Origin of the sequence: Rubritalea spongiae (assembly GCF_042652385.1) — a bacterium.
Classification (GTDB): Bacteria; Verrucomicrobiota; Verrucomicrobiia; order Verrucomicrobiales; family Akkermansiaceae; genus Rubritalea; species Rubritalea spongiae.
In genome coordinates this window covers 3,162,999-3,220,669 of sequence record NZ_JBHSJM010000001.1, presented here as the reverse complement: position 1 = coordinate 3,220,669, position 57,671 = coordinate 3,162,999, and the positions used below count along the sequence as shown (strand labels likewise).

Below are 57,671 nucleotides of genomic sequence, written 5' to 3'. Positions count from 1 at the left end.
GCATCCCAATCCCATTCAACTGAAGAGAGAGGTCGATGCCAAATTCAGGAACCCATTCTACCGACCAAACAGAGCCGCTACCCGTCGTCAAAACTTCCCAAGAAGTGGATGCTATAAGACAAAAACTAAGAAACGCAGGTAGCACAATGGCCACTCTCACCAATATAGGGCTCTTCTCACGACTCATCAACGGTATTAGAGTCCCAAGTAAAAGAAGGCAGAGTGAAATCGGTAAATTCATAGGCGATGTGCCCACACCCATACTCATAAGATTTTCTTCTGTCAAACCGCTAGCCTAATTTTAACAAATCATCACCCAAAGCCTGTAATTTTAGGCCATCTGGACAAATTAATTTGCTGTAAGATGAGAATTCACTCCCCACTAACTCCTTCTAACAAACTACTAGGTCTTGCAACTCGGTACACAGCTATAAACTCCTCCGCCTGCGATGGATCATTTAAGACATAAGTGCCGGCTGTTAGCCCAGTCTGTAGTCCACCTTCTTCAATCGGACCAAACTCTGGCATTTGTTCGAACTGGGATTTACGTAGAATTTTATACACGCCTCCCAAGCCTGGCGCCGTCTTTTTCAGCAATTCTACAGCAACACGCCCCATCGTGTGCCGCACATTTACCTCGACCACTGGTCTAAACACGAAAGCTCCGTTCGCATTTCTAGACACCATCGAGTCCACCCCAATCGCACCTACATAACCACTCCTCGCTATCAGTTCCTGTAGCGCTTTCGGCAGCTCATACTTATAAAAAGCATTCGCCTGACAGTCTCTGAAAAGAAAAGCACTCAGCTCAGCATCCAGCCCTTGCGCCCATTTCGGCAACACTAGCGACCCCTTAAAACGACCAAGTTCATCATTCAGTACACGCGTCATCCCCACCTGCTTGATCTCACCATCATCCCCCACTTCGTATTGCGCGGAAAAATCAACTACTCTATCCAGCCACGGCTCCGCGAGCACAGCTCCATGTTCCTTAAGTGCCCGCTTCAGCCAGCCCTCAGAACTCTGCGTCCACTTGCCATTTAACAATCTACAATGTCCTCGACCCGCATTCGAGAACGCCGCCTTGAGCAACACATCGCCACTAGCCTCCTTCACGTATTTTTCCACCGCACTCACCGAGCTACACCATTCCCCAACAGCTCCACCTAACTGTAGCTCCAGCTCATAGCCCATCCGTTTGGACATCCACTTCGACTCACAATGCGCCCGCCACTTTTGACTCACATTTTCACTCATTGTGCTAGAATACGGCTTGAGAACATCAGAAGCTGTTTGCTGCCAAGCCCACGGCCGCATACCACCGATCCGACGCTCTTTTAAATCCTTCGGATCTTCGATCGAAATGCATTCCGGCATTGGGAAGCCCCACGCTCGAATATTGCGCAAATGCTCACGACTCGGCTCTTTCCGCAGAAGCAGAACATCATCGCGCCGCGCCCATGCCAGAGGAATCATATCTAAATCTTCTTCTAACAAGGCAACATTACGTTTCGGCGAAAATGACTTTTTATTTAAGAGCGCAAGCTCTTCACTCTCAGCATTTGGATTAAACCAATGTAAAACCGGAGTACGCCCACGTGACTGTTCCTCAACTTCTAGAAAATCAATCCAGTCCTCATCGATCCCAGCCAACTTTCTCCCTTCAGCATTGTAAGGAGCCACCCCTTTCGCACGCACCGGTGAAAGGGGGAAATGTAACTGAGTCTGAAACGCTTCCCAATCCGTCTTCGATTGATCCTTCCACCGACGAAACCATTTCAACCCATGCCCCACATGCTCGATCTCATCTTCATAAATCTTTTCTAACACCGCTGCGGTCCCGCCATCTCCCACTTCACGAAAAAGCTTCGCGTAATGTACTGAATAATCTAGATTCGCTTGCTCAAATACTAAACTCAAGCGACTCACAAAATCCATCGGCTGCTCCATCGGTGCGACCGCTCTCCAAAAATAGTCATTCACCGGCAACTCGCCAAACTCCACACCACATTCCCTCATCCTCCGCATATACATCAGCGTGTGCGCCTGTTCCTCTTTTAAAGTCTCATACACCCCCATCCGAAACTCTTTTGGCGCATTGGGGAACTTTAATAAGACAAGAGCCATCAACTCTGTCGCTAATAGTTCGTGGTTCGCAAGGAAATGAAGCATCTTGCCGCGCTCGCGGTCATCATCCAACCGATTCGTCCCCGGAAAATCGGCCTTCACTCCACGTTCAGAAATCTGCAACTCCTTCGGCCTACCTGGACCATCAGGCATAGTAAACGCAGTCGCTGGCGCATCATCGGTGATCAACTTGGAATTAAGCAAAAGCTTCTCTTCCAAGCTCTTCCCATAGAGCACCTGCTCAGCGAAATCGCGTAATTCCATGCCACGGCTTAGCCTCCATCCCCGGAATTTTCAAATCTCACTTTCAAAAATTAAAAATCGCATTAGCGTAACCGACAACCCATGAAGATCCTTTCTAGCTTAGCAATCCTTACCCTTTGTAGCACCCTAAACGCGGAACAAGCAGTCCAACTCCCGCTCTCACCCACTGAATCAGCCGCCATCGCTCCTGCACTTTCTGACATTTACAAGTCCGTCGTGCGAATCGAGGTCGCCTCTCAAATCCCCGACTACAAAACCCCATGGAACGCTGGTCGATTCTCTGGAGGAACTGGCACCGGCTTCCTCATTGGTAAAAATCAATTCCTCACCAATGCGCACGTCGTATCAAATGCCCGCCGCGTGCTCATCACCATGCACGGATCGTCGCGGAAACACCCAGCCCGCGTTGTCCACATCGCCCACGATTGCGATCTCGCACTCATAGAAGTCGAAGACTTTAGTTCCTTTGAAGATCTTCCGCACCTCAGCATCGGCACCATTCCTAAGCTCGAATCCGAAGTCCGCGTCATCGGTTACCCAATCGGCGGTGAGCGCATTTCCGTCACCCGCGGTGTCGTCTCGCGTATCGACTTCTCAGCCTATTCTCACTCACGTGCCGATTCCCACCTCGTAGTGCAGATCGACGCCGCCATCAACCCCGGAAACTCAGGTGGCCCAGTCCTCCAAAAAGGTAAAGTCGTCGGCGTCGCCTTCCAAGGCCTACGCCAAGCCGACAACACCGGCTACATGATTCCTACTCCTGTCATCAAACGCTTTCTCACCGACATCGAAGACGGAAAATACGACAAATACGTCGATCTCGGTATATCCCCGTTCGCCCTCTTCAACCCCGCCATGCGTAAGGTCCATAACCTAGGGCCCAATGACCCCGGCGTCCTCGTTGCCGATGTCATCGCTGGCAGTTCATCCAGCCCAGCTCTGCAAACTGGAGACATCCTCACTGCCATCGATAACCACCCAGTAGACTCATCTGGTAACATCATGATCGCTGGCGAACGCGTCGATATGAACGAAATTGTCGAACGAAAATTCGCAGGCGACACCGTGAAGTTAGATTTTATCAGAGACGGAAAGGAAATGTCTCAGGAAATCGAGCTCAAGGGTTTTCCCCCAGCACAAATGGTCGCCATCCAGTACGGCAAAAAACCACGCTACATCATCCAAGGTGGCCTTGTACTCCAACCACTCAATATCAACCTCTACTCCGCTCACAAACTTAATAACCCTCGCGTGCGCCGCCTCTTCAATGACTTCGTCTCCGAAGGCCTTTACAAAGAACGCGAAGACATACTCATCCTCACCCGCGTGCTCGACGACCCCATTAACTCGGGAATCTCCGGCTACGTAGGCAACGCCGTCAAATCCATCAACGGCATCGACATCACCGACATCAAACAAGCCTACGAACTACTCAATCCAGATGAAATGCCAGAATTCTTTGAAATCACCTTAGATGGCTCAGATCGACCACTTATTTTACCGACCAAAGAACTTTCATCCGCCAACGGCCGCATCAGCACCAGCTATGGCGTTCACAAATCATACAACCTTGAAAACTAAGCTACGCACCCCACAGACTATGAAACTTTTTCTTACAATCGCTGTAGCCGCCACCACTACTTTCAGCCTCATTGCTGCTGAAGTCTCCGACTCCGTCGTGCGCATTTCCTCCACCATCCAAAGCTATAATCCATCCCAACCCTGGGATAAAAATGCTCCAGGTAAACGGAGAGCACTCGCTGCCGTCCTCTCTAACAAGCAAGTTCTCACTACCGCCGAAATGGTCGCCAATGCGAACTTCATCCAGTTAGAAACCACCAACGGTGAAAGCCAAATCCCCGCCGGCGTTGTCGCCGTCGATTACGAGGCAAACTTAGCTCTGCTCGAAGCTACCACCGAACTCGGCAAAGCCACACTCGCAGAAATCCCAGGTCTAGAACTCGCCCAGCCAGCTCACCTAGGCGACTCCGTAGAAATCATCCAGGTCCAGGAGAATGGCATGCCTCTCATCACCGAAGGTAAAATCCAAGGCGCTAAAGTCATCTCCAGCTTCGTCCCCGGCCATTTCTTTCTCACCTATATTGTAAAAGCATCCATGCAAAGTGCCGCGAATAGCTTCACCATCCCAGTTGCTAAAGACGGCAAACTCATCGGCGTACTCACCAGCTATTCCTCTAAGGATCAGCTCACCGACATCATCGCCCCCGAAATCATCGCAGCCTTTCTGAAAGACGCCGCCGATGGTGACTACGCCGGCTTCCCCACCCTCGGCATCGCCACCACGCGCACGACCGACGTCCATTTCCGCGACTGGCTCAAACTCCCCACCAGCATGGGAGGACTCTACATCACCCGCATTCTCCGTAACTCTGCCGCCGAAGAAGCCGGCCTAAAAAAGGGAGATGTCCTGATCTCTATCGATAACAAACCACTCGACCGCCGTGGCTACTACCAAGCCAATGGCTACGGCCAACTCTACTGGAGCCATCTCATCCGCGGCTCCCACCCCGTCGGCTCCACAATCAAACTCGGCATACTGCGCGACGGCGAAGAACTCGAAATCGAAGCCAAGCTCAAACGCTCACCCGAAGGACTCATTCCCTCACATACTTACGATAAAGAACCGCGCTACCTCGTCAAAGGAGGCCTCGTCTTCCAAGAGCTCACTAAATCCTATCTTGAAGCCTTCGGCGACGACTGGGTCACCCGCGCTCCACTCAACCTCCTCGACGCCCTCAACCACCCAGAAGATTACGAGGAAGGCCGCAAGCGTCTCGTCTTTATCAGCGCCGCAATCCCAACCCCCGCAACCCTCGGCTACGAATCGCTCCGCAGCGTCATCGTCGAAGAAGTCAACGACACCCCAATCGAAGACATCCCCTCCCTCGTCGCCGCCTTCGAAAAAGTCCCAGAAAATGGCATCCATACCCTCAAAATCGATGAAAAACCAGAAACCATCTACATCGATGCCAAAACCTCAGACGATGTCGACCAACAACTCCTCCTCCGCGGTCTCCCCTCACTCTCCAGAGACTCAGAATAACGAAGCTTATACCATTTCAGTGGATAGATTGTCAAAATGGGGGTGTTAATTTGGCCTTCATCTCAAGGTATTACGAAGCAATGTAGCAGGCTACATGACTGAGGATAAATGCAGAAGTGAAACCGAAGTAATGCCGCTCGTTATTGGAATCAGCTCTACTGACTAGCCTTCATATGAAACTCATCAAAATTATCCATTCCGACAATATAGCCAGGAGAGTGGTATTACATCCCCGCATACTCGCCTCATCAAATGATTGATCAATAGTCGGATCTAACCTTCTAGGTCAACCCATCTCCACTGGTCTTTTTCTTCAAGTAGTGCGGTTGGAAACTCTTCTTCTGTGTGACAATACTTATGATCTAGGGCTTTATACGTCTTACCATCTAGGGTTATGCGACCAATTTTCCAGCCCTCATCACAGTCTTCAAGTTCATCTAATCCAGTGATTCTTGGAACAACATCACTCTTACCAACTTCTTCAACACATCCATTTTCAATAGACAATTTCTTTCCAGAAAGAGTGGTGTATGAAAATTCAAAAAGAAAAGTTGCCAGAGTCTTTATGTTTTTTAAATGAGTAAGAACGTCGACAATCTTCCTTAAATACACTAAATTTTTGGGCATATCGTCGAGTGGCGTATCAAAGTTTAGCCCGTCTCTTAAAAGTCTACCTGTGACGTACTTAACAGGCAGCTCTAGCTCACTAAGATAATTTCTGAGAGTATCGGTATCGAAACGATCCAAAGGTCTTCGCTTGTTCAGCTCACCACCACCAAATAATTCTGACATTTCCCGCCTCAATAGTTTGCTTTCATCCCCCCAACTAGATCTAGGCAAGTAGCTATATTTAAGTTCATCCGATCCTGCTTTACGGACTAAAGAAATGTATCTTCTACCACGCAAATCAGGTGAGATAAGGGCAGCACTTAAAACGTCTTCATCAGCCAAAGGAACCTCTGATGGCTCTAAATGATTAATAAATATATCTAGATTTACACAATATGAATAAGAAATTCTGGTTGTCAGCATATAATAGGAATTATCAGCAGAAAAGTAACTTATGACATTATTTATGACCTCTACAGCGTCACCCACCATAATATCAACTGACGTATAGTTAGATCTATATAAGTTAGATGCAGCTATAACATCCTCAAACACTTCAAAAGATTTGCCTTCATCAACTATAATTTCATTATTCAACCACATATTAAAATAAATATAATAAACTGTTATCTTCGATAAAACCTATACCTAAATCCACTAATTCATCGAAATCATCTGCACCAGTAGTATCTATCAACTTACCTACTTTGTGTAAAAGCTTTTTTGGTAGAGCTTCCACCCCACTCACAGAACCTTCAGGCATGCATATCCTACATTTAAGTAGATCATCTTTTGTGATTTTTCCAAATTGACGACCAACAGCTTTACGAACCCAACTAATGTAGGAATGACCATCACCATCTAAGGGGTTTTTCTTCCAGGCTTTATTAGAGTTTTTAACCTGACAAAATATCCTCTTCCCACCTATTTCGATTACTACATCGATATCAGTTTTCCCTAAGACCACAATATTCACAATATTAGACAGACAAATTTCTACAAAACTAGCACCACGTAACTTGGGTACTTGCAGCTTCACTTCTCCAGCTTGAGTGACGAGCTTGCGCTCGTACTTACCGTTACGCTGAGCCTGGCGACTATCATTGCGTTGATAACGGCCAGCTTTGCAGATCATCTCAGACTTGGCACTCGCCGCTGAGTTAGTTACTACTTCTGTTGTCTTCTCGTTCCTCTGGGTTGTATCGGGCATGGTTATTTTATTTGCCCAATTAGTCTGATATGACCGCCAACGAGGAGGCGATTTTCCCTTTTTATCTAGGGTCTCACCTCCTGCTTTTTACAATTTGCGAAACTTTCGGGACGTTACCCGAGGTTTTGCCTTCGGCTCTGCAGAAAGACGACCATCGTCTCAAAAGCATCGTGCTCCACTAGCTCGATATCACGCCTGCTTAAAAAATACTCTACTTATCAGCCGCTTCACATCTTCTAACATTAGGTATACGCTCGGAACCAAGATCAAGGTAATTGCTGTTGCAAAGAGAATCCCAAAGCCAAGAGACACTGCCATCGGAATCAAAAATCGAGCCTGCATGTCGGTCTCTGTGAGCATCGGCATCAGGCCGGCAAAAGTCGTCAAGGATGTCAATAAGATCGGTCGGAAACGTCTAGTTCCTGCGTTCCAAACTGCTTCTATCACAGAATCGCTCTCTTCCCTGTGACGATTAACATATTCTACTAACACTAACGAATCATTCACTACCACACCGGCCAATGCTACTACCCCACACATCGACATAATGCTGAGATCCATTCCTAATAATATATGCCCCCACACTGCTCCCACTATTCCAAATGGAATCACCGACATCACGATCAATGGCTGAACGTATGACTTCAGTGGAATCGCCATCAAAATGTAGATCATCAATAAAGCAAAAACGAACTTCTGACTCATCTCTTTCACTGAAGTGTTCTGGTCCTCTTGCTCCCCTCTATATCCCCATCGAACTCCAGGAAATTTCTTCTCCATCCCAGCTAAAACCGTCTCATTAAAAGTTGCAACCACAGCATTTGAGTTCGCACCAGACGTCTTATCCACATCTGCTGCAATCGTGATTGATCGCCGACCGTCCACCCGGTTGATCGTAGACAAGCCTCGATACGCCTCGCCGGTAATCACCTGCTTGATAGGAACCTCATCGCCACTCGGAGAAACTAAGCGAACCTCTTCCAAGGTCTCTAAAGCTCGGCGCTCGTACTCGGGGTAGCGAACCATCACCTTTACCTCATCGCGGCCTCGCTGAATCCGCTGCACTTCGTCACCATAAAATGAGGCTCGCAATTGTTGAGCAACCGAGGACACAGTAAACCCTAGAGCCCTACCAGCATCACTGAGATCTTCGCGTTTGAATACAATCTCCTGCTTCCCCATGCGCCAGCTCGTACTGATATCAGTGACATTATTCATATCCTGGAGACCGTCTGTTAGGTAATCAGCCGCTGCTTTCAACTCCGTGAGATCTTTTCCGGTGATTTCAATATCTATGGCATTTCCACCGCTATTGGTTTCCTGCTTAAATGTCAGTTCCACGACGCCTGGAATCACCCCTATTTCCTTACGCCAAGCTGAGATCACCTCATCCCCGCTCCATTCGCGATCAACTGCAGGAATGAGCTCTAAGGTCACTTCTCCTAAATGACTATTCACCTGTCCGCTGTTAGGAGTAAATCCAGCCTGAAATGGTTGTGTTCCACTACTCGCCAAATAGTGCTTCACCACACTCTGCCCCTGATTTCCAACTAACTGTTCACCTACTCGCATAGCTGCAGCTTCGATCCGCTCGATCGCTCGATCAGTCGTCTCAAAATTCACACCAGCGGGCATTACCAATTTTGCAGAAATCACATCCCCTTCCACTTTTGGAATAAATGTAAAAGGAACGCGACCACTCCCGACCAGCCCAACTGTGATGAATAAAATAGCGACAAAACACGACCACACCACGTAGCGAGAATGTAATACCGTTTTCAAAACTGGCCGATAAACCTTTTCGATAAACCATTCTAGTCCATCAGCTATCCAGTGCTGAACACGCGTAAGAAGTCCATGACTTTGTTTGTTCTCATCGCGCGATTTCAAGGTCGCCAAATGAGCAGGAAGAACCAACTTTGACTGCATCAATGAAAACATCAAAACGGGAATCACCACCAAGGGAATATTTGGCCAAATTTTTCCACTCACGCCACTCAAGCCTAACATCGGTGTAAAAGCAGCCATCGTCGTCAACACACCGAAGGTCACAACAACTCCAACTTCATGCGTACCTTTCCACGCGGCCTCTTTCGGATCCTCACCTTTTCGAATACGACTATAAACGTTTTCCCCCACAACAATCGCATCATCTACCACGATTCCCAGTACCAGAATAAAGGCAAATAAGGCAATCATATTGATGCTCACTCCTAAGGTCGGCATCAACCACACACCACCAGCAAACGACACCGGAATACCAATCGCGACAAGAGCCGCCAGAGATGGACGTAAAAATAACGCGAGCACAATAAATACCAAGATTAAGCCCACAACCCCGTTACGCCCCAGCAGCGACAAACGTCCTGCTAGCATCTTACTCTGATCATTCCATAGTTCCAGAGTCACCCCTGCTGGCAATTCGCGCGGTGCCACATTTTCTATATAATCACGAACCCCCTTCGCCAAAAGAATCGTATCCTGATCGCCAGTACGAAAAACATTTACCAGTGCCGCATTTCTTCCATCGAAACGCGCACGCAAGTCCACATCTTCAAAACCGTCAATCACCGTCGCGATGTCTCCTAACAAAAGCTGCTCACCTGTCGCATTGCTTACGATGACCACATCGTTAAAATCGCTAGCCTCTTTCACTTTCCCCTTCACCCGCACAACCACCTCACCACTGCGCTCCCTTACGCTGCCTGCTGGCAAATCTAACGAAGCCGCACGGAGCGCCCGAGCTACACCATCCAAACTCAAACCGTGTTGACGCAGCGTCGCATCCGACACTTCAATAGAAATTTCATAAGGTCGCACATTCGCCAGTGACGCCTTCGTGATATTCGGTTTCCCGCGCAATGCTTGATCTAACTTCCCAACAAAACTCGTCGCATCTTCGGCCTGATAGTTCAGTAAGCCGTCACGCACAGTCTCCGCCATATGTCTGAGTGTCTTTTCATCCGCCTCAGCACTCACTGCCACACTCATCACTTGATAAGAAAGTAAGAGTTCTTCCACCACCGGTTTCTCAGATTCTTCCGGAAGTGTACTCACCGCATCTACTCGGCTCTTCACATCATCCATCACCTCCCGCACATCGTAACCAGTCTCAACCTCCACCGTCAAAGCGCCTAAACCCTCAGTCGCTGTTGCAGTATAGCGCTTCACTCCGTCAATATCTGCAATGGCATCCTCGAGCGGAAGCAAGATGCCATCTTCCACTTCTTCAGGCGTCGCATTTGGAAACACGACCGAGACAGTTACCGCATCTAAACTCGTTTCAGGAAACACTTCCTTTTTCAGCTTAAACCATGTGGAAACGCCAGCGATCAAGATCACTAACATCATGAAGTTTCCCGCCACATGATTGCGGGTAAACCATTTGATCATCCCTTCCATTATGGAGCTCTATTCGCTGTTTTTGAAATTTCTACTTTCATCCCATCCACTGGAATTTCGATAGGACTAGTGATCACAGATTCTCCTGAAGAAAGGCCGTCCACCACCATCACTGTGTCTCGGTCACTACGCTCAACAGTAACATCTCTCACTTCTAACAACCCCTTCGAATCCACCAGCCAAACAGTACCATTCGTCCTCAATGCCATACGAGGCAGTCTCACCACATTTTCAAATTGCGTTCCTTTGAAGACACCTTCCACAAATAAACCAAACGGAGGAAGAGGAAATCTGCCATCGTCTTTTTTCTCTGCTACTTCCACCACCGTCATCATTGTATGCGTTGCCCTGTCAATGACTCCCTCCGTCCTCACCACCTTCCCTATCCATTGCTCATTCAGGCGACCGATCTGCGCATTTATTTCCACTGCCACGTTCTCTAATGAAGGTGGCAAATAGCTCACGTCTTCCAAACTTAGAGGTAAACGAACCTGAACTTTATCCGCTTCATAAATGATAGCAACACGCCCAGCTGACGTGAGATACCCACCTTGATCCACCTGCGCTGATTCCACCAAACATGCATAGGGTGCGACAATTTCAGTCTTCGCGAGATCCCGTTCAGCTTGTTTCACTGCAGCTTCCGCCGCTATCAGACGAGCCTTTGCAGACTTCAGTTGCGGTACGCGCTTAATTAACTCTCCAGGCTCGCCTCCTCGTCCTAACTTCTTCCAATCTCTCAAGCCTTGTTCCGCTCTCGCCTCTTCTTGTACAATCTGTAGCTCAGCGTCCGCCACATTGGCCCGCGCTTGTTCTAACTGAGACAGATAATCCGCCTGACTCAACTTAAGCATGAGCTCTCCTTTCTTAAATTTGCCACCCGCTTTGAGCTCTGGAGAAACCCAGTCGATCGCACCCGAGACCTCACTCACAATCTCAGTCGAGCTTACAGGTTCAACCTTCCCTTGAGCTCTCAATACCACTTTATAGTTTTCCTCTACTACCTCTAACACCTCCACATTTGGTACAAAGAGCTCCTTACCTTCGGCAGGAGCCTTCACTGAAGTAGACATCAGCCCCTTCATCACAGCTACACCAATTCCCAGCACTAACAGCACGAGAATAAATTTAATCATTGGCCGGATTTTGCGGCCCGTTTCTATCATGCTCATTTCCCTTTAAATCTAAATTCTCCACCGAGGGCGAGATGCAGATCCACTCGATTGTCTAACTGCATACGCTTTAAGGTGAGCAGGCTCGCGCCTATATCCACGGCACTGCGCTGAGCGGAAAGCAAGGTGAGTACGTCGCCTGTTCCGTCTAAGAAGTCATCATTTGCAGCCTTTGCCGCCTCTTTTGATAAATCATATGCCCGCTGCATATCCTTCACCCGCTTACTTAACCAGTTTTCCACGACCAAAGCATTTTCAACCTCGCTAAATGCCTTCAACACCACGCCTTCAAGCTTGGCCAATTCCTCACGCTCTTTCGAATTTCGTAATTCGATCTCCCCTTTCACTCGGCCACCAGTGAGAATATTCTGCACTAAGGTTCCACCAATCGACCACGTACTAAAATTGTTGTTCACGATTTGCTCAAGCGCATCACTCGCAGTTCCATACGAACCAGTTAAACTGATGATTGGGAAAATTGCACGTTTCGCTTCTTTCACCCGAGAAACAGCAGCAGCGTACCTACGCTCAGCGGCAACGACATCGGGCCGGCGTTGTAATAAAGATGAAGGCACACCACTTGGTGGGCTCTTGGGCATTTTAGTGAGAGCATTGCTCCCCTTGAGTTTACCTTCCGGATATCTGCCACAAAGCAGTTCCAACCTTCTCTTTGCCAAAGCCATATCACTCATCCGCTGAGACACTAGTGATTCCGCAGTAGCTAAATCGGTCTGCGCCAGACGCAGCTGGCTAGCCGAGCCACCCTCACCTCCCAAGTTGCGCTCAAATCGATCCGCAATCGATTCCACCGAAGACTTGCGAATCCTAACAACTTCCTGCGCGAGTTCTAGTTGTTCACCGGCTTCCCCCAATGCAAACCACGCCTTGCAAACTTCCGCCGCGAGTGCTGCCTCAGCCGCTTTTTGATCGAGCTCGGCCGCCTGGGCATCAGAAATGGCGGCCGTCTGTCCCATTCGAATTCTTCCCCACAAATCAATCTCCCAATTCATGCGTAAATCCGCATAACTGCCATTCTGAATACTCGAGCCTCCAAAAGGAAAGCCGACGAACTGACGCTGGCTTCTATCCCCATTAATTTCTGCAGCTAACGTCGGTCGTGCCGCAGCACCTGCTAGATACGCATTCTGCCGAGCTTGCGCCACACGCTCAGCCTGCGCACGCATGTCTGTATTACGCGCCATAGCCTCGTCCACCAAATTACTCAGTTGCTTATCCTTAAACGAAGCCACCCAGTCACGATCCACTCCCGCTTTTCCCTCCTTAGTAGCAGACCAACTATTCGGTGCCATCTGCTCAACTTTTAACATCTGTGACTCCGGCGGTTTAGCGGCACAAGCAATCAACAATACACTGCAGCCAGCCACAGAGCATACCGCGATTCCCCGAATCGCAATTTCCCGAATACTTCTGACAAAGTGAAAATGCATTAATTGATAATCTCTAAGTAATCTCACACACTCTGCAAAACCAATTCCCTAAACGATCAATTAAATCAAAATGGCAAACAGCTCTGACAGCGATCTGAGCCTAAGAAAGTTTAGGTCAATCAAAAGAAAAATCTAAATAACAATTTGTATTTCATTATTCTCCACAATTCCCAACATATTCGAGCTCGCAACTGTGTGCTGAAAACCCAGCTCCAAAGGCACAGATCCAAGCCGATGTTTCTGAGCTTCGACTCTCTATGAAACGCTCAAGCCCTACTAGCACCGAAGGACTACTCAAATTCCCATAATCCCTCATCACAGATCGGGCGTATTCCACATTCGGCAGAACTGAATCTAGCTGCTCTAACACATCGCGCCCACCTCCATGGGTCACCCACGCATCAGGAGTCTCGATCGTCCGCTGTGCATAAAGTCGCGCCACTGCGTTTCCCGCTAGCTCAGGCACTGTCTTATCCAACTGATTTCGCAGCTTTCCAGCTGCATTGGTAAAACGGATTTTTTCTCGATGTTCAGGTAAATGCAGCGACTGAAAATGCCCTAACTGCCAACCATCACTCTCGCCAGTCCACACCGCCGCCGCAGCTCCATCACCAAAAATACAGGTACTAATCAACACCCCAAAATCATCCTCCACATAAAACGCAGCAGAACATACCTCCACAGCTACGGTGACCACCGCCGCATCTGGATTATCAGACAACACACCTTTCGCTGCTCTCAGCAATGGTACTGCGGCCCCACACCCCAGACCTGTCATGTCTTGCAAAAACACGTCCTCACGTAAGCCTAGCTCTGCCGCCACATACGAACTCACTCCCGGACAGAGAAAGCCCGTACACGAACATAAGAAAAGCGCATCGATTTCACCTGGCTTATGACCAGATTTAGCAACAGCCTTTCTCACCGCTTCAGCAGCAAGTTTGGGCGCCTCACGCTCGTAGGCCTCATTAAGTCCTTGAGCATCTCTACTCCAAGCATCCTCAAGCGCATCCACACAGAAATGGCGTTTCTCAATCCCACTATTTCCACTGAGTACTTTCTCTAACACTAGCCGCGAGCGTCCACTAAGCTCAGTCCAAAATGGAGCACCACGCATAGCCTCCAAACTCTCTTCTTGGGTATATGCATATGATGGAAAAGCGCTTGCAACAGAGTGAAGTTTCATGGAGTACGTAATTGTTCGAATAGAAAAGATGTCGGAAAGAGCGAACGCTTACCGAGTTGGCCCAGTAGCAATTGACTGAGTGAATTAAAAAATAATGGATGCAACCCAGCCGCTAGTCCGCAACGCTTTTGGAAATAGTCTTTCTTCGCTTTGTTGTAATCAACGCTGGCCTCATCCCAGCTACTCTTCCCTTCAGAATACCCTTGGAGGAACGGCAAAGCGATCGCGCTAGACTCTAGCGCCATACTCATGCCATTTCCCGTAAACGGAGGAATCATGTACTGCGCATCGCCCACAGCAAAACCATCAGTATTACACTGAGCACCAAAATCAAAACCAGCAATCGCTGAAGCACTTACATCATCGCGATCAGCCAGCTCTAAACGCTCAGCCAAATATCCAAGACCATTCGCCCTCATATACTTTTCTAACAACTGCTCACCCTTAATCTCTTTATTAAGTTCAAAAAGGGCACAGACATTCACCTTGTTAGACTCGATATTCGCTAAACCTGCATAGCCTCCACCAGCACTATGCATTTCCAAGCCTTTCACATCGATATTACTATAATGCAATTTCAAGCCGATCCACTTCTTGGCCCCTCGCTTCCTCTTACCCGAAGCCACTACCACACCTTCAGTAATCTCACCTCGCCAAGATTTACGGGTCTCCAGATCTCCTCCCAATTCGACAAACATTTGGGCTAAGCGACGATCTAACACAAATCGTGACAGACCTCGTGCTGGTGTAGGCAAAACTTCATCTGTGACTTTTTTACCAGCTATCCACCAACTCATTTGCTCTAGCATCTGAGCACCTTCAAGTGCTACCTGAATTCCTAACACCTCTAGAGTTCTCTCTTGCACCCCACTGATAAACTCCCCACACACTTTATGTTGAGGATAGTCTCCTCTCTCAATCAGTCTTACAGGAACCCGACGTCTAAGCAGCCCGATACCAAGTGACAATCCAGCAAGACCTCCCCCTATAATCTGAATCTCTCTCACGCTTTCACCGCCTTGCTACGTAATCCACCCATCCAATGCGTCACTTCTACCCATTGAAAATTTTCTGAAAAATAAGCCTCTAATTCGCCTGCCACAAAACCTGCGCGAATACTCACCATCATGTCGTGCTTAGTCACTCGCCCAACAAATGGATAGGCGAAATACCCTAACACCAGCGCATACGGCCGCCGTGCTGGTTCAGCAAACAACAAAGCCTTCGCGTCCTTCAGCCTATTCACCAGTATAACTAGCTGTTCATGCTTGAGGTGATGTAAAAATAGATTCACAACAACCACAGTTTCATCGTCGATCGGCAACTCGCTCTCTAACACATTAGCTTGCAGCCACTGCGCCCTATCATGCATTCCTGCTGGACGCTCAACTAGATCCACTGCACACACTTCCAGCTCAGAAAATTGCTCACAAATAGCAGTCGCTAAGAGCCCTTCACCAGCTCCTAACTCGACCACGCGTTTCACTCCCTTGAGCTCGTGTAACTCTCGGACAATCCACGCTTCGCCACCAATCAGCCGATTCAACACGCGCAAGTCGGCACGACTACGTATCGCCTCAGGATTATCGGCTGGCAAGTCATCTAAAATCTCTGGTTCGACGGTGCGCTGCATGAAACTAACACATCATTCTCGCAAGCTACTAAAAACGCAATTGAAAGTTTTCGATGTGACAGATCTCTATCCACCCGTTAGTTTTCCTCCATGCGCCTTCTCGCTCTTTTTTCCGCTCTTCTCAGTATCATCTTGCTTTCATCCTGTGCCTCCCCCTCAGGCCACAACGGCTATCTCACCCGTCCCTACACTATACGCGGCCAGCACTACCACCCAATGCCCGTCGAACAAGCTCTCTACCACACCGAAGTCGGCGTCGCGTCTTGGTACGATGAATCCAGCTGGCTCGGCTTCAAACGAGGCAACACATCACTCGGCGAAAAAGTCCAGCCCTGGCATATCTCCGGAGCTCACAAAACCCTCCCTCTCCCCTGCGAAGTCAAAGTTACCAATCTCGAAAACGGGAAAACCCTCAAAATGCGCCTTAACGATCGCGGTCCATTCATTCCCGGACGCATCATTGATGTCACTCCGCGCGCCGCTAAAAAATTAGACTTCCATAAAGATGGCCTCACTAAAGTCAAAATCGAAGTCCTTTCTGTCGGTGACGGAAAATACAAACGTAAGCCCAAGCGCAAAAAGCGCTTCCTTTTCTTTTAATCTTCTAGAGTCGAAGTAAACACTCTAACATATTCTTACTCTTCATGTTACCTGTTAACAATCCACATTGTTTACAAGAAAAAAATATTCACACTCTAAAAACATATATGAAGACTCTCTCCTTTCAGCAACACTCGTCGCTTCGGAGATATGCGTTTCAGCCTCCACACTCCTATTCGATGATTTCGATAATAACGACATTGCAACAAGCGGAATCAACGGCGGTTTCCATTTAGTAAGTAACAGCACCAATGCTACTGAACTTTCTCTGCAAGGCGGCACAAGTAATGGGAATGGTGATGGCTCGGGCTTTCGAACAGCCAGTAATTTCAGATTCGTTATCAATAGTTCAGGTATCTAGTCACTTGCAGGCAACGACGGTACAAACCAAGTAACTCTATTTACAGGTACCGCATTAACAGGCGCCGAGGTCGCTAATGGCTATTCTATCACAATGGACGTAACCGCAGCAGGATGACAAGTGAGCAGCTCTGGCCTTGGAACTGATTTTAATGAATCAGGAGCATGGTCAGGAGGTTTTGATTACTCCGATCTTCAAACCGACCTCTACACATCTGCAATCATTCAAGCGAACAACCAAAATACTTCCAGATCTTTAAATATTGATTCCATCTCCGTCACAGCAATCCCTGAGCCAAGTTCCAGCTCACTTCTCCTTCTCGGAGGCAGCGCACTCTTCCTTCGTCGCAAGCGTCGATAGGCGATTATAAAACAATCAGATCATTTCAACCAAAGACCCTCAGCAGTTCTTCAGCCGAGGGTCTTTTGATTGTCTCTGATTTAAAAAGTACAACCTACCCAATCGGGGCGATATAGTAGCTGCTAGAGACGCCCTCGACATCGTGATAATAATAAAAACCATTGGGGTCAGCCTGTCGTATCGCACTAAGCATCGATGGTAGCTCCTCCTGCGTGATAATGGTCCTGATCAGATGAAATGGTTCACCGCTGTGCCCACCAGCCCCTTCTTGCAGGGTGTAGGTTCTATGAGCTGTGGTTGAGGTAATCGCCTTTCCCACTTTTTCATGCACATTGCTGATCACTACCAACATGGTCACTTTGAATTTTTTATAAAGATTGTTCAGCGTTTCTGCCGACACGAAAATATAAATACAAGTGTACATGAGCGTGTTCACTACGGTCTCAAAATCCCCATTCTTCATAAAATCTAACACCAGTCCAAAGCCTGTCGATACTACCGATGCGATAACAGCAATCACTCCCACAGGTTTGAGGTACTTCACAGCGAAGTACGCCCCCACAATATCTTCATCGCCAGTCGACCCTCGGTTCCGAAATGCTAAAGCCTTTGCGCAGCCAGCTAGAATTCCGCCAAAAATTACAAGAATAATACGTTCATTCTGCGGCTCAGGTTGAGCAAAACGCAATTCAGGAAGAACGATCAAAGCTAGTACAACTATAGTCACCACAACAAAGGAGCGAAAGGCAAACACCTTACTCACCCGAGTGAATGCAAAAACTAACATGCAAGCTTGGAAAACTATATAGAGCCCAATGAAAACAGCATAACTGTCGAAATAGTATGACAACGCCGTCGCGATACCCTCTGTGCCCGTCAAAATGACTTTGGACGGCAACACAAAATACTTGAGCGCAGCCGCGTAAAGCAGCCCAGCAAAAAGAATCACACTATACTCTTTTAATGCTAATTTGAGACGAGGTGAACTATTCAATGCAGTCATTATTTAAATCTGGAGGAAACTTGACAGAGTCGATGCAGCTCACGGCTACCGCAAGCTGAATTTTCAGTTTTCTAACAAGCAGCAAGTCCTACGCCAACCGCGTGCCATTAGGCAACTCCATGTCCACAGCTGATAGCACGACAGAGCCGTCTGGTCCATGCAATCCCGTAACTAAACATTCTGACATAATAGGCCCGATCTGTTTTGGTGGGAAATTTACAACCGCTAGGACCTGCTTACCAAGAAGAGACTCCTTACTATATAGATTAGTAATCTGCGCACTAGACTTCTTCACTCCAAGCTCTTTCCCAAAATCGACCTTCAAGATATATGCTGGTCGCTTCGCTTTTGGAAAATCTTCCGCTCCAACAATAGTACCGACACGGATATCAACTTTCTGAAAGTCCTCCCAATCAATTTGCTCCATAGCTACTTAATCGCGCTTCTGAGCCCACGAGTACACCCTAAAATTATCAATTTTAAAATGATTACGGACTGTTCGAAATCCAAACCTGCCTTCAGTAACCGGCGCTTAATCGATTCCCTAAAAGACGGCCTTACCATCGCGCCAATATTGAATTTTCTCTCCGCCCGCTACGCTCCGAATCATCATCTTGGTAAATCAATACTTGCCCAAAACTAGCTCCACACTCCTCGGCTGCCAGCGACATACTCTTCAGTAATCCTGCCACGTAAAATGTAATCAGGCAATTTTTTAACAAAAGAGCAAACATGAAACCAAGCACTATAAATTCTGGACGTGATCCACAGCGTCGATTCGCCACTCACCGTCATCAAGAACCTTCACTGTAAGCTGAGCTTCGCTATCAGTAGTACCTTCTGCACCCTTCACGTACATCACTAATGAGGTCAACTTTTGATCGGCCTCAAAACTCAAGTCTGGCCAATTATTACGATTCACATCAACTCCAATATAATCACCTTGATCCTTAAAATCTCCATCGCCATTCGCATCGATAGAGATCAGCTCATTAGATTGGGCGTCGTAGATCTCAATCCGCATCGGCACTGATGACTCGATTCTTAGATCAATAGCCTCCGGCTCACCCGCTGAAGAACGTTGAATCATATGATGAATAGGAATCAAGAAGAATGGATTATCCCGCACTCGATGAGCATCAATCACTGCCGTACGCTCATCTTTAGCCGCAGAACTATAACGCCACTGCGCACTAACACCATCACCTGACGCGCCGATCCATTCACAAGTCACCAACGATTCAGTTCCACCAGCTTCTGGTTCGCCCGAAATTTCAATTACTACACTCTCTCCAGCGCCGAGTGACAAAGCTATTTCACTTTGACCTTTCGTCATCCCTACGCCCGATTCAATCACATACCAGCCGTCATCTAACATTTGTATCTCACCCACAGCGCCTCTCACACGCAGCATTCCAGTTTGCTCTTCCGAACTCGAATTCAACACAAAAAATCTCCCGTAAGCTTTTTCGCCCGATACCGAAATAGCTGCACTCTGTATCGGCTGGATATCTACCATTCTAAAAGCGATAGTCCTCTCAGGATTACGTACCTCTGAGGCACCGGACTCAAAGGCACCATGCTCTGCAGCATTTCCCGCTAACTCCTGTGCTCCCTTATCAGACCTATCACTCACTACTTGCTGTGCCAGCTGCAATCTTTCGATTTCCTTGCGGTTCTCTAACACTCGCGTAGGTAAACGCATCGAGCCTGCCAAACGTACTGCCTCTTGTAAGATCTCAATAGCTTCCGCATAACTTCCCTGCTTCTCTAAAAAGATCGCATACTTTTCATACAGTGGCAGTTCACCGAACTTATTTCCTTTCTGCCGTTCATTATCCAGAGCCAGCAAAAGCCAGTCTTCAATCTGAGGATCTGTAGCTCCATCTTCGATTGCCAAATCCACCACCGTCGTCAGTACATAGGTCCACAGATTCGGGTTCACGTCCTTCTTCGCTTCCTCAAACACAGTGTTCACCATCTCCCAAGCCTCAGGTTTACGACCTAGTGCGTAGTAAATACGCGCACGTAATAAAGCACACTCAATCACGTCATCTTTATCATAGTAATGCGTACTCGAAATCACCTCCATCGCTTCATCGGCAATGCTTAGAGACTCTTCATCCAACTGTCCGAACTCCATCTTTGCCAATTCTCTCCTAAGGTAACCCTCACTATAAAAAGGTCGCTGCTTAGTAAAAAATTTCTCAATTTGTTCTACATAATGCTGATAGAACCCCAGCGACTCCTCAGTGTGTCCATGGATTTCACAAATAAGCATTAACGATTTAATTGCTCGGAGAGTGTACTTATAAACCTCCGCCGGCATCGGTCCTCCATCATTTTCAATGTAGACATTACTGTAACCTATGTACCAATAATAAAGCTCCGCAGCTCGTGCCCAATCACCTGTGAACAATGCCTGATCAGCCACAGAGATCACAGCATACATATTCGCATAATATATGAACAGGTCAGAGCCTTGGCCAAGGTCCTTTCGATAATAGGGAAAAGCACGTTTCCTCGCCTCTGGCATGAATGAGAAAATAGCACCACGGTCGGCATAAACCGATGTATCCTCAGTGTTGATTCCTTTGAAATCACGTAAACTGTCCTCCATTTTCAAAACCCATGAACGCACCTCCGCTGCCCGCCCAAGGCTCGACAGCCTCGCTATGATGTTCTGATACAAGACGTAGTCACTACTCGGAATATCCACAGCCCTCCTTGGATTCTTCCGAATACTACGCTCGTAAAGAGAATTAAAAACTTGATATCCCCATTCCGCATCTTCTCTACCAGACTTAACCTGAGCCTCCCACCACACGATAGCAAAAAAGTGATGACTCGGATGCTCCTCATCGACCTTATCATAAACTTCATCGAGCCGTTTAAGCGCCTCAGCAGGTTTTCCCTCATGATACAGCTCTAGCACCGATGCCATTTGTTCTTCATAAAACGCCTTCTGCTCCCCCTTCACGCGCTTCCATGGATCAGCATCAACATACTGAACCATGATAAAAAACTGAAAAAAGATAACTGCAACAAGAGACAATCTCACGCCTCAGTTCTAGCGAGTTCTTACATATCAATGCAAGACCATACATACTTGGAACTCAGCTTAGCTGCTACAGTTCCCCTATTACGTAAATTGAGCAGCCGCTTTGACAGCTTCTAAATCCTTTGGCGAATCAATGGCTACTTCCGCCCTCTTGATAACCGCGTCGCTATACTCGGCTATCAATTTCTGAGCTTCCTCATTACTCACAGCAGCAATTGCACTAAAACCCTTTTGTAATCGCATCATTACCTCCACAGCACCTGCACCATCCCGGCTAATCATTCTAAAAGCATCGTCAAACATATCTTCAAGCGACAATTCAGGCACAGCAACTCGATCAAATTGAACTTCTTCCTCTTCCTCTGGCTTCGCCCAAAACACTAACAGACGCACAAGTGCCCCAATAACTGCGATTGCCGTTCCCGAATCGTTAATCGCTGGAGACAAGGCTCTCCCCGCAATTTCAGACAAAACGACGAGACCAAAGCGAGGATCATCTTCAAAGGTCCGATCTCTACCAATCACAAAAGCTTTAGATACCTTGTCTTTAAATTCTGACAACTCCTCCACATCTCCTTCGAAAAAAGCCAAGGCTCTCGCAGGTGAGGCAAAAGTCCCAGGTAAAGCCATCAACTCTATCTCCACATCATGCTTCTCAGCTAACTCCTGCAACTCATCCATTTTTACCATCTGCACATAGCCGATCTCCTCACCAATAACAGCAACAGCCCCCACAGCGCGCTCGCCTACTTTCTTACCACCCAACTGCGGTGACTTACGGCGACGCTTCAATGCTGCAGAAGTCGTTAGCTCCACTTTATCGATCGTTGTTCCCATCCTTCCCAACCGAGCAATTCTATCCACCCACCACACAAATGTTAGAATGACCACCGCGAAAACCGCAAAAGTCATGATCAACAAAGTGAAACGACCAGCTCTCTCATAATAGCCATTCTGTAGAGCAAATAGGCCGACGATACTGAAAATAAATGCTCCAACAAATGCAGTCAGCGCATTCTGTGAAACATCATCCGAAATGATCAGAGGAAAAGTCCTCGGCGTGGCATCCTTACTCGCGGAAGCATAAGCCGAAACCATTGAGCCTACCGCAAATGTCGCCATCACCAGCATACTCGCAGCAATCACTTGTAGTAAAGTTTCTATCGAATCAATCGAGATGTTAGGAACCGTCTCTAACGCTGGAAACTGGTCGACCCATTTTGCGGCAAATACAGCCACCACTGAGATACAACAAATGACTGCAGGTTTAACCCAGAGCTGCTCTTTTAAGCGATGGTATAGAAATACAAGCCAGTTGCACATGTCGTGTTTTTTGTGAAAAAATATTGTTCCATGCTGCACTCGTTGCAACATACTAGAACTACCTTATAACACAATTGTGCCAACCCTGACCAGTTCAGTAACCTGACTACAAAGAAAACGGCAAAGCAAAGACGCCAAACAAGTTTATGACATCACCTAACAGAGACTTCTATCTGTGGTCTATCAGGCACTGCCTTTAGACAAAGGGCTGCACTATGAGCTGTTTTTACTCATAGAGCAGCGGTGAAAAACAAATTTAACAATAATCCCTCCTAGCTTGAAGCCACTCGCACACAAGGCAAAGCTCTTCCTCAACCGAGAAAGGTTAGATCCTGCCCTTCGTTATTTCTTCAAGAAGGAAATAACTGCAAGCACTAGAAAAACAACAAAGCAGATTTTTGCAATTCCAGCTGCGGTACCAGCGATACCGCCAAATCCAAGAACTGCTGCAATCAAAGCTACTACTAAAAAAATAATGGCATAACGTAACATACTAGTCTGTGGCCTCCTTGATTGCATCTCCAGTTTCTTCTGCCGCATCCTCTACATTCTCTTTAATGTCTTCGCCAGCATCCTGAACTTCTTCGGCTGGACGTTGATCAAGAGCATCCTCGACAGTTTCTTCTACCTTGTCAGATGTGCTCTCCTGCTTCTCACATGCAGTAAATGCAACTAAGGGAGTACATAGGCCAATGATTTTATATAGTTTCATATTTTGGTTTTATTAGGTTTATCAGCATTAAACACTGACATTACATTCCTAACATATATACTTTTGCGAGTAAAGAAGTGATCCAAACACTCCACATATACATTACTCATTGTGAATGAGTAACAAAAAAAGGAGATAAGTTTCACTTAGCTCCTTGAATATTTATAATAACAAACCCCTTAAATATTTACTTCTCAGTACTTTTAAGCGATTCTAAAATCTGATCAGCAGTTGCACGATTCCTATATTCAGCATCTAAAAAGGCATAACTAATTTTACCATCTGGCTGAATAATATATGTAGCACTCAATGGCAGCGTAGTATCATCGTAGCTCGCTCCATTGTATTTTTTGAGATCGGCATAGTCACGCATCGCATCTTCCACCCACTTGGTCATGGTGAACACAATACCGTATTTTTTAGCCACTTCACTGTTTAGGTCAGTGAGAACCTCGAATTCCAATGCGTGCTTTTCAGTGGTCGGCAGAGACTTATCTGGAAGTTCGGGCGAGAGCGCTACTAATTGTGCACCGGCTTTTTTAAATTCATCTAAATGCTCCTGGTAGTTGCGCAGTGTAATATTGCAATACGGACACCACGAACCACGGTACCAAGTCAGGACCACTGGACCATCTTTCAAAAGCTTAGACAGAGTCACATCCTTGCCCACCGCATTTTTTAGAGTGAAGTCTGGAGCTGAGTCCCCAACGTTGAGCGCCTTTTCCAGCACGCCTGATTCCTGCACCGATTTGATGCCCTTATTGTATTCTACAATCGTTTCCTCAGGAGCAGTCTTTGTAAATTTGTCCTTTCGGGCGTCGAGTTCTACTTGAAGATCTTCTGCTAACACGCTCATAGAAGAGAGCGCCAAAGCTAGAGTGATATTTCTTAATTTCATAATGCGGAAGCCTAGAGTGTTAATTTGATCAATAGACATTAATAGGAGTCTCGGAATCACAACCTATTCCCTACAAAGAAAAAATAGGGCTCTTCGTATCCTATGATGCCTAGGATAAGAGTTAAAGTCAGCACACTACTCCTCTATGCTGACAAGAACCTGAAACTCCACGAAATGATCTGATAATCTGATTAATACCTGCCGAACCTACATGGTAATGGAATCCTCGTGTTTCATCGAGGTCAATCGCAGGATTACCTTGCACATCAAAAGGCGCTATCGTATGAACCTCAAGAATCGAATGCTGTGGATCGGGTAGATTAGGATCAAAATTCATCCATTAAATGCTGGTCTAATGCCTCCTTGTCCCACTCTTGGCTCTCCGCCACGTGACGATTCATGGTGGTTATGAGCTTCTCCGTCTTATTGCGAATGAATACCATCTGAATGAGTTTAATAGGTGGGGCTCGACCATCGAAGACTAATGGTAGTCGAATCCCGCCACGCGCACAATTAACAACTCTTACTAAGCAGTTTATGAACTCCCCTAAGAATACGATAGACAAAAAAACTCACAAAAACGAGAGAGACCAAATAAAAGGGGGTCATAGGAGCAATAAGGAAAATTGAGTGTAAGCCTAATCAATAACAATGCGAATCGAAACTTCGCTACGGCAAGACCTTCAAAGACTGGAAGACTTCACGCACAATCGCTTCCCGCTTATACAGATCATCGGCTCTATTCGGTGTGTCAATATTAAGCGCAAAAAAAACAGCCCCTGTAGGCAGCTCCACCCAACCGACCCACCAACCGATCGTTCCACTCCAGCCAGTCTTCGCTCGCAAGATCCATTCTTTTCCGGCCTCATTAATCATCATGTCTTTGACCAAGCGCTGAGTACTCACGCTAAATGGAAGCTCATTTCTATAAAGCTTTTGCAGAAAACTAATCTGTTCCAATGCCGAGATCCGGAGATTTCCTTCCACCCAAAATGGAGTGTCACCCGTCGGGTCAGCGTTTCCGTAATCAATCTTTTCCATGTACGCACGCTCAAGCGATTCACCTATTTCTTTCTCGAAAACCTCATACACCCAGACCACTGAATGGCGCATCGAAGAACGAAGTGTCTGATCTCGATTCCAAACCTCATATCTCCGCTTCTTTCCATCCCAGGGAATCACTTGAAATTCATCGCGCACGACACCCGCATCGAGTGCGAACAACGCATGCGGAATCTTAAAAGTCGAAGCAGGCGAAAATCGTTTTTCTGCACGTTCCTTATTGAAAACAAATGTTCCACGCGTCTCCTCGCGTTCATCTAACACAACAAGCGTTCCTTCAGCAGCGAATTTAGAAAACACCTTCTGCCATTTTGGACGACTAACAATAGCGTCTTCAGCCAACATATGATGAAGAGGCAGCAGGCATAAGGTGACGATGAGTAAGCGATAAATAGAAATCATTAATCCATGCTTTAAAGAGTACAACCTCCCTAATCCAGCAATCTTTAACATTTCCTATATTTCAATTGTCACATGCCTCTAACCCTCCCTTCAACCATTCTATTGTAGGGCTCAATGTGAATTACTAGATCCTTTAATTTCGGCATTTTATCAGTCACATACTCTTCAAACTCATGCGCAATTTCATGCCCTACCGTCACAGTACAATGCGGATCCACCTGCACATGCACTTCCGCAAAATAAAACACACCACTCTTGCGCACGCGACATTTCTCGATGGCACAAATACCTTCCACATCCTCAGCATAACGGCGAATATCTTCATCCACGCTCTCATCCACCTTCCCGTCAATATTCTCATGAACAGAACGAGCTATAATCCTCCCACCATTAAACACAATAATGGCACAAGCAACCAACGCCCCCCAGTCATCAGCCGCTGCGTATTTTGGTCCACCCAGTAAAGCTAAGGTCAAACCAACAGCCACCGCTCCAGACGTCATAGCATCCGAACGATGGTGCCACGCATCCCCTTCCAGCGCACGACTGTCAGATTGCTCAGAAAGCACCGAGATCTTCCGCGCTAACACTTCCTTAATCACCACGACCAACAACAGCACCGGCAAGGTAAACCAACTAGGACTATGGTGCGGAGTGAGAATTTCGTGAATGCTCTGATACGCGATCAAAGCTGCGGCACCTAACAAAGCCATCCCCGAAAAGATCCCGGCAAGCGATTCAATCCTGCCGTGTCCAAATGGATGCCCTTCATCCGCGGGACGCAGCGACAAGCCAAAGCCTAACCAAGTAATCAACGACACGAGAATATCCGATGCCGACTCAATACCATCGGCAATGAGCGCATAGGAATTACCAATCACGCCAGTCGCAATCTTCACGATCATTAGGATGAAATTCACCAATGTCGTCAGCAGCGCGTATCCTATGACTTCCTGTCGTTCCATGCTCGATAATCCATTTGCCGAACTTTCAGTCTAACTAACTATAACCTCAAAACCAGCTCAGATTACAGAGACGATTCCTAACAGTAAAAGCCTCGAAAAATCACTTCCGAGGCTTTTCTTCATTAAGAAAATATACTGCTTCTAAGCGATTACTTAGCAGTCACCTGTTTTAAAATGTCAGCAGCCTGCTTGGTCGTAGATGCCTTCTCATCTTTCCAAACCAACTTCCCTTCCTTAAAAAGATATGCCTGACGCTTCGCCAAGCCTATTCCAGGAAACTGAGGAACCCCAAAGGCTTTGATCACCTTGGTATCTTTGTCCGCTAGCAAAGTGAATGGCAATTTATACTTCTCAGCGAAGGCTTTTTGCTCCTCCACCGTATTTTTTGACACTCCAAAAATAATCACTCCTTTATCCGTGAGAACCTCATAAGAATCACGCAGCGAACAGGCCTGTTTCGTACAGCCTGGCGTGTCAGCTTTCGGGTAAAAGTACACCAACACCCATTCCGAATCTTTAAACTCAGAGAGTGAAACTTTCTTCCCCTCATGACTCGCACATGAAACTTCAGGCAGTTGATCACCCACTTTCAATGGTGCAGCAAATGCCATCGATGCACACATCGAACTCGGGACTACAAATCGTAAGAGCTTTTTAATCATACCTATCAATCACACGCCTACTAGATGCCTGCAAGCGAGGAGTGATTTTTTATCATTTAACATCAGAAAGTTTGCGAAGTGCTTCTATCATTTCAGCCGGTTCTGCCCGCTTGCGGTAATCGACGTCCACATATTTCCACACCACAACTCCGTAACGGTCTAACACAAATATTGCCGGTATTGGCAAGACCTCGCCATTCCCATTATTGATCATTTCCAAGTCGAGTTTTCTATCCAATCGCATGTGCTCTAAAATCACTTCCGGAACCTTCCAAGCAACACCATAGCGCGCTGCCACTTCAGCCCCCTGATCTGATAAAACAGGAAACTCTATCACATCCTTTTCTGACTGAGCTAAAGACATATCTGGAGTTTGAGGGGTCACGAAAACCAACTCCGCTCCCAGCTCCCGAATTTCTGGCAAGTGCGCTTGCAACGCCTTTAACTCAAGATTGCAATAAGGGCACCAGCTCCCTCGATAAAAACTCAACACCACTGCCCCTTTTGCCAACAGATCAGCTAACTTGATACTCGCCCCATCGAAGTTTGGCAGCTCAAAGCTAGGTGCCACCTCCCCCAGAGCTAGTGCATTTTTACCCTCTTCGAACTGGCGTGCAGCCTCGATAACTTGATCTACCGCCTCCATAAATTGAGGATTACCGTTTCGCGATTTTTTAATCTGCGCCTCTGTCTGTTCTCTTAAATTTTTCATGTATACTCGTAAGTGTTAGCTTCTACCAACACCTATAGCATAGATTTCAGAGAATACTTCATCCTCGCGGTCTATCAGACAGTTAGTATTGAGAAATAGACATTCCACCGCTTTTCTATCCTGCACGATGATAGCTCATTTCAACTACGGCAAGGTGGTGAAGAGTAGTTAATCAACATCAATGATTTTGTTACCAACAAAGCTATAGTTAAATTGCGCCTGAAGGCTTTCTATCAACGCATTCAGGCCGTCAATTCCAGATCAAATACGATCCAGCCGGATCGTAAAGCAATTTGTCAACACGGCCTACAGTATGAAAAAGCAATGTCTCCCCCATTCTGATCCATAGGAATGACCCAAATAGCACTGGACGCGGGGCCTAGCTCTGATATGAGCAGCAACACTATGGTAATAGAAGAGCCTAATGAAGTCCGCGTGTTCGCACCCGCTACTGTCGCCAACGTAGCGAGTGGGTATGACGTCCTTGGATTCGCCATCGATGCCCCTGGTGACGAAGTTGTAGCTAGATTTTCAGACCAACCAGGCCTCCGAATTACCAACATCACTGGTGACAATGGCAAACTGCCGAAAACCGTCGAGGGCAACACTGCCGGCGTCGCAGCTCTTGACCTCCTCCGCCATCTCGGCCTCACCGACAAAGGCATTGAAATGGAAATCCACAAGAAGATGCCATTCGGTTCAGGTCTCGGTTCCTCAGCAGCTTCGGCAGTAGCTGGCGTCTACGCAGTCAATATGCTCCTCGGCGAACCACTTACTAAGAAGCAACTTCTTCCTTTCGCCATGACCGGTGAAGCCAGTGCCGACGGCGCTTACCACGCCGACAACGTAGGCCCGTCCCTTCTTGGTGGCATTACATTCATCCGCTCCAATGAAGAGCTCGACATCACTCAACTTCCCGTCCCGGAAAACCTCTGGGCAGCGGTCGTTCATCCAGATATCGAAATCCTCACCAAAGTAGCGCGCGACATCCTTCCAAAAGAGATTCCAATCAGCACCGCAACTCAACAAATGGGCAACCTAGGTGGCTTCATCTGCGGACTCTACAACAACGACCTCGGACTCGTAGGCCGTTCACTCCACGATGTCATCGCCGAACCACACCGCCAAAAGCTCATCCCTGAGTTCTACACCGCCAAGCAAGAAGCCCTCTCGCACGGAGCTCTCGGTTTCTCAATCTCAGGTGCCGGCCCATCAGTTTTCGCACTCTGTGAAGGTGAAGAAAATGCCAACAAGGTCGCCGAAGTCATCTCAAAAGTCTTTACCGACAACAACTTTGGCAATCAAATCCACGTCTCTAGAATCAACACCACAGGAGTTCACGTCATATAGAGACCACTCTTACCATTTAGAATTTAACACCCGAAATTCTCATTATGCAATTTTACTCCACCAATAACAAAGACCTCCGCGTCGATCTCAAGGAAGCGGTGATTCGCTCACTCCCAGCTGACAACGGTCTCTACATGCCTGAAACCATCACCCCACTCCCAGCGTCCTTCTGGGAAAATTGGCGTGAAATGTCACTCCCGGAACTCGGCTTCCACGTGGCAAAACAAATTCTTGGCGACAGCATCCCAGAAGACGCACTTCGCGACATCGTCAACGAAGCTATCAACTTTGATGCTCCAGTCGTAAAGATTGCCGAACACACCCACGTGCTCGAGCTCTTCCACGGACCGACCCTCGCATTCAAAGACTTTGGAGCCCGCTTCATGGCTCGCACCATGGCTTACCTCAACAGAGACGACGACAGCATGCTCACCGTCCTCGTAGCCACCTCAGGCGACACTGGCGGCGCAGTGGCATCCGCTTTCCATAATGTGGAAGGCACACGCGTCATTATTCTTTATCCAAAAGGTGGCGTTTCAGACCTCCAAGAAAAACAACTGACTACACTTGGCGGAAATATCACAGCTCTTGAAGTCGATGGAAGTTTTGACGATTGCCAAGCTATGGTGAAGGCCAACTTCCTCGACCGCGACTTGATGGAAAAGTACAATCTCACTAGCGCGAACTCCATCAACATTTCCCGCCTCATCCCGCAGGCATTTTACTACTTCAATGCAGCTCGCCAGCTCGAAGAAGGCAAAGAGCCAGTCTTCGTCATCCCATCTGGAAACTTCGGCAACCTCACTGCCGGACTCCTCGCTCAAAAACTTGGTCTCCAAGTGCGTCACTGGGTTGCTGCGACGAATATTAACGACACCGTCCCGCGTTACCTCGCTGACGGCAACTACGAACCGCTTCCATCCAGCCCAACGATTTCAAATGCAATGGACGTAGGAGCGCCATCCAACTTCGCTCGCATGAAGGACCTCTTCGGCGATGACTGGGAAGCCATGCGCGAAAACATCTCTGGCCTCGCGTTTGGCGATGACGAAACACGTGAAGCCATCAAGGCCGTCAAAGCAAACACTGGCTACACTATAGACCCTCACGGCGCCGTCGGCATCCTTGCTGCTGAAGCGTGGCACCAAGCCTCACCAGAAGATGAGTGCATCATTTTAGAAACTGCCCACCCTTCCAAATTCCTTCCAACTATGGAAGAAGAACTAGGGAAAGGTAGTGTAGAAATCCCCGAGCGCCTAGCTTGCCTCGCGGACCTTCCCAAAGAAGCACACCAGGTCAGCAACGACCCGAAAGAGGTGCAAAAGTTCCTCTAGTCATTGATGATTTCATCAAAAGCCCAGAGTTCACCGCTCTGGGCTTTTGTGCATTTTATACCAATGAAGTGGATTCCACATAGCTTTTTGTGGTGTCCTTTTACTTTCCACATCGATCAATCACGCTTAGAAAGGTGTCATACAGTTTTTATCACTTTTACCATAACTAGAAGAATCATATGCCAAATCCATGGACAGGGGTAGGAAACCCATACACTCGCGCTGAAGTTATTGAACGATTCAATAACACTCTCTCAAAAGGTGAATCTATCATTGTAGCTGGTGCCGGCACAGGCATCTCCGCTAAATTTATCGAAAAAGGCGGCGCAGACATGATCATAATCTACGCCTCTGGCCGTTTCCGCATGGCAGGAGCTGGCTCCATTGCTGGTATGATGGCCTACGGCGACGCAAATGCTATTGCCATGGACATCGGTGAGCATGAAGTACTCCCAGTCGTCGAAGAAATCCCGGTGATCTGCGGTGTCCACGCATCTGACCCACGTCGCCGTATGTGGCACTGGCTTCAGCAAGTGAAGGGCATGGGCTTTTCTGGCATCAACAACTTCCCCACCCACACTATCGTAGACGGCCAATTCGGTCAATCTATCGAAGAAACTGGCATGGGTGTTCAAAAAGAAATTGATACCGTTGCTCTCGCCAACAAGATGGACATTTTCTCCATCACTTATGTTGCGACTCCAGAAGAAGCGAAAAAAATGGCTAAAGCAGGAGCAGATGCAGTGATCGCCCACGTCGGTTGTACCGTCGGAGGTTCCATTGGCGTCAGCGATGCTTCCATCGGCCTCGAACAAGCAGCTCAGGCCACTCAAGCCATCTGTGAAGCGGTACATTCAGTAAACAAAAACACCTTCGTTCTTTCACACGGTGGACCAATCGTAGGACCAGCAGAAGCTGCATATGTCAACGAGCACACGGATACCGTAGGATTCGTTGGAGCTTCTTCCATCGAGCGCCTCGCTGTAGAGCAGTCCATCACTGACCTCACTCGTGAGTTCAAATCCATCCCAGTGAAACGCATCAAATAATTCTAACCTCAGTAAAGAAAATGATCAGACACTTAGGAGTATTCCAGTTCAAACCAGAAGTCACAGAAGACGAAATCAAGCATTGCTTCGCAGAACTCTGCGCAATGGTTGGCCAAATCCCAGGCCTTCTTAAAGTCGAGCACGGCCCACACAAGTCCGACGAAGGACTTGACGACGGCTTCACTCACGCATTCTGCATGACATTTGATTCCTTCGAATCTCGCGATGCCTACCTGCCACATCCAGTGCACCAAGAGCGCGTCGAACTCATTTCTCCAAAGCTTGAGCGCCTCGTCGTTCTCGACTTTGAAGTCACTTCAGAAAATTCAAAAGAGCTTTAAGTTCTCTCACTCTAAAGCCCCACATGAAAAACCATGTGGGGCTTTTTTGCTCATTCCCAAACACCATAAAAACCTAATAAACCACTCTATGAATATCGCAGTAGTTGGAACTCTCGACTCAAAAGGCCACGAGCACGCATTTGTTGCAGAGCAAATCAAAGCCAATGGCCACACACCGATCCTCATCGATCTCGGCACCGGCTCCGCCCCACAGGTCACACCAGACTTCACTCGCTTCGATGTCGCAGCCTCTAACAACACTGACCTACAGGCTCTCATCGATCGCCAAGACCGTGGCGAATGCGTAGTTGCAATGTCAAAGGCAGCTCCGATCTTCATCACCAAACTCGCAGCTGAAGGCAAAATCGACGGCATCATTTCTCTCGGCGGAGGTGGCGGAACAGCACTGGGAACCTCTGTGATGCGCGAGCTTCCCATCGGCTTTCCAAAGGTGATGGTCTCTACCCTAGCAAGTGGCAACACTGCACACTATGTCGGCACCAAAGATATCGTCATGATCCCATCCATCGTCGACGTCGCAGGTCTCAACCGCATTTCTAAAACTATCTTCACCCAAGCAGCCGGCGCTATCTGTGGCATGGTCGACTCAGCCCAACAAGGCGAAGACGACTCTAAGCCACTCATCGTGGCGAGCATGTTTGGCAATACCACCGACTGCATCAACCACGCAGCTAAGATTCTCGAAGACGCAGGCTATGAAGTCCTCATCTTCCACGCTACAGGCATGGGCGGCAAGACCATGGAAAGCCTCATCGAAAGTGGTATGGTCGCAGGAGTGCTCGACATCACTACCACCGAGTGGGCAGACGAACTTCTCGGCGCCACCCTCTCTGCTGGTCCGACACGCATGGACGCCATGAGTAAAGCAAAGGTTCCAGCCGTGGTTTCTCCTGGTTGCCTCGACATGGCAAACTACGGCGAACGCGAAACACTCCCTGCTGAATTTGAAGATCGCACGATCTACATCCACAACCCACAGGTCACACTCCTCCGTACCAATGCTGAAGAATGTGCGCAGCTCGGCAAAATTATCGCAGAAAAGGCCAACGCAAACAGCGCTCCAACAGCCATCTTAAACCCGCTCAAAACTGTCAGCGTTATTTCCGCTAAAGGTCAACCATTCTACGACCCAGAAGCTGACAAAGCTCTGTTCGAAGCCATTCACGCAAACGCAAAAGTCGAAGTCATCGACTACGACGAAGAAATCAACAGTCCAGTCTTCGCTGAAGCAGCAGCCAAGAAGCTACTCGAACTTATCAAAGCGACAAAATAAATTCTCTTTACTCCGAGATCACAAAAAGCGTAGGGGAATTTCCTCTACGCTTTTTATATTCAACACATCCATGTGCATTTCGCATATCTCTTTGTTTGGAGTACTCTGTTAACAAAATGACTTTTATCTCGTAGTCTCCCTATTACTCAATATTAGCCAACCGCTTTATGAAACTCATCACATCCTTAATAGGACTCAGCATAGCATTTCAGTTCCACGCTGAAGCTAAAAAGACCCACTCAGGACGCACCAAAGCAAATTCACCTGAACAACAACTTGCAGGCTTTGAACTTCAAGACGGCTTCATCGCTGAACTCGTGGCCTCCGAAAAAGATGGTATCATCAACCCAATCCATATTTCTTTCGACGATTCTGGACGCCTATGGACACAGACTGCACGCATGTACCCTATGGATCCAGTCAAGGATATCAAATGGAACCAGCTTCTTCAGCTCATGGACAATCCAGCAGCTCAAGATAAAAATCCAGAGTTCAAGCGTATCAAAGACCTCTATCAGGGGAAAACAAAAGGCCAAGATGACATCTTAGTGCTCTCAGGCATCTACCCTGGCCAACCACTTTCCGTCAATAAATTTGCCACCGGGCTCGCCATCCCTCAAGCGGTCCTACCATATAAAAACGGTGTCTTCGTAGCCCAAGGCTCAGAATTCTTTTTTCTCAAGGACAACGATAACGATGGAAAATCTGACGAACGTATCCCAGTCCTCACAGGATTTGGATTCACCGATACCCACACCATGGCTCACTGCCTAGTTCGCGGACCAGGAAACTGGCTTCACTTCACTCAAGGAGCTCTCAATAAAGGTGAAATCAAGGCTGTTCGTTCAGGTGAATCCATTCGTATGGATTACTCTAAAAATGCCAAGGTCTCGCTCGACGGTAACAAGATCGAACTCATCAACGCTGGCCTACAAAACATCTGGGGCTACACCATCCAAGCTAACGGCCAATGGTACGGTACAGAGGCAAACGATATCGGCTGGTCAGTCGTCCCTATGGAGGAACAAACTGGCTACAAAGGGATCGGTAACGAGCGCATCCGTCCATACCAGCCATGGATGCCGGCACTCCATGACTTCCGCGTCGGAGGCACTGGCATTTCAGGTCTAGCATTCTCAGAAGATGGCACCTCTGGCTTCCCAGCAGAATGGAAAGATGTTGCCATCATGGCTGACCCGATCACCTCAGAACTCGTCTGTGTGCGCATCAAGCGTAATCCAGACGGATCAGTTAGCGCTGAGCACCTTAAACCATTACTTAAATCTCAAGACGATTGGTTCCGCCCCGTACATCTCACCTTCGGACCAGACGGCTGCCTCTACGTAGTTGATTGGTATAACAAGATCGTCTCCCACAACGAACTCCCCACCACTCACCCAGATCGAGACAAATCCCACGGCCGCATCTGGAGAATTCGCCACCAGTCACAAAAACCAAAAGCTATTCCCAACCTCCTAGAAATTCCTACGGAAAAACTCATAGACCACCTCAAAGCTGACATCCTCTGGGAAAAGCGTGCGGCTTGGCACCAAATTGCCGACCGACCACTCGAACAAACAAAAACTCTCGCCCCAGCTCTCGTCAAACTGGCCGGCGATAGTTCAATAAACGTAACAACTCGTATCCTAGCAGTTTGGTCACTCGAAGACATCGGTCACTTTGACTTAGAACTAACCAAAAAACTTCTCCAATCTGGTGAAGACGAACTAGTACGCGAAACCATCCGTTCACTCGCTAATCACAAGCTCGGAGCAGCGAAGACAGCTGCTTTAATCGACGGTTTCGAAGAACATGATAACGCAATGATCCGCTCCCAAACACTGCGCACACTTGCAGATATTGACGAAGCCGATCATTCAACTATCAAAATTCTCGTCAATGCTTGTAAAGCTGACCTTCCAGGCTTTGACCTTGGTGGACCTTACGAACGCAAGTTCGAACGCTTTCTCGCGCGCAAGGCGCTTGAACAATACCCATCAGAGCTACAATCATTTCTCGACACACCAGAAGGTCAAGTAATGCCTGCAGTTAACCTTCTCTGGGCGACGCAAGCACTTCCAGACGGCGGCCAACAAGCATTCATCCCGATATGGAACAAGATTTCTTCTCAACCAATGAATGACTCCACCTTTGTAGTCATTGCTGGATTAGCTGACAAAAAGAATATTGCGGCGAAAATCAAGCCGATGTTTGCAGACCCTGCGAATGCCGAGGAATATGTGGAATTTGCAATAAAAAACGAAGAGCTCGTTCAGTCCAAGGGCTTCAGCCAGCTCATCACCCTCCCACTGAATCACCTTTTGAAATCAGAAGATCCTCAGAAGCAACTCCTCGCTTTAAAAGCAATCACTCGGTTAAGAGTCAAAAATATCACAAATGCAGTCCAAGACATATTCAAGCAGAGTTCAGATAAAGCAGTACAACTCGCAGCTCTCAAGGCTCTTGATGTAAATCGCGATGCTCACATCGTATTGTTAGAATCTGTCCGTGACAACAAAGAGCAGCCCTTTGATTTCATCAAACAAACGATCTACTCGCTCAGCCGTTCATCTAAAGCTCCAGTACGCACAAAAAACCGTGATGCTGTTGCTGCCATGATTAAAGCCAACCCTGGCCGCAAACTCGACTTCATCGATGTTCTTGGTAAATCCAGAGATGGTCTCGCTCAACTTTTCTATTTTGTATCCAAAAAAGTCTTAAGCCCTAGCGATATCGACTTCTCCACAGCCGATAGAATGGAAGCCATTCTTAATAGTGGAAGAAAGAAGAATCCAGGGATCACCAAGCTCTATAAAGCAGCAGAAGCCAAACACCTCGCTGCGCTTGAAAAAGCGAAAGCTCGCATCCCATCACTCATCGAGCTCGCCGAGAAAGAAGGCGGAAACCCCGCCACGGGCAAAGCGATCTTCACCGGCATGTGCCTCAGCTGTCATGTCGTGGGTTCAGAAGGAGCTGGCATTGGCCCAGCTCTCGACGGCTCAGCCAAACGTGAACCAGAAGCCCTGCTCACCGCACTCTTCCTACCCGATGAAGCAGCTGAGGGCGCTTATGTCCTCTTCCGAGTACTAGAAACTGACGGAACCATCCATGAAGGCATGAAACTCAAATCTGGTGGCTCAGGCGTGACTGTCGGATTCCAAGGAGGCTCAACCACATTCATCCCTCGACCTGATGTCCGCAGAGAGCTCTTCGCTGGCTCACGATCCTTCATGCCATCTGGTCTCTTCGACACCCTCCCAGACAATGTGATCGAAGACATCATGGCGCATATCCGAACGCTCAAGTAAGTTTCAACAACCCATTCTGAAGTTTTCCAAAGAGGTGTCTTCCCATAGGCTCCTCTTTTTTTATTAAGAAATAATCCGCATCGACCTACCGTACCTAGACCAACTTTATGATCAAAAAACACCTTATCTTCGCCCTAAGCCTATGCCTTCCTGCTTTCGCAGCAGAAAAGCCTAACATCATATACATCATTGCCGATGACCTAGGATATGCCGACATCTCTTGCTATGGACAAAAACGTATCGACACCCCCAACATCGACAAGCTAGCAGCAGAAGGCATACGCTTCACAACCCACTATTCCGGAAGTACCGTATGCGCTCCCTCGCGTTGCTCATTGATGACTGGCAAGGATCAAGGACACGCCACCATCCGCGGCAACGGTGAATACGAACTCACAGAAAAAGACTACACCATCGCACATGCTCTTAAAAAAGCTGGGTACCGCAATGGCATGGTGGGCAAATCTTGTGTCACAGGAAACACCCAAAATACCCAAACTCCCTTCACCGCTGGTTTTGACTATTTTTATGGAGTCCTTTCGCACAAAGACGCTCACAGACAATACCCATTTTTTGTTTACGAAAATCATGAAAAAATCACTCTCGAGGGAAATAAAGGTCAAGAAGGTGGTAACCAATACAGTACTGATATCTATACAAAAAAAGCCATAGATTTTATCGAACGTGAGAAAAAAAATCCGTTCTTTCTACTGCTCTCCTTCAGTGTACCTCACGCCGACATCATCGTTCCTGAAGACACTCTAGCACCATTGTTAAAAAAATTTCCAAATGGCAAGAAAGTCAAAGCTAGAGCCAAAGGTTATTCAGGATCTCCTAATATCCAAGCTAGCTATGCCGGTATGATCCAACGCATGGATCAAAACATTGGCAAACTCGTTGCCAAACTCGATAAACTTGGCCTCAGCGAAAACACTATCATTAGCTTCACCTCAGATAATGGCCCCTCGGTCGAAGGCGGATATCATGCGAACATGTTTGACTCAAATGGAATCTACCGCGGTACTAAGCGAGACATGTACGAAGGCGGCATACGTGTACCTTACGTAGTAAAATGGCCTGCTAAAATCAAAGCCGGCAGCACATCAGATCACCTTTGCGCCTTTTGGGATGTTCTCCCAACTCTTTCTGAAATTGTTGGAGTAGAAGCTCCAAATGACATCCAAGGAATCTCCTTCCTCCCAACTCTCACCGGTGAAGGAGAGCAAAAACAACACAAGTCACTCTATTGGGAATTCCACGAGCGCGGCGGCAGAATTGCCCTCCGCCAAGGCGACTGGAAAATAGTTAAATACGACGCAAAAAGTAACAAAGGGAGATGGGAACTTTACAATCTCAAAGATGATCCTTCAGAGACAAACAACCTCGCTAAACAACACCCAGAAATGCTCGATAAAATGGCTAAGCTAGCGAAACAGTCACGCACAAAAAACTCTGTCGAAAAGTGGAATTTTTAATAATCTACACGCTCTAACTCCTTTCGCACAGTCAGCTCCATCTCACTCCAATGAGATTGGAGCTTTTTCTTATTAGCCCTCACTTGCCATCACCCAAATAGCCGACCAATATCCTCTTTATGTCCGATGCTCAAAACCCCTATATCGTTGGTGAAGCAGCCCTCAGCACTCCAGAACCCCGCTCCGATCAAAACCACAACTCCCCTTACGGCGCCTATCGCGACATCTCTAAATGGGAAAAACTAGCAAAACTCGGAGTCGGTCTTGATATCTGCTTAGCAGGCATGTCCTTACTCTGTTACCTAGCTGCCATTATAGCAGAATATACGGGTAAGAGTGAAACGCTCTACTGGGATGTAAATGGTGATGAAACTCTCTTTTTGCAAGCTTGGAACCTGTTAGACACCCCAGGCTCTTACCTCTATTTTATAAGCCTCGTTTTTTATCTGATCTGGGTAAATCAATCCATGAAAAACACTTGGGCACTCAGCACTGACAACACCAATAAAATTTCTCCTGGCTGGGCTGTAGGGTACTACTTCATCCCCATTGTTTGCTTATGGAGACCATATCAAGCAATGAAATGGCAATGGCTTGAGAGCTCACCACCAGAGACAAGCTCGACCCTTGTAAAGAGCTGGTGGTCACTGAGCGTTTTTGGAGCCTTTTCCGGAATGATTGCAAATTTTATGCTTCTTGCTGACAGTGTGGATTATATACCAGCTTACATAGCAAGTTCCATTGATGACACCGGCATCATAGCCTGCTCATTGCTACAGCTCCTCTTGATAAAAAAGATTACTCTCAGGCAAACCCTCCAAGCTCAAGGCCAAGAAAAGCTCGTACTCAACTGTTGATCTTCTCCACCTGCTTGCTAATTATTCTGCCATGCGCACACTCATTAAGCACGCACTCCTCAGCGCCCACCCTCAGAACTCAATCACCGTCAAAGGCTGGGTGCGCACTCGACGCGACTCTAAGGAATTTTCCTTCATCGAGCTTAATGATGGCTCATGCCTCGCCAACCTCCAATGCATTGCAGATGTCGGCATTCCCGGTTATCAAGACATTCAAAAAATGAGCACTGGCGCTGCCATCGGAATCACTGGCAAACTCATCGAATCACAAGGCAAAGGCCAAACTTGGGAAATTCAAGCCACCACTCTCGAACTCATTGGCGAAGCCCCCTCTGACTTCCCACTTCAGAAAAAAGGACACACTCCAGAATTCCTTCGTTCTATTTCCCATCTCAGACCACGCGCCAATCTCTATGGAGCCGTTTTTCGCATGCGCTCACGCCTAGCCAATGCTGTGCACCGCTTCTTTCAAGAACGAGATTTCACCCTCGTTCACACCCCTATCATCACCTCTTCTGATTGCGAAGGTGCTGGTGAAATGTTCCGAGTCACCACCCAAGAAAATGCCTCTAAACAAGACGATGACTTCTTCGGCAAAAATACCTACCTCACGGTTTCCGGTCAGTTAGAAGGAGAAGCCTTCGCCACAGCCCTCTCTAACATTTACACCTTTGGGCCAACTTTCCGTGCAGAGAATTCGCACACCACGCGCCACGCCTCTGAATTCTGGATGATCGAACCAGAAATGGCATTCTGCGATCTCGAAGGCGACATGAACCTCGCTGAAGAATTCGTAAAATACCTCGTTCAAGACGTCTTGGAAAACAACGAAGGCGACCTCGATATCTTCTACAAATTTGTCGATAAGGATCTCAGACAACGACTTAAATTCGTCGCTGAGCGCCCTTTCCAACGTGTCAGCTACACAGAAGCAGTAGAAATCCTCATCGCCTCAGGTGAGCAATTTGAATACCCAGTCGAATGGGGCGTCAATCTCCAATCCGAGCACGAGCGCTACCTCACAGAAAAACACTTCAAATGCCCGACCACTGTCTACAACTACCCTAAGTCAGTGAAACCATTCTACATGCGTACCAATGACGATGGCAAAACAGTGACCGCAATGGACCTCCTCGTCCCAGGCATTGGCGAAATCATCGGCGGTGCTCAGCGTGAAGAACGCCTAGAAGTTCTCGAAGCTAACATGAAAGAACACGGCCTCAGTAAAGAAGATTATTGGTGGTACCTAGACCTGCGCAAATACGGAAGCTGCCCTCACGCTGGTTTCGGACTAGGCTTTGAGCGCATGCTCATGTTCGTCACAGGCATGAAAAACATCCGCGATGTCATTCCTTTCGCCCGCACCCCAGGGCACTGCGAGTTTTAACAGCCCCCCCACTTGCTTACTATTTCTTCTTCCCTTGAGGCTGGCCTGTCTCATCGAGAAGAATATTTAAGGCCCCTCCCGACACACTCGCTTCACGTACAAGAGCACATAAGGACACAGCCATCAGACTCAGAGCTACACCGAAAAAGAGTGTTCCTACCGATCGCAAATCGAAAAGCATACAGCCCATCGAGCTCACACAGAGTAACAAACTCAAAGCACCACTAACCTGCATCCAACGAATCAACTTTAACCGGTGTCTCAAATTCGTTATCTGCGCCAACAAAGCATCATCACAATGCTCTGGTGCATTGATCCAGTCAGTATGCAATTTTCGGATTAATGACGACAACGCTAAAAAGCGATTAGTGTAACTCAAAAAGAGCAAGCTCACTGCTGGAAAAAGCAGAGCTGGAGTAGATAGATCAATTGTCATTATACGGCAGACATCATGTTTCAAAAATTTTAGCAATCAGACCTCAATGAAGTCAGCAAGTTTTTTCAAAGAAAAAGAATTGCCTAGATTCATCCTCTTAACTTATTGTGTATTTTGTCGTTAAAAAAATAACTCCTGAAATTCCCCTATGTCTATTTTAATCACCACGCAGTGGATTAATAATGTTGGAGGTTCATCTGTATCCTGTTCGTGTCGTTCGTGGAAGGAACATTGGAACAAATATGGTAACCAAGAATGGCCCCATTTTTGCTCAGTATTTGGCTGCACTAACGAGGCAACAGAAGCCTCACAAGTTCATAACCCTAAATACAAATCTGATCAAATAGTCCCTCTTTGCAGTCATCACGCTCGTGACCCTAGAAATCTTACATTTAAACTTGGTACTACTACCGTTTCAGTAAAACGAGAAGAATCACTTTGCTGCCAACCATAGTTACCCTCAACGCCGCACATCATCTTTTGGAATACTTCGGGGGGAGACATTCCAAATTACTAGGGCCTCACCATTTTATGGTGGGGCTCTTCTTCTAAGAATACGACTACTGATGAATTGAAGTGGGCCGTACAGGGATGTTGCGCTCAGAAAAATAGTCCTTCGCCTCGCCAACAGTATGTTGCCCAAAGTGGAAAATACTCGCAGCAAGCACTGCATCGGCTTTCCCCTCTTCTAGCACATCAACCATGTGTTGGAGATTTCCCGCACCGCCACTGGCGATCACTGGAATCCCAACCGCTTCACTCACTGCCGCAGTCAGCTCGATATCATAACCGTCCTTGGTGCCATCCGCATCCATGCTAGTGAGAAGAATCTCTCCCGCGCCACGGTTATAAACCTCTTTTGCCCATTCAACTGCGTCGATGCCCATTGGCTTACGACCGCCATGCGTGTAAATTCCCCACTTCCCTGGTCCTTCTTTCTTAGCATCAATCGCACATACTATACACTGGCTACCAAAGGCCGTTGCTCCTTCATCGATCAACTGCGGAGTAATAATTGCCGCAGTATTCACTCCAACCTTATCTGCACCCGCTAAAAGCATTTCACGCATGTCTTCAACCTTGCGAATTCCACCACCCACTGTAAGAGGAATAAAACAATGCTCCGCTGTTCGGCGCACCACATCAACCATGGTGTCTCGACCATCTGAAGACGCTGTGATATCTAGAAAAACGAGTTCATCAGCCTCTTGTTCATTGTAAGCAATGGCACATTCTACGGGATCACCGGCATCGCGAAGGTCTACAAAATTTGTTCCCTTCACTACGCGACCATTGGTCACATCCAAACAAGGTATAATTCGCTTAGCGAGCATGCGCCGACTTAAAGCGCGATTCACGCTTTGGTCAATGCGATATCACTGCGCCCAAGCACCTAGTTGCTGCTCTTTAGCTCTCCGCTCGAGATCCCTCAATTTTTTTAACTGAACTTGGGAACTCACACCACTTGGCAGCGGAGCAGGTTTCGTGTGAATCCGCCCCAAGCCATTTTGCACCAGCACTTCGTGCAAATACACTTCTCGACCAGCTTCTTTCACTACAATAAACGCATATTTGCGCTCAGGCCCGTACACATTCTCCCACTTGGTAAGCACTTTAAATGCACCGCCATCTAATAAGTAATGAGTTAAATCCTTAGCCTCAATCCCCACTTCAATCGCCCTCTCGCGCTGCGTTCCAAAATAGGCAGCTTGATCATCCAACCGCTCACCATTATTTTCCCCATTCCTATATTCTTTATAAGCACTTTCTGGAGCGTCCACGTAGTAGAGGCGAAACTCAGTTTCCCCCTTAGTGTGCTTCACAAAAAAACTATCGCCATCATTGCGGCTATTCTTCACTAATCGACAATTCTTAAGAACTTCGTAACTGCCGTCGACTGTTTCCGGAATACTCAATTCAGAGATCGGCGCCCTCGGCTCAGAGTCCTCACCCTTAAAAATGAAATATGCCGCTAAAATAACCAATACGATCAGCGTGTTTTTAACCGATTTTTTCTTTGCCATATCTCAAAGTCCCTTATGCCCACGCCAATCTCGGTAGGTTCGTGTTGGCACCACTTGTGCCATAGACTCGGCTTTGAGTCGACGGTACTTTTTGATAAATGCTGTCGGATCTGCCCAATTCGTGAAGTTCACAGGATAATACACGCGGTGCATTCCTATGTTAATATTATGACGTATTTCAAAATGTAAATGCGCACTATACATCCCACGGTTGTTGCCCATCGTCGCGATCTGCTGCCCTCGTTTCACTTTCTCCCCCACCTTCACTAATATCTTTCGGTTATGTCCATAGAGAGAATCACAATAGCGCACCTTCCCCGATTTAGGATCACGATAGGCATGACGGATAATGATCACTCGTCCCCAGCCTTGATGAATATCGTATGCAAAGGTCACGACACCATTCGCAATAGAATAAATAGGATCATGCAAATCGCTATCCCCACCGCCCTTCCCATTCCAATCCTCACCAAAATGAAGCGGTGAACTCAAGCGTATCCCCCTCGCTTTGTAATAACCTGAAGCATTCGGCCTCCCGACTGGATAATCAAAGCCATCGGCCATCTCCACAGTCACCCGCCGGGCATGCACAGTGAAATGCATCACAAAAAATAAGGTCAATAGTAGTAACAATCGCACATTCATCAATATTGGAGGGGCTGACGTAAAGTAAATCATAGCTCGCCAACTCCTCGCAAAACAATAATCAGCCTTACAAATCCTAACACCTTCTACCTGAAACTTACACAGGCTGAGCAAAAGTTTCATCCTTATGAAATCCAATCGATCTCAAGCGTTAGGTTTGGAAAAGCAAAACACCTTTTCACAAAAAATAAAAAACTAGCCGCAGATGAACCTTTTATCTAACCGTGTATACAAACGCGAAAAAACGCTATCAAACACAGTTAAGCTAGGCCGTTCAGAATCACAGCCCTTTATGGCCTCGGTAGATCTGATACGTTTCAGTCGGAACTGTATGTCCCAAAAACTCACTTTTCAGCTTCCGGTACTTAGTTATAAATTTCGTAGGATCAGCCCAGTGTTCGAGGGTTGCAGGATAGGAATCACGGTGCATTCCCATCTTTAAATTATGCCGGATCTCAAAATGCAGATGTGCACTATACATTCCACGATTGTTCCCCATCGTCGCAATCTGCTGACCGCGCTTCACTTTATCTCCCACCTTAACCAGCATCGTACGATTATGCCCGTATAGCGAGTCACAATAATTCACTTTCCCAGTTCGCGGATCACGATACGCATGTCGTATTATAATCACTCGTCCCCAGCCCTGTTGCACATCATATGCAAAGGTCACGACCCCATTTGCGATCGCATAAATAGGATCGTGTAAATCTGTATCTCCACCACCTTTACCATTCCAGTCCTCACCAAAATGACGTGGCGATCTCAAACGAAGCCCACGAGCTTTATAGTAGCCTTTCGCATCTGGCTTACCCACCGGAAAATCAAAACCATCTGCCAACTCCACTCGAACTCCTGCCGAGAGACTCACATTCAGTAGAGCCGCAATTAAAATAACTAGTAAACCTAATACCCGCATCGTGCGTTTATACGATTAATTCATCGAAAAGTAAACCATCCCTGCCGCTCCCGCCGCAAAACAGTAATAGGAAAAGTATTCCAAACGTCCTTTCTTAACAGCGCCCATCACTAAATAAATGGCCAACAAACCCACGATTGCCGCAGCAATAGCGCCAGCTAAATAGGGAGTATTAAAACAAGCTGACAGCGCATGAGATACTGAACCTGTTTGCTCGATTTTATCCTTCATCGTTAAAACAAAACCTCCAGCAATCGCTGGGATTGACATCAAAAATGAAAACTCAGCAGCCTTCTCCGCTTTCACCCCACTCACCAAACCAGCCGCAATCGTAGAACCAGAGCGTGAGATTCCTGGAAGAATCGCAAATGCCTGCCCCACTCCCATTGCTAGGGCTCCCTTCACACCCACATCCTTGCTCCCACCTTTTACCAATCTTGGCACGAACAACACCAAGCCCGTAACGATCAGTAAGCCTGAAACTAACACGGGATTACCCGGAGCCGAATCAAAGAAGTCTTTAAATAAGAGCGCTGCAATCACTGCAGGCACTGTCGCGAGCCCGAGAAAAAGAATCTTCTTACGCTCATCTACCATATCCTTCGTATAAAGCGATTGGACTAACTTCCATAGCGACTTTCTAAAAAACAATAACACACTCACCAAGGTTCCTAGGTGAAGAATGATTTCAAAAGCTAAGTCAGGCTGATGCCCGCCACCAACCTCACGAATACCCAAAATGTATTGGGTCAACACAATGTGACCACTTGAAGAAATCGGCAAAAATTCAGCCAATCCCTGCACGATTCCAACAATAACAGCCTTCCAAATTTCCATAGTTTCTCGGGGTAGTGCTCGAACACTAGTTTCAGAATTCGAACGATCAAGCGTTTAGGAAAAATTTATAATCCGAGTTACTTCTCCTCGGGACCAGGAAACAAAAGATCCACCACTAGATAAACCCCTATCCCCAGCATAACCATCAGTAGAAGCATGTGAATGGGGTAACCGCTAAACTCCACACTGCCACCAGCACAACCACAATCAATATTCAAACCTCTCGCCCAGACAGCACCTATCGCGACCATAAAAGCCAATGTCATCGTCACCGCCATCACAAGCGCCCCCCTAAACCACCATTTCATCAAAAGACAAACACCTGTCATCACTTCTAGCGGAACGAGGAAGTAAGCCAAGTACATATCATACGGCGCCCGATCAAAGGGAGCAATTTGAAAGTTCGATACATTTTCAACAAAGTCCTGAATCTCTAGCAGCTTCGCGCCCCCAAATATGAGAAATACTAATGCCAGAAGCACCCTGAGCAATGCTAGTACCATAATCCCACTCCAACGCTTATTCAGGGTAGAGTTGGCGGTACTTAATAGCCTCCACTCCTACCAAAGCAACGGTTCCTAATAAACTTTCGACGGTGACAGTCTTAGGAACCTGCGCCGCCGGGCGACTCAGGCCACAAAGTAAGTGCCCATACATCTGAGCCCCAGCCACATGCTCTAACAATTTAAATGAAATATTCGCCGCATCTAAATTGGGGAATACCAAGACATCCGCGCTTTTTTCAGCTCTCTTGTCACTGACCTTGACCTCGGCAGCAGCCAAATCAAGTGCGACATCAGCTTGGACCTCACCGTCGATCTCGTAATCGAGACGCTGAAGCTTCGCTAACTCACGAGCCTGCACTGCCGCTGCCGCCACTTTCTTAGCAGAAGCGGTCGGCATGGAACCATGCGTCGAATGGCTCAACAAAGCAATCCGCGGCACATGCCCCATAAAATGTTCTGCCAGCTTTCCTGTTTCTACCGCAAAACTCGCTAGCTCATCCACGCTTGGCTCAGGATTCACCCCGCAGTCAGTAAGGAATAACATTCCCTCGCTGCCAAAATGATTCAGATGCGGAGCCACCATCGCCACTACCGAATACAATTTCGCTACATCCGGATTTGGCTTCACGAAGTTGATCAATGAACGGTATATCAATGCTGGGTTAGCTTGGTTGCCCGACACCATTCCGTCTGCTTGACTGTACTGAATCATCATTGCCGCAAAATTATGCGGTCGAGCCATCATTTCACGCGCATCAGCAACTTCCCGCCCGCGATAACGCTCCATTTTTTCAAGTCTCCGACAGAATAAATCTAAATCACTTGCCGTTCTTGGATCCAGTACATGCACGAAATTTAAAGACACTCCCATGCTCGCAGCCATAGCTCGGATACGATTCTTATCACCCAGCAAAATAGGAGCCACTATCTCCATTTCTACCAGCTTAGCGGCCACACGAATGACTCGCTCATCTTGCCCCTCAGTGAAAACAATCCGTTTTGGATGCCGTTTGAGCACCGCAAAAAGATGCTTGGTTAACTCATTTGCTTCGGGGAAAGAAATATCTGAAGTCGTCATAAAAGATTCTGCGCTCGATGCAGTTAGATAACTAAGACAAAGATCTCCCAGCCCGCAATCCTAAAAGGTCAAGATAACCAGATTACTCGCGGCCAATAAAACGTAAGAATTTTACAGAATTGCGAAAAATTCGGACTTTCGCATCCGTTATATAAAGTTACATTACCCGAATTCTATGAAATCTCTTCTACGCATCATTCCTGCCATTCTCATCCTAGCTGTGGGAATCTGGGGTTGGAACCATTTTGTATCCAACAAAGACGCTGATGCTGAAGAGCCTCAACAAAAGAAACTTAGCAAAGAAGAGCTCAAAGAGAAAAAGCTCAAAAATGCACAGCAAACCAACGTCCTCCGCCTCAAATCAAAAGATTTCCCTATCCTCCTAGAATCGCACGGCATCGTCCAACCACCGTCGATCACCTCTCTCACTCCTCAAGTCTCAGGGATTATCACAAAAATCTCTCCCCACTTTGAAAATGGCTCATTCATCGAAGCAGGTGAGGTTTTACTCGAACTCGACCCCAGTGACTTCCAGTCTCAAATTTCAAGCGCTCAAGCAGCATTAGCACGCGCCGAAGCCGTCCTCGTTCAAGAAAAAGCACGCGCCGCACAAGCTCTGCGCAATTGGCAAGATATTGGGTTCGATGACAAACCCAATGACCTCGTTCTACGCAAACCTCAGCTCAAAGAAGCTGAAGCCAGTGTCGCCGCACAAAAAGCTGAACTCGAACGCGCCCAGCGCAACCTCGAACGCACTAAAATTAAAGCCCCCTACACAGGCCGCGTCCGTTCGCGAGACATCGGCCTTGGCCAAACCGTCGGGACTGGCACGAAACTAGGCGAAGTCTACGCCACCTCTTATGCTGAAGTCCGCCTGCCGCTCTCCATCCGCCAACTCAGCCAAATCGATATCAATGAAATCGATTTCGATCACATCCAAGTAGAACTCAAAGATGCGATCAATCCAGACAATGACTCGCACTGGTCAGCCAAGATTGTACGCATCGAAGGCGAACTCGACCCAAATTCGCGTGAGCTATTCGTTGTGGCTCGTGTCGAAGACCCTTTCGGTATGATGCAAAAAGACCGTAAAGTCCCCTTGCGCATGAACCAGCCAGTCACCGCATTTATCGAAGCCAACACCTTAAAAAACGTCGTAGAAATTCCACGCTCTGCACTCTACGGAAAAGATGAAATCATTATCATCAAGGACAATCTGATTCACCGCCAAACTATCAACATTGTCTGGTCCACCCTCGAAAGCGTGATCACTGATAATCATGAATTGGACCAAGCTTTGCTCTCTACCACCAAGCTTCCATACGCTCCAGAAGGCTCACCAGTACGAATCATCGAGCCTACCGTTACGCTGACCAAATCACCTTAAGAAAAGTCTTTGAACTTAGGCCGTGTAGACAAATTGACTTACTTCACGGTGAGGGGGGAGTCGATAAACATCAATAACTCCTTTGCCCACGCTACTAATATTGAAATGCCCCCCTAGGCTTTTTCTGAACGCATTCAGGCCCTCAATTTTATATCAAATACAATCCGTCCCCCGTTAAAATCATTCAATCCTAAGCGTGCTCTTATCCAGCACGCTTTTTTCTTTAAATGATCTACAAGAAATCGCCTTCTCAGCGCGTAAACCTTGTAGATTTTTCTAACAGTATGCGCCCACCAAAGCATTCCAATCAACCTGAAACCGCCCACCTGTTCCAACCTCTGCTCATCGATATTCTTGACCCGTCCCACGAGCTCGTCGTCTTAGCAGCGAAAATCGACTGGGACTGGCTCGACGGACAACTCTGCGAATTGTACTCGACCACGGGGCGCGCCGCCATTCCCACCCGACTCATGGTTGGCCTGCATCTACTCAAACATGCCAAGGCTCTTTCCGACGAAGAAGTCTGCCGACAGTGGAAAGAGAATCCCTACTTCCAACTCTTTTGTGGTGAAAAATATTTCCAGCACCGCTTCCCGATCGAGCGCAGCTCCATGACCCATTGGCGCAAACGCATCGGTGATAAGAAACTCGAACCCCTCATCAGTGAACTGCTACGAGTTGCGCATCAAACAGGAGCCCTGGACATTGAAAGCTTGAGCAAGGTCATCGTCGACACCACCGTCCAGCTCAAGAACGTCACTCATCCGACCGATGCCAAGCTCGCTTTGCGCGGACTCACAGAGCTTGTCAAAATGGCAAAACTTCACGGCATCAAACTGCGTCAATCTTACGCGAAGGAGGCCAAGCGACTCGCCATCATGGCTGGTCGCTACGCCCATGCCAAACAGTTCAAACGCATGCGTAAGACTCTCAAAGAACTCAAGGGACGTCTTGGCCGCGTGGAGCGCGACATCGCCCGCAAAATAAGCGGCAACACGGACCTCGAAGAGACCTTTCGCCTGCCATTTTACAAAGCCTTCCTCATCCGCACGCAAAAGCCACGCGACAAGGTGAAGATCTACAGCTGGCACGCCCCGGAGGTTGAATGCATCGCCAAAGGCAAGGCGCACAAACCCTACGAATTTGGCATCAAAGTTTCGGTGACCACACCGATGGAACGCTCTGCAGGCGGGCTGTTTGTTCTGCACAGCGAAGCCATCGAAGGCCGGCCTTACGACGGCCATACCCTTAATCGGGTCATTCAGGCAACCCGAGCCATCAGCGGCATCAAACCCGAACGCATCTACGTGGATAAAGGCTATGTCGGTCACGACTACCCAGACAAGCGCGCAGTCTTTCGCAGCGGACAAATCCGTGGCGTGACCCCTGAGATCAAAAGAGAGCTTCGGCGACGCTCCGCGGTCGAGCCAGTCATCGGACACATGAAAACCGACGGTCACCTAGGACGCAATTATCTCCACGGCAAGGATGGAGACAAGATCAATGCAGTTCTGTGTGGCGCAGGCCACAATATGCGCCTTCTGCTCAAGTGGTTCGCCACTTTTTTGCTCAAAATCCTCAGTACAATCTTTTCGCAAAAAAGCTCCGGCCACAGACCGGAGCTTCAATGCGCTTGAAAAATGCTATTTTTAACGTGGGACCAATCCGGTCGTGCGTTGAAGCAATTTTCCCACACGGCCTAACCTAAACCTAAGTCAGGGTCTTCATCTTGCGGAAAGCTGTCGGATTACACCCACAGTACTTACGGAATATTGCGTAAAACCTCCGAGAGCTAGCGAATCCACAGGCATCTGAAACCTGTTGCAAGCTCAGTTCATTTTGCTGAAGCAACACGCGAGCGTAGTTGATTCTCTTCTCCAAAACAATATCCCACAACGAGCGTCCGAGACATGCTTGAACCCGCAATTCGAGACTTCTCCTCGATAGTGGTACCAATGCGACAAGTTGTTCGACTTTCTGAACCTCACTAATATTAGCATCAATGTAATCGAGCACCTTCCTCACGTTCTCATCTTGCACCGCGTTCAGCGTTGTCGATTCACGCTCCACCACGCGCACTGGATCAGGGGTATAATGACCATCGTATCGTAGTTTCTTACCATTCAACATATCGTCAATCATTTCAGCAGCCGTATATCCCACCCGTGCTGCGGGGATGTCGATGCTAGAAAGCGGTGGCCGAGAAAGCCTGCATTCCACGAAATCATTATCTACTCCCAAAATGCTGATGTCCTTAGGAACTGCGATTCCTAACTCTAGACAAACATCCGCTAAATCTCGCGCTGGAATATCGTTGGAACAAAATACCGCTGTCGGCTTTGGCAGAGATTCTACCCACTTCCTCATTGTCCTCCGTGACTCCCGAGCCTCTTCCATGGTGGTAATCGTTGGCGTATAGCCGACGTGACACACATGCGCTTCACTCACATCACTCACTGCCTCCAAAAAGGCACTTTGGCGCTGTTTCGAGTACTGTAATGTGGCATGGCCTAAATAACCAAAACTCTTCACGCCTAAACTCTTGAGATAAGTCCCAGCCATTTCTCCCACCTTAAAATGATTCACATCTACCAGCGGCAACTTACAGCCCACCAAGGAGTCTGTAGTATTTACGACAGGAATGTTAAGCTCCTCCGCAGCCTTCGCTACCGCATCCGTGTTAATGTGGCAAACCGCCGCATCTAACTTCCAATGCTTACAAGTTTCTACCAAATCAACACTTGGAGACGCATCATAAAAAACCCAATTCTTCTTTCTTTGGCTAAACGCATAAATGCCTTCAATCACATTTCGATTGAATCCTATGTTCTTCTCCATAAAAAGACCTACGCGATATAGTTTTTTCACAAACCACAAATTAAGCATATAAACATTGCTGGCAATGATAAAATTTCGCAATATATCCAACCTCATTCGCGCATAAGCAAGACAAACTAAAATCAAGCAACTACCTTCCTACTCCGACAACATATCGTCCTATGTCTAATTATTTTTCTAACATTCCAAAAATCCAGTTCGAAGGCACTGGAACAAGCAACCCATTCGCATTCCGTCACTACAACCCAGATGAAACGATCATGGGCAAACCAATGAAAGAATGGCTTCGCTTTGCTGCCCCATACTGGCACGTCATGCGCAACGAACTCTCCGACCCTTTCGGCTCTGGAACCGCGCTCATGCCATGGGACGATAACTCAGACTCTCTCCAAAATGCTCTCAACCGCGTTCCCGTTTTCTTCGAATTCCTCGATAAAATGGGCATGGACTACTACTGCTGGCACGACCGCGACATCGCACCAGAAGGCGCGACCCTCGCTGAAACTCACTCAAACCTCGCAGCTGTCTGCGATGCTCTTGAAGCTCAGCAAAAAGCTACCGGTAAGAAACTCCTCTGGGGAACTTCCTGCCTATTCTCTCACCCGCGCTATTCGCAAGGTGCTGCAACCAGTCCAAATGCGAACGTCTACGCTTACGCTGCATCAAACGTAAAACACGCACTCGAGCAAACTCACCGTCTCGGCGGAGAAGGCTACACCTTCTGGGGTGGCCGTGAAGGTTACGCTACATTGCTCAACACTGACATGAAGCGCGAACTCGACCACCTCGCAGCCTTCTTCCACATGGCCGTCGATCACGCCAAAAAAATTGGTTACACTGGTCAGTTCTACATCGAGCCAAAACCAATGGAGCCAACCACTCACCAGTACGACTCCGATGCTGCTGCATGTCTCAACTTCCTCCGGGAGTACAACCTACTCGATCACTTTAAACTCAACCTCGAGACCAACCACGCCACTCTCGCCGGCCACTCCATGCAACACGAAATGGACGTAGCTCTCGGCGCCGATGCTCTAGGTTCTATCGATGCTAACCAAGGTGACGAACTTATCGGTTGGGACACTGACCAGTTCCCTACAGACATCTACATGGCGACGCATGTCATGATCCGCATCATCAAAATGGGCGGATTCACCACCGGCGGACTCAACTTCGACGCTAAGCGCCGTCGCGAATCACACGAACTCGAAGACCTCTTCCATGCCCACATCGGCGGCATGGACACCTTCGCTCGTGGTCTCAAGATCGCAGCTAAGATTGTAGAAGACGGACGCTTCGATGAACTCGTCGCACAGCGCTACTCCACCTTCGACTCCGGTATCGGAGCTGACGTGGAAGCAGGCAAGACCACCCTCGATAGCCTCGACGCATACGCCCACACCATCGACGCACCAGTCCTCGCTTCTGGTCGCCAGGAAATGCTCGAAAACCTTCTCAACGATTACATCGTTTAATCAGACTTCACCACGATCCTAATTGTCTAGGGCAACTTATTGCGAAATAAGTTGCCCTACTTCATTCTAACAACAGCACACCACCATGTATTTAGGTCTAGACGCCTCTACCCAATCTATCTCTGGAATCATCATCGACCCAGCCAATGGTTCGATCATTGCTGAAGCCAGCATCAACTTTGGAAATACGTTACCAGAGTACCAATCTCCATCAGGGTTTCTCCCAAATGGCGAAAATGGGGAAGTTCACGCTGACCCAGGCATGTGGTTAGACGCTCTCGAACTCCTTCTCGATCAACTCAAGGAGCAAACAGACCTTTCAAAAATTAAAGCCATCTCAGGCGCTGGCCAACAACACGCCACGGTCTACCTCAACAACTCTTTCACGAGCACTCTGGCTGCTCTCACCCCCGAAAAACCACTTTCCGAACAAATCCAACCCACGCTCTCGCGCTCAACAGCACCCATCTGGATGGATAGCTCAACGTCTGAAGAATGTGCTGAGATTGCCCAAGCTCTCGGTGGCGACGAGCAAGTCTGCGCTATTTCTGGCTCCACTGCGACCCCACGCTTCTCCGGTCCGCAAATTAGAAAATTCGCAAAAACCGACCCAGCAAGCTACGCAGCAACCACTCTCATCCACCTCAACTCATCCTTCTTCGCCTCTGTCCTCGCAGGTAAATCCTCCCCCATCGATCTCGGTGACGGCGCCGGCATGAACCTCGTAAATCTAACAAATGCTAACTGGGACCCAGCCCTACTCGAAGCCACAGCCCCTAATCTAGTAGACAAGCTCCCTCCCCTCGCAAGCTCCGGTAGCTTTGTATCCAACATTTCTTCCTACTTCGTCGAGAAGTACGGATTCCAGCCCGACTGCAGAATTCTCACATGGACAGGCGACAATCCAGCCAGCCTCGTAGGCATGGGAGCCGCCCACCCTGGCAAGCTCGTCATCAGCCTCGGCACCAGCGATACACTTTTCGCAGCCATGCCTGAAGCTCTCACCGACCCTAACGGCTATGGTCACGTGTTCGGCAACCCACTCGGCGGCTTTATGACTCTCACCTGCATTGCCAATGGCTCACTCGCACGCGAAACAGTCAAAGAAAATGACAAGCTTAGCTGGAACGATTTCGAACGCGATTCCATTGCATCCCAGCCAGCAGGCAACAATGGCAAATTCGCGCTACCATTCTTCATCCCAGAAATCACCCCACGAGTCTCACCAAACGAACTCGTCACTAACAACTGGGACTATGCAACTGCAGACACAGCCACAAAAGTTCGCGGCGTGCTCGAGGGGCAATTCCTCAACATCCGCTACAACACCGAGTGGTTAGAGCTCACACCTGAAACAGTGCTCCTCACAGGGGGTGCCTCAAAAAATACAGGCATAGCACAATGCGCGGCCAATGTATTCCAAGCCGAAACCAAGCGGATCAACGTCTCCAGCTCCGTAGCACTTGGCGGAGCCTTCCTTGCCGCCATCGATAGTGGTTATAATTACGACTCACTCGTTGAACAATTCTGTCCAACTGCCCCACATTCTACAGTACAACCAGAAAGTGATTCTAACTTCTATCCATCACACCGCAGCGAACTAGAAGCAATCATTCAGCAACTATGCTCTAACGAGCGCGCCAGCCAACAGGACTGTGTCCTAACACCTTAGTCCAGTAGAGCAACTTAAGTCCTTCGCGAGATTTAGCCGTTTATTCTTTGAATCTCATTAAAGCTGCGTGAATGTTCTCGCAGCTCAAATGAACCTACGCGAAACTAAAAGCATCTTCACCCTCGCCGTCCCTCTCGTCATCGGCCAATTAGGGCAAATGCTCTTGGGCGTAGTCGACACCATCATGGTCGGCAAGGTTGGAGTCCTCGACCTCGCTGCTCTTAGTTTCGCCAACAGCCTGTGGATTGTCCCCTTCGTTTTTGGCATTGGCGTTCTCACCTGCGTCTCCATCCACACATCATCCGCCAGAGGCAAAGGCGAAACCGCCTTCGCGCGCAATGTCTGCCGAAATGGGCTCTACCTCGGGGCACTCATTGGTTTAGTAATGTTTCTCCTCTCAATGCTGGCCTTCCCTTTTCTCGACCAGCTCAAGCAGCCGCCCGAAGTTGTTGCGCGCTCCGAGATCTATTACCTCATTATAATGCTGTCATTGATCCCTTGCATCATGTCGCTGGCTCTCAAAAACCACGCCGATGCTCTCGACCGCCCTTGGCCCGCATTCTGGATTTTTATGGCTGGAGTCGGCTTAAATATTCTCCTCAATGCCGCCCTCATCTTCGGCCTCTGGGGCTTCCCTGAACTCGGCCTCGAAGGCGCAGGCATCTCCACCTTCGTCGCTCGCATCTTTATTGTCATAGGAATGATCTGGTGGTTCTCCAAGGACCGAAGCCTTAGCGACTGGATTCCCGAACATTGGCTCAAGAAACCTGACTGGAAAGAAATTGCCTCTCTCCTCAAACTTGGTTTTCCCGCAGGTTTACAAACACTCGCAGAAGTAAGCACCTTTGCTGCAGCGGGACTCATGATCGGCGTCTTTGGAGCTGAAGCTCTAGCGGCCCACCAGATCGCTCTGCAGTCTTCAGGTATGGCATTCATGATCCCGCTAGGTATCTCGATGGCTCTCACAGTTCGCATGGGGGAAACAGGAAATGATACCCAACGCCAGCGCAGTATCGTCACTACCGGTTGGGTTCTCACCCTCATTTCCTCCTGCACCACCGCAGCTATTTTCATCTTCGCAGGAACAACCATTGCTAACTGGTTCATCGATAACTCTGGCATCGTCAGCCTCGCAGCATCACTACTAATCGTCTCTGGAGTTTTCCAAATTGTCGATGGACTTCAAGTCGCCTCCACCGGCCTACTCCGTGGTCTCCACGACACCCGCACTCCAGCAAATATTGCTATCCTTTCCTACTGGGTAGTCGGCATCCCTTCTGGCTACCTCTACGCCCACTACTTCGGCCTCGAAGCACGCGGCATCTGGTGGGGACTCGCTACCGGTCTAGGAGTTGCAAGCCTTTTCCTCTCAGCGCGCGTCTGGAAAAAAACTGCCTAATCGAACTCGCCACCAGCTGGTGGCACATCTTGCACATAACGGTTAAACACCAAAAAACACGCTAAAGTGATCGCTAGCTCCGAGTATGCAGCGTCGCACTCACCACGCAGCACAACGCGCCCCGCTTCCTTAGCTGGACGAATCACCAACTTATCTTTGAACAGAAAGATCGGCAGCCCATCTTCTTGACTCTCTTTCAATACTTCACTCCGCTCAGGCTCTAACTTTTCAATAATTTCACAGCCCTCGACCTCGCTCCCATCTTGCGACTTCTGCAGATCTAGCAAAAAATCCTCCGTTTCAACTCGTCCCTGAATTCCCAGCACTCCTAGCTGCCCACTCACAGGTGAAAAGGTTGCCAAGGCTTCAGCAACGCCACTCCCATCCATTTTCTCGGCCAGGCCTCTAGCAAAATAGAATTTCACAATAAAATCACCAAAATCAATTTCGTCAGAAGACGGCCACTTGATAAATGGAAGCCACTTCGCCGAGTGCCATAAAATACGTGCTTCAAATTCCACGGCAAAATTTAGCCATTTCCCCCACCTCGCTTCAAATCGATTCCTTCCTAAAATCTCACATCGTCAAATTTGTCACAAATCACCAGTTGCAATCTCATCGATATTTCAATAACTGTCGAAATATGACATCGCAAGACGCAGTTCTCAAACTTGGAGCGCTCTCTCAGGAATCTCGCTTAGAGATTTTTCGACTACTCGTGCGCCAAGGCGAAGAAGGGCTATGTGCTGGTGAAATTGCAGAGCGCATGAAGATCCAGCCCAACACCCTCTCGTTCCACTTAAAAGAACTAACCTCCTCCGGTCTCATTCAAAGCAAGCGTCAAGGCCGTAGCATCATCTACAGCCTCGAAGTCGATGGCATGCGCGACCTCATCCAGTTCCTCACCGAGGATTGCTGCCAAGGTCGCCCAGAACTCTGCGCTCCTGACAACAACTGCTGCTAAACACTTTCTACTTAACCTAAATTATCTATGAAAATTGGAATCAATGGCTTCGGCCGTATGGGAAGGCTCGGCTTCAGAGCTGGCTTCGACAACAAAGAGTACACAATCACTCAAATCAACGAACTCGGTGGACCTGCTGCCACTGCCGCTCACCTTCTCGAGTTCGACACTGTTCATGGCCGTTGGCAACGCGATATTAGCCACACTGACGACTCAATTACCGTCGAAGGACAAGAAATCGCATTCAGCCAAAATGCTAAAATCGAAGACACTGATTGGTCCAGCTGCGACATCGTCATCGAAGCCACAGGTAAATTCAAAACCGTCGCACAACTCGAAGCCTACTTCGCCCAAGGCGTTAAAAAAGTAGTCGTCGCCGCGCCAGTCAAAGAAGACGAGGCTCTCAATGTTGTCATGGGCTGTAACGACGACCTCTACGATCCCGCCAAGCACCGCATAGTCACCGCCGCCTCCTGCACCACCAACTGTATCGCGCCGCCAATCAAAGTCGTACACGAAAAAATTGGCATCGTCCGTGGCACAATCACCACTTTACACGACCTCACCAACACCCAAGTCATCGTTGATGCTCCGCACAAGGATCTCCGCCGTGCGCGCTCAGCAGTCAACTCGCTTATCCCGACCACTACTGGTTCTGCCACTGCGATCACAATGATCTACCCTGAGCTCAAAGGAAAACTCAATGGCCACGCTATCCGCGTGCCTTTGCTCAATGCCTCCATCACTGACTGCGTCTTCGAGCTCAAACGCGAAGTCACTGTCGAAGAAGTAAATACTCTACTCAAAGAGGCCGCAGAAGGAGAACTCAAAGGCATCTTAGGCTACGAAGAGAAGCCTCT

At 48.0% G+C, this 57,671-nt stretch carries 51 protein-coding genes (2 of these 51 cut by a window edge); 20 read left to right on the top strand and 31 right to left on the bottom strand.

The window, feature by feature from the left end:
- Together mbhE and ACFPK9_RS14330 are read right to left on the bottom strand one after the other, a co-directional pair.
- Positions 1-241 carry the start of a hydrogen gas-evolving membrane-bound hydrogenase subunit E gene (gene mbhE, locus ACFPK9_RS14335; RefSeq protein WP_377095771.1) on the bottom strand. It extends 2,048 nt beyond the left edge of the window, so only the first 241 of its 2,289 coding nucleotides appear in the window; its start codon is at positions 239-241; its stop codon lies off the left edge, out of view.
- A 131-nt stretch (positions 242-372) separates the two neighbouring features.
- Positions 373-2,391, bottom strand: coding sequence for a DUF455 family protein (locus ACFPK9_RS14330; RefSeq protein ID WP_377095769.1), 2,019 nt, complete (start codon positions 2,389-2,391; stop codon positions 373-375).
- Between the two features lie 81 nt (positions 2,392-2,472).
- Between ACFPK9_RS14330 and ACFPK9_RS14325 the strand changes: the two genes are divergently transcribed.
- Entirely contained in the window at positions 2,473-3,972 is a 1,500-nt protein-coding gene (locus tag ACFPK9_RS14325) for a S1C family serine protease (protein WP_377095767.1), read from the top strand.
- Between the two features lie 19 nt (positions 3,973-3,991).
- Positions 3,992-5,455, top strand: coding sequence for a S1C family serine protease (locus ACFPK9_RS14320; protein WP_377095765.1), 1,464 nt, complete (start codon positions 3,992-3,994; stop codon positions 5,453-5,455).
- A gap of 273 nt (positions 5,456-5,728) precedes the next feature.
- Here the strand turns inward: ACFPK9_RS14320 and ACFPK9_RS14315 are convergent, their stop codons facing one another.
- The 8 genes from ACFPK9_RS14315 to ACFPK9_RS14280 all read right to left on the bottom strand — a co-directional run bounded on the left by ACFPK9_RS14315 (position 5,729) and on the right by ACFPK9_RS14280 (position 16,115).
- Complete coding sequence (locus tag ACFPK9_RS14315; RefSeq protein WP_377095763.1) at positions 5,729-6,667, bottom strand: hypothetical protein; 939 nt, start codon at positions 6,665-6,667, stop codon at positions 5,729-5,731.
- A gap of 1 nt (position 6,668) precedes the next feature.
- A complete protein-coding gene (locus ACFPK9_RS14310) occupies positions 6,669-7,274 on the bottom strand; it encodes a transposase (RefSeq protein ID WP_377095761.1) in 606 nt (201 codons plus the stop codon).
- A 189-nt stretch (positions 7,275-7,463) separates the two neighbouring features.
- A complete protein-coding gene (locus tag ACFPK9_RS14305; RefSeq protein ID WP_377095759.1) occupies positions 7,464-10,667 on the bottom strand; it encodes an efflux RND transporter permease subunit in 3,204 nt (1,067 codons plus the stop codon).
- An 8-nt stretch (positions 10,668-10,675) separates the two neighbouring features.
- On the bottom strand, positions 10,676-11,848 hold the full coding sequence (locus ACFPK9_RS14300) for an efflux RND transporter periplasmic adaptor subunit (RefSeq protein WP_377095757.1): 1,173 nt from the start codon (positions 11,846-11,848) through the stop codon (positions 10,676-10,678).
- The gene (locus ACFPK9_RS14295; protein WP_377095756.1) at positions 11,845-13,296 is read right to left on the bottom strand and encodes an efflux transporter outer membrane subunit; all 1,452 of its coding nucleotides are present in this window, start codon (positions 13,294-13,296) and stop codon (positions 11,845-11,847) included. Before ACFPK9_RS14295 ends, ACFPK9_RS14300 begins: the two co-directional genes overlap by 4 nt.
- A 154-nt stretch (positions 13,297-13,450) precedes the next feature.
- Complete coding sequence (locus ACFPK9_RS14290; RefSeq protein WP_377095754.1) at positions 13,451-14,482, bottom strand: type III polyketide synthase; 1,032 nt, start codon at positions 14,480-14,482, stop codon at positions 13,451-13,453.
- Positions 14,479-15,489: an NAD(P)/FAD-dependent oxidoreductase gene (locus ACFPK9_RS14285; protein WP_377095753.1), complete on the bottom strand. Its 1,011-nt coding sequence runs from the start codon at positions 15,487-15,489 to the stop codon at positions 14,479-14,481. Before ACFPK9_RS14285 ends, ACFPK9_RS14290 begins: the two co-directional genes overlap by 4 nt.
- Positions 15,486-16,115 (bottom strand): class I SAM-dependent methyltransferase, encoded by a 630-nt coding sequence (locus tag ACFPK9_RS14280; RefSeq protein WP_377095751.1) that lies wholly within the window; start codon positions 16,113-16,115, stop codon positions 15,486-15,488. The genes ACFPK9_RS14285 and ACFPK9_RS14280 overlap by 4 nt, the downstream gene beginning before the upstream one ends.
- 90 nt (positions 16,116-16,205) lie before the next feature.
- On the opposite strand from ACFPK9_RS14280, the gene ACFPK9_RS14275 reads away from it, so the two are divergent.
- Positions 16,206-16,715: a septal ring lytic transglycosylase RlpA family protein gene (locus ACFPK9_RS14275; protein ID WP_377095749.1), complete on the top strand. Its 510-nt coding sequence runs from the start codon at positions 16,206-16,208 to the stop codon at positions 16,713-16,715.
- Between the two features lie 481 nt (positions 16,716-17,196).
- Positions 17,197-17,436: a PEP-CTERM sorting domain-containing protein gene (locus tag ACFPK9_RS14270; protein WP_377095747.1), complete on the top strand. Its 240-nt coding sequence runs from the start codon at positions 17,197-17,199 to the stop codon at positions 17,434-17,436.
- Between the two features lie 94 nt (positions 17,437-17,530).
- Here ACFPK9_RS14270 and ACFPK9_RS14265 read toward each other — a convergent pair whose 3' ends face one another.
- The 11 genes from ACFPK9_RS14265 to ACFPK9_RS14215 form a co-directional block, all read right to left on the bottom strand.
- Positions 17,531-18,439 carry a YitT family protein gene (locus tag ACFPK9_RS14265; RefSeq protein ID WP_377095745.1) on the bottom strand — a complete coding sequence of 303 codons (909 nt, stop codon included), beginning with the start codon at positions 18,437-18,439 and terminating at the stop codon, positions 17,531-17,533.
- An 88-nt stretch (positions 18,440-18,527) separates the two neighbouring features.
- Complete coding sequence (locus ACFPK9_RS14260) at positions 18,528-18,866, bottom strand: tRNA-binding protein (protein ID WP_377095743.1); 339 nt, start codon at positions 18,864-18,866, stop codon at positions 18,528-18,530.
- Positions 18,867-19,184: 318 nt separating this feature from the next.
- Positions 19,185-21,455, bottom strand: a complete 2,271-nt coding sequence (locus ACFPK9_RS14255) for a tetratricopeptide repeat protein (protein WP_377095742.1) — start codon at positions 21,453-21,455, stop codon at positions 19,185-19,187.
- Between the two features lie 126 nt (positions 21,456-21,581).
- Positions 21,582-22,823, bottom strand: coding sequence for a DUF2254 domain-containing protein (locus ACFPK9_RS14250; RefSeq protein WP_377095740.1), 1,242 nt, complete (start codon positions 22,821-22,823; stop codon positions 21,582-21,584).
- A gap of 342 nt (positions 22,824-23,165) precedes the next feature.
- Complete coding sequence (locus tag ACFPK9_RS14245) at positions 23,166-23,315, bottom strand: DUF1328 domain-containing protein (protein WP_377095738.1); 150 nt, start codon at positions 23,313-23,315, stop codon at positions 23,166-23,168.
- Between the two features lies 1 nt (position 23,316).
- Positions 23,317-23,535, bottom strand: coding sequence for a YtxH domain-containing protein (locus ACFPK9_RS14240; protein WP_377095736.1), 219 nt, complete (start codon positions 23,533-23,535; stop codon positions 23,317-23,319).
- Between the two features lie 187 nt (positions 23,536-23,722).
- Positions 23,723-24,433 (bottom strand): peroxiredoxin-like family protein, encoded by a 711-nt coding sequence (locus ACFPK9_RS14235; protein WP_377095734.1) that lies wholly within the window; start codon positions 24,431-24,433, stop codon positions 23,723-23,725.
- A 669-nt stretch (positions 24,434-25,102) separates the two neighbouring features.
- On the bottom strand, positions 25,103-25,948 hold the full coding sequence (gene blaOXA / locus ACFPK9_RS14230) for a class D beta-lactamase (RefSeq protein ID WP_377095732.1): 846 nt from the start codon (positions 25,946-25,948) through the stop codon (positions 25,103-25,105).
- A gap of 17 nt (positions 25,949-25,965) precedes the next feature.
- Positions 25,966-26,802 carry a cation diffusion facilitator family transporter gene (locus ACFPK9_RS14225; RefSeq protein WP_377095730.1) on the bottom strand — a complete coding sequence of 279 codons (837 nt, stop codon included), beginning with the start codon at positions 26,800-26,802 and terminating at the stop codon, positions 25,966-25,968.
- Positions 26,803-27,011: 209 nt separating this feature from the next.
- Entirely contained in the window at positions 27,012-27,524 is a 513-nt protein-coding gene (locus tag ACFPK9_RS14220) for a peroxiredoxin (RefSeq protein WP_377095728.1), read from the bottom strand.
- A 52-nt stretch (positions 27,525-27,576) separates the two neighbouring features.
- Complete coding sequence (locus ACFPK9_RS14215) at positions 27,577-28,236, bottom strand: redoxin domain-containing protein (RefSeq protein ID WP_377095726.1); 660 nt, start codon at positions 28,234-28,236, stop codon at positions 27,577-27,579.
- A 390-nt stretch (positions 28,237-28,626) separates the two neighbouring features.
- Here ACFPK9_RS14215 and ACFPK9_RS14210 point away from each other — a divergent pair, with 390 nt between their 5' ends.
- The 9 genes from ACFPK9_RS14210 (at position 28,627) to asnS (ending at position 40,631) form a co-directional block, all read left to right on the top strand.
- A complete protein-coding gene (locus ACFPK9_RS14210) occupies positions 28,627-29,586 on the top strand; it encodes a homoserine kinase (RefSeq protein ID WP_377095724.1) in 960 nt (319 codons plus the stop codon).
- Positions 29,587-29,630: 44 nt separating this feature from the next.
- Complete coding sequence (thrC, locus tag ACFPK9_RS14205; RefSeq protein WP_377095722.1) at positions 29,631-30,920, top strand: threonine synthase; 1,290 nt, start codon at positions 29,631-29,633, stop codon at positions 30,918-30,920.
- Between the two features lie 179 nt (positions 30,921-31,099).
- On the top strand, positions 31,100-31,969 hold the full coding sequence (locus ACFPK9_RS14200; RefSeq protein WP_377095720.1) for a phosphoenolpyruvate hydrolase family protein: 870 nt from the start codon (positions 31,100-31,102) through the stop codon (positions 31,967-31,969).
- A 20-nt stretch (positions 31,970-31,989) separates the two neighbouring features.
- A complete protein-coding gene (locus ACFPK9_RS14195; RefSeq protein ID WP_377095718.1) occupies positions 31,990-32,310 on the top strand; it encodes a Dabb family protein in 321 nt (106 codons plus the stop codon).
- Between the two features lie 88 nt (positions 32,311-32,398).
- Complete coding sequence (locus tag ACFPK9_RS14190) at positions 32,399-33,604, top strand: Tm-1-like ATP-binding domain-containing protein (protein ID WP_377095716.1); 1,206 nt, start codon at positions 32,399-32,401, stop codon at positions 33,602-33,604.
- 167 nt (positions 33,605-33,771) lie between these two features.
- Entirely contained in the window at positions 33,772-36,912 is a 3,141-nt protein-coding gene (locus tag ACFPK9_RS14185; protein ID WP_377095714.1) for a PVC-type heme-binding CxxCH protein, read from the top strand.
- Positions 36,913-37,019: 107 nt separating this feature from the next.
- A complete protein-coding gene (locus ACFPK9_RS14180; RefSeq protein ID WP_377095712.1) occupies positions 37,020-38,387 on the top strand; it encodes an arylsulfatase in 1,368 nt (455 codons plus the stop codon).
- 119 nt (positions 38,388-38,506) lie between these two features.
- Positions 38,507-39,244 (top strand): DUF4328 domain-containing protein, encoded by a 738-nt coding sequence (locus tag ACFPK9_RS14175; protein ID WP_377095710.1) that lies wholly within the window; start codon positions 38,507-38,509, stop codon positions 39,242-39,244.
- Positions 39,245-39,275: 31 nt separating this feature from the next.
- Positions 39,276-40,631: an asparagine--tRNA ligase gene (asnS, locus tag ACFPK9_RS14170; protein WP_377095708.1), complete on the top strand. Its 1,356-nt coding sequence runs from the start codon at positions 39,276-39,278 to the stop codon at positions 40,629-40,631.
- 19 nt (positions 40,632-40,650) lie between these two features.
- On the opposite strand, the gene ACFPK9_RS14165 is transcribed toward asnS, so the two are convergent.
- The 8 genes from ACFPK9_RS14165 to ACFPK9_RS14130 form a co-directional block, all read right to left on the bottom strand.
- Positions 40,651-41,067 (bottom strand): DUF2721 domain-containing protein, encoded by a 417-nt coding sequence (locus ACFPK9_RS14165; protein WP_377095706.1) that lies wholly within the window; start codon positions 41,065-41,067, stop codon positions 40,651-40,653.
- A 560-nt stretch (positions 41,068-41,627) separates the two neighbouring features.
- The gene (gene hisF / locus ACFPK9_RS14160) at positions 41,628-42,401 is read right to left on the bottom strand and encodes an imidazole glycerol phosphate synthase subunit HisF (RefSeq protein ID WP_377095704.1); all 774 of its coding nucleotides are present in this window, start codon (positions 42,399-42,401) and stop codon (positions 41,628-41,630) included.
- Between the two features lie 42 nt (positions 42,402-42,443).
- Positions 42,444-43,091: a thermonuclease family protein gene (locus tag ACFPK9_RS14155; RefSeq protein ID WP_377095702.1), complete on the bottom strand. Its 648-nt coding sequence runs from the start codon at positions 43,089-43,091 to the stop codon at positions 42,444-42,446.
- Between the two features lie 3 nt (positions 43,092-43,094).
- Positions 43,095-43,682, bottom strand: coding sequence for a murein hydrolase activator EnvC family protein (locus ACFPK9_RS14150; RefSeq protein ID WP_377095700.1), 588 nt, complete (start codon positions 43,680-43,682; stop codon positions 43,095-43,097).
- Positions 43,683-44,016: 334 nt separating this feature from the next.
- Positions 44,017-44,607, bottom strand: a complete 591-nt coding sequence (locus ACFPK9_RS14145) for a murein hydrolase activator EnvC family protein (RefSeq protein WP_377095699.1) — start codon at positions 44,605-44,607, stop codon at positions 44,017-44,019.
- A gap of 63 nt (positions 44,608-44,670) precedes the next feature.
- Positions 44,671-45,492: an undecaprenyl-diphosphate phosphatase gene (locus ACFPK9_RS14140; protein ID WP_377095697.1), complete on the bottom strand. Its 822-nt coding sequence runs from the start codon at positions 45,490-45,492 to the stop codon at positions 44,671-44,673.
- Positions 45,493-45,569: 77 nt separating this feature from the next.
- The gene (locus tag ACFPK9_RS14135) at positions 45,570-45,995 is read right to left on the bottom strand and encodes a MauE/DoxX family redox-associated membrane protein (protein WP_377095696.1); all 426 of its coding nucleotides are present in this window, start codon (positions 45,993-45,995) and stop codon (positions 45,570-45,572) included.
- Between the two features lie 16 nt (positions 45,996-46,011).
- A complete protein-coding gene (locus ACFPK9_RS14130) occupies positions 46,012-47,076 on the bottom strand; it encodes a phosphate acyltransferase (protein ID WP_377095694.1) in 1,065 nt (354 codons plus the stop codon).
- A 175-nt stretch (positions 47,077-47,251) separates the two neighbouring features.
- Between ACFPK9_RS14130 and ACFPK9_RS14125 the strand changes: the two genes are divergently transcribed.
- Entirely contained in the window at positions 47,252-48,463 is a 1,212-nt protein-coding gene (locus ACFPK9_RS14125; RefSeq protein ID WP_377095692.1) for an efflux RND transporter periplasmic adaptor subunit, read from the top strand.
- A 284-nt stretch (positions 48,464-48,747) separates the two neighbouring features.
- On the top strand, positions 48,748-50,100 hold the full coding sequence (locus tag ACFPK9_RS14120) for an IS5 family transposase (RefSeq protein ID WP_377096655.1): 1,353 nt from the start codon (positions 48,748-48,750) through the stop codon (positions 50,098-50,100).
- A gap of 73 nt (positions 50,101-50,173) precedes the next feature.
- Here ACFPK9_RS14120 and ACFPK9_RS14115 read toward each other — a convergent pair whose 3' ends face one another.
- Positions 50,174-51,301 carry an AraC family transcriptional regulator gene (locus ACFPK9_RS14115; protein WP_377095690.1) on the bottom strand — a complete coding sequence of 376 codons (1,128 nt, stop codon included), beginning with the start codon at positions 51,299-51,301 and terminating at the stop codon, positions 50,174-50,176.
- A 161-nt stretch (positions 51,302-51,462) separates the two neighbouring features.
- Here ACFPK9_RS14115 and xylA point away from each other — a divergent pair, with 161 nt between their 5' ends.
- The 3 genes from xylA to ACFPK9_RS14100 all read left to right on the top strand — a co-directional run bounded on the left by xylA (position 51,463) and on the right by ACFPK9_RS14100 (position 55,847).
- Entirely contained in the window at positions 51,463-52,776 is a 1,314-nt protein-coding gene (gene xylA, locus ACFPK9_RS14110; RefSeq protein ID WP_377095688.1) for a xylose isomerase, read from the top strand.
- An 85-nt stretch (positions 52,777-52,861) separates the two neighbouring features.
- On the top strand, positions 52,862-54,448 hold the full coding sequence (locus ACFPK9_RS14105) for a xylulokinase (RefSeq protein ID WP_377095686.1): 1,587 nt from the start codon (positions 52,862-52,864) through the stop codon (positions 54,446-54,448).
- A gap of 88 nt (positions 54,449-54,536) precedes the next feature.
- On the top strand, positions 54,537-55,847 hold the full coding sequence (locus ACFPK9_RS14100) for an MATE family efflux transporter (RefSeq protein ID WP_377095684.1): 1,311 nt from the start codon (positions 54,537-54,539) through the stop codon (positions 55,845-55,847).
- On the opposite strand, the gene ACFPK9_RS14095 is transcribed toward ACFPK9_RS14100, so the two are convergent.
- Positions 55,844-56,368, bottom strand: a complete 525-nt coding sequence (locus tag ACFPK9_RS14095) for a hypothetical protein (RefSeq protein WP_377095682.1) — start codon at positions 56,366-56,368, stop codon at positions 55,844-55,846. The two genes, ACFPK9_RS14100 and ACFPK9_RS14095, sit on opposite strands and share 4 nt — an antisense overlap.
- 122 nt (positions 56,369-56,490) lie before the next feature.
- On the opposite strand from ACFPK9_RS14095, the gene ACFPK9_RS14090 reads away from it, so the two are divergent.
- Together ACFPK9_RS14090 and ACFPK9_RS14085 are read left to right on the top strand one after the other, a co-directional pair.
- Positions 56,491-56,811 carry an ArsR/SmtB family transcription factor gene (locus ACFPK9_RS14090; RefSeq protein ID WP_377095680.1) on the top strand — a complete coding sequence of 107 codons (321 nt, stop codon included), beginning with the start codon at positions 56,491-56,493 and terminating at the stop codon, positions 56,809-56,811.
- Between the two features lie 27 nt (positions 56,812-56,838).
- Positions 56,839-57,671, top strand: the 5' portion of a protein-coding gene (locus ACFPK9_RS14085) for an ArsJ-associated glyceraldehyde-3-phosphate dehydrogenase (protein ID WP_377095678.1). It continues 169 nt past the right edge of the window; only the first 833 of its 1,002 coding nucleotides appear in the window; its start codon is at positions 56,839-56,841; the stop codon falls past the right edge of the window.

Coding starts and splice junctions, on each gene's coding strand:
- ACFPK9_RS14315 (WP_377095763.1), bottom strand. CDS start 6,667: ATGTGGTTGAATAATGAAATTATAGTTGATGAAGGCAAATCTTTTGAA.
- ACFPK9_RS14120 (WP_377096655.1), top strand. CDS start 48,748: ATGCGCCCACCAAAGCATTCCAATCAACCTGAAACCGCCCACCTGTTC.
- ACFPK9_RS14190 (WP_377095716.1), top strand. CDS start 32,399: ATGAATATCGCAGTAGTTGGAACTCTCGACTCAAAAGGCCACGAGCAC.
- thrC (WP_377095722.1), top strand. CDS start 29,631: ATGCAATTTTACTCCACCAATAACAAAGACCTCCGCGTCGATCTCAAG.
- ACFPK9_RS14195 (WP_377095718.1), top strand. CDS start 31,990: ATGATCAGACACTTAGGAGTATTCCAGTTCAAACCAGAAGTCACAGAA.
- ACFPK9_RS14225 (WP_377095730.1), bottom strand. CDS start 26,802: ATGATCGTGAAGATTGCGACTGGCGTGATTGGTAATTCCTATGCGCTC.
- xylA (WP_377095688.1), top strand. CDS start 51,463: ATGTCTAATTATTTTTCTAACATTCCAAAAATCCAGTTCGAAGGCACT.
- ACFPK9_RS14250 (WP_377095740.1), bottom strand. CDS start 22,823: ATGTGCAACTGGCTTGTATTTCTATACCATCGCTTAAAAGAGCAGCTC.
- ACFPK9_RS14125 (WP_377095692.1), top strand. CDS start 47,252: ATGAAATCTCTTCTACGCATCATTCCTGCCATTCTCATCCTAGCTGTG.
- ACFPK9_RS14180 (WP_377095712.1), top strand. CDS start 37,020: ATGATCAAAAAACACCTTATCTTCGCCCTAAGCCTATGCCTTCCTGCT.
- ACFPK9_RS14280 (WP_377095751.1), bottom strand. CDS start 16,115: ATGCAGCGCACCGTCGAACCAGAGATTTTAGATGACTTGCCAGCCGAT.
- ACFPK9_RS14165 (WP_377095706.1), bottom strand. CDS start 41,067: ATGACAATTGATCTATCTACTCCAGCTCTGCTTTTTCCAGCAGTGAGC.
- ACFPK9_RS14245 (WP_377095738.1), bottom strand. CDS start 23,315: ATGTTACGTTATGCCATTATTTTTTTAGTAGTAGCTTTGATTGCAGCA.
- ACFPK9_RS14275 (WP_377095749.1), top strand. CDS start 16,206: ATGCGCCTTCTCGCTCTTTTTTCCGCTCTTCTCAGTATCATCTTGCTT.
- ACFPK9_RS14300 (WP_377095757.1), bottom strand. CDS start 11,848: ATGAGCATGATAGAAACGGGCCGCAAAATCCGGCCAATGATTAAATTT.
- ACFPK9_RS14260 (WP_377095743.1), bottom strand. CDS start 18,866: ATGGAGCAAATTGATTGGGAGGACTTTCAGAAAGTTGATATCCGTGTC.
- ACFPK9_RS14105 (WP_377095686.1), top strand. CDS start 52,862: ATGTATTTAGGTCTAGACGCCTCTACCCAATCTATCTCTGGAATCATC.
- ACFPK9_RS14265 (WP_377095745.1), bottom strand. CDS start 18,439: ATGACTGCATTGAATAGTTCACCTCGTCTCAAATTAGCATTAAAAGAG.
- ACFPK9_RS14135 (WP_377095696.1), bottom strand. CDS start 45,995: ATGGTACTAGCATTGCTCAGGGTGCTTCTGGCATTAGTATTTCTCATA.
- ACFPK9_RS14130 (WP_377095694.1), bottom strand. CDS start 47,076: ATGACGACTTCAGATATTTCTTTCCCCGAAGCAAATGAGTTAACCAAG.
- ACFPK9_RS14185 (WP_377095714.1), top strand. CDS start 33,772: ATGAAACTCATCACATCCTTAATAGGACTCAGCATAGCATTTCAGTTC.
- ACFPK9_RS14215 (WP_377095726.1), bottom strand. CDS start 28,236: ATGAAAAATTTAAGAGAACAGACAGAGGCGCAGATTAAAAAATCGCGA.
- ACFPK9_RS14090 (WP_377095680.1), top strand. CDS start 56,491: ATGACATCGCAAGACGCAGTTCTCAAACTTGGAGCGCTCTCTCAGGAA.
- ACFPK9_RS14330 (WP_377095769.1), bottom strand. CDS start 2,391: ATGGAATTACGCGATTTCGCTGAGCAGGTGCTCTATGGGAAGAGCTTG.
- ACFPK9_RS14290 (WP_377095754.1), bottom strand. CDS start 14,482: ATGAAACTTCACTCTGTTGCAAGCGCTTTTCCATCATATGCATATACC.
- ACFPK9_RS14200 (WP_377095720.1), top strand. CDS start 31,100: ATGCCAAATCCATGGACAGGGGTAGGAAACCCATACACTCGCGCTGAA.
- ACFPK9_RS14295 (WP_377095756.1), bottom strand. CDS start 13,296: ATGCATTTTCACTTTGTCAGAAGTATTCGGGAAATTGCGATTCGGGGA.
- ACFPK9_RS14140 (WP_377095697.1), bottom strand. CDS start 45,492: ATGGAAATTTGGAAGGCTGTTATTGTTGGAATCGTGCAGGGATTGGCT.
- ACFPK9_RS14220 (WP_377095728.1), bottom strand. CDS start 27,524: ATGATTAAAAAGCTCTTACGATTTGTAGTCCCGAGTTCGATGTGTGCA.
- asnS (WP_377095708.1), top strand. CDS start 39,276: ATGCGCACACTCATTAAGCACGCACTCCTCAGCGCCCACCCTCAGAAC.
- ACFPK9_RS14255 (WP_377095742.1), bottom strand. CDS start 21,455: ATGGTTCAGTATGTTGATGCTGATCCATGGAAGCGCGTGAAGGGGGAG.
- ACFPK9_RS14210 (WP_377095724.1), top strand. CDS start 28,627: ATGAGCAGCAACACTATGGTAATAGAAGAGCCTAATGAAGTCCGCGTG.
- ACFPK9_RS14305 (WP_377095759.1), bottom strand. CDS start 10,667: ATGATCAAATGGTTTACCCGCAATCATGTGGCGGGAAACTTCATGATG.
- ACFPK9_RS14310 (WP_377095761.1), bottom strand. CDS start 7,274: ATGCCCGATACAACCCAGAGGAACGAGAAGACAACAGAAGTAGTAACT.
- ACFPK9_RS14235 (WP_377095734.1), bottom strand. CDS start 24,433: ATGAAATTAAGAAATATCACTCTAGCTTTGGCGCTCTCTTCTATGAGC.
- hisF (WP_377095704.1), bottom strand. CDS start 42,401: ATGCTCGCTAAGCGAATTATACCTTGTTTGGATGTGACCAATGGTCGC.
- ACFPK9_RS14240 (WP_377095736.1), bottom strand. CDS start 23,535: ATGAAACTATATAAAATCATTGGCCTATGTACTCCCTTAGTTGCATTT.
- ACFPK9_RS14155 (WP_377095702.1), bottom strand. CDS start 43,091: ATGGCAAAGAAAAAATCGGTTAAAAACACGCTGATCGTATTGGTTATT.
- ACFPK9_RS14100 (WP_377095684.1), top strand. CDS start 54,537: ATGAACCTACGCGAAACTAAAAGCATCTTCACCCTCGCCGTCCCTCTC.
- ACFPK9_RS14175 (WP_377095710.1), top strand. CDS start 38,507: ATGTCCGATGCTCAAAACCCCTATATCGTTGGTGAAGCAGCCCTCAGC.
- ACFPK9_RS14320 (WP_377095765.1), top strand. CDS start 3,992: ATGAAACTTTTTCTTACAATCGCTGTAGCCGCCACCACTACTTTCAGC.
- blaOXA (WP_377095732.1), bottom strand. CDS start 25,948: ATGTTAAAGATTGCTGGATTAGGGAGGTTGTACTCTTTAAAGCATGGA.
- ACFPK9_RS14325 (WP_377095767.1), top strand. CDS start 2,473: ATGAAGATCCTTTCTAGCTTAGCAATCCTTACCCTTTGTAGCACCCTA.
- ACFPK9_RS14115 (WP_377095690.1), bottom strand. CDS start 51,301: ATGGAGAAGAACATAGGATTCAATCGAAATGTGATTGAAGGCATTTAT.